Raw genomic sequence first — 54704 nt, 5'->3', positions numbered from 1 at the left:
GAGCGGGCGGACAGCCGGGGGGTCTGTCCTGCCCGCTCTCGCCGTTTCGCCGTCCCGCGGGGTCCGCTCCGGCCCGCGCAGGAGGGCCGCTCAGGCGGGTCCGTTCAAGTGCAGGGCCGTTCAAGTGCGGGCCGTTCAGGCCGGAGGCCGCGCAGACCGAGGTCCGCTGTAGCAGGCCGCTCAGGCCACCCGTACCGGGTCCGGGTCGGGTGCGCACGTCTCCCGCCGCCCGGCGGCCGCGGCGGCTATCCGGCCCATGGCCGCGTCCTTGTCGCAGGCGTGCGCGCCGAGCGCCGTCTGCCGGGCCACGATGCCGCGCTCGGCGCGCATCAGCCGCAAGCCGCGGCGCAGCAGGTACGGGATGGGCTTACGGGCCTCCCGCAGATCGCGCACCAGTCGGCGGCGGAAGGTCGTCGAGGGGCGGCCCCGCAGACACAGCGCGTCGGCGAGGACGCCCAGTTCCCGGCAGCGCTCGATGATGTCCGCGGCGAAGACGCCCTCGGCGATGAACAGCGAGGTGCGCCCGATGTCCAGCGTGCTCTGCCCGGTCCGCGAGCTGGTGGCGATGTCGTACAGCGGCACCGGCGTACGGGCGGTGCGGCACAGGGCGTCGATCGCGGCGACGGCCGCGTCCGCGTTCCACGACAGGGGTGAGTCCCAGTCGGCGCCGGACCCGTCGCCGAGCAGCGGCAGGGTCGGGTCGTCGCCTTCCTTGTAGAAGTCGTCGAGGTTGAGCACGGGCAGCCCGGTGCGGGCGGCGAGGGACGACTTTCCGGAGCCGGAGGGTCCGGTCAGCAGGATGACGCGCGCGGGAGTCAGGTGGGGAGTCACGGGACACCAGTGTGAGGCATTGGGCCGCATGGGGGATCCCCCCGGGTCGAAACGTGCGCGAAACGTCACTGTTCCACTACGTTGCGTTGTCGTTCTCCGGCATCCCACGACCCGGCAGGTGGCCATGGCCTCGCACGCACGACACGCACGCTCCACGTCTCCCCGTCCGGGGCTCCCGCGCGCGCTCGTGCGCGTAGGGGTGTCCGTATCGGCCGGAGCTGCGATCGTCGTGGGCGGTGCGGCGAGCGCGAACGCCGCGCCCCCCACGGGCGGTACCCAGCCGGTCGGCGTCTCGTTCGGCGAGCTGTCCGTGGAGGCGGCCGGGAAGGCGGCCGGCCAGTCGCTGCACCACTCCTCCGCGGCCCTGTTCGGCCCGGCGAAGGTGCTGCGGCTCAACCCGATGGCCGGCACGGGCGTCGACCCGACGGACAACGCGGTCGGCACCCAGGTCGCCGACTTCCAGCCCGTGAGCACCGCGATGGTCACCGCGCCGCTCTCCCAGGGCGGCGCCCTGGGGCAGCTGCCGCTGCTGAGCTACGGGGCGGGGCTGCTGCCCGGCTGACGGCCGCGCATGCGCGACGGCGGCGGCTCCCGGTCCGGGGAGCCGCCGCCGTCGTATGCCCTGGTGCCGTCGGCTAGTAGGCCGAGCCGCCCGCGCCGAGCGAACCGGTCGGGTGCCAGACCGTCTTGGTCTCCAGGAACGCCGTCATCCGGTCCGTGCCGGGGTCGGCGGACCAGTCCACAGCCTGTGGACGGAGGACGCGCTTGAGGTTGTCGGCCGCGGCGATCTGGAGCGCCTTCGACAGCTCCGCGTCGGCACCGGCCAGGTCGATCGCGTTGACGTCCTGGTGCGCGGCGAGGGACGGAGAGATCTCCGCGGCCTTGCCGGACAGGATGTTGACCACACCGCCGGGCACGTCGGAGGTGGCGAGCACCTCACCCAGCGACAGCGCCGGGAGCGGGGCCTTCTCGGAGGCGATGACCACGACCGTGTTGCCGACCGCGATCACCGGGGCGATCACGGACACCAGGCCGAGGAAGGAGGACTCCTGCGGGGCCACGACGGCCACCACACCGGTCGGCTCCGGCGTCGAGAGGTTGAAGAACGGCCCCGCGACCGGGTTCGCGCCGCCGACGACCTGCGCGATCTTGTCGGTCCAGCCCGCGTACCAGACCCAGCGGTCGATCGCCGCGTCGACCTGGGCCGCCGCCTTGGACTTCGAGAGCCCCTCGGCGTCGGCGACCTCCGCGACGAACTGGTCGCGGCGGCCCTCCAGCATCTCGGCGACGCGGTAGAGGATCTGGCCGCGGTTGTACGCGGTCGCGCCGGCCCAGCCGCCCGTCGCCTTGCGTGCCGCGACGACCGCGTCACGCGCGTCCTTGCGGGACGACAGCGGGGCGTTGGCGAGCCACTTGCCCTTGGAGTCGGTCACCTCGTACACCCGCCCGCTCTCGGACCGGGGGAACTTGCCCCCGACGAACAGCTTGTAGGTCTTGAAGACACTGAGTCGCTCAGACATCGAGGTAGGCCTCCAGACCGTGACGGCCACCCTCGCGGCCGAAGCCCGACTCCTTGTAGCCGCCGAAGGGCGAGGTCGGGTCGAACTTGTTGAACGTATTGGCCCAGACGACGCCCGCGCGCAGGCTGTTCGCCACCGACAGGATCCGCGAACCCTTCTCGGTCCAGATGCCCGCCGACAGCCCGTACTGCGAGTTGTTGGCCTTCGCGACGGCCTCGGCCGGGGTGCGGAAGGTCAGCACCGACAGCACCGGGCCGAAGATCTCCTCGCGGGCGATGCGGTGCGCCTGCGTGACGTTCGTGAAGAGCGTCGGGGCGAACCAGTAACCCGCGGAGGGCAGCTCGCAGGCCGGGGCCCAGCGCTCGGCACCCTCGGCCTCGCCGCTGTCGGCGAGGGCCTTGATCCGGGCCAGCTGCTCGGCGGAGTTGATCGCGCCGATGTCGGTGTTCTTGTCCAGCGGGTCGCCGAGGCGCAGCGTGGACAGCCGGCGCTTGAGCGCGTCCAGCAGCTCGTCCTGGATCGACTCCTGGACCAGCAGCCGGGAGCCCGCGCAGCAGACCTGGCCCTGGTTGAAGAAGATGCCGTTGACGATGCCCTCGACGGCCTGGTCGATGGGCGCGTCGTCGAAGACGATGTTCGCGCCCTTGCCGCCCAGCTCCAGGGTCAGCTTCTTGTCCGTACCGGCGACGCTGCGCGCGATGGCCTTGCCGACGGCGGTGGAGCCGGTGAAGGCGACCTTGTCGACGCCCGGGTGCTCGACCAGTGCGGCGCCCGTGGTGCCGTCACCGGTGACGATGTTGACGACGCCCTTGGGGAGACCGGCCTGGCGGCAGATGTCCGCGAAGAACAGCGCCGACAGCGGGGTGGTCTCGGCCGGCTTGAGGACGACCGTGTTGCCCGTGGCGAGCGCCGGGGCGATCTTCCACGCCAGCATCAGCAGCGGGAAGTTCCACGGGATGACCTGGCCCGCGACGCCCAGCGCCTTCGGGTTCGGGCCGTAGCCGGCGTGGTCGAGCTTGTCGGCCCAACCGGCGTAGTAGAAGAAGTGGGCGGCGACCAGCGGCAGGTCGGCGTCGCGCGTCTCGCGGATCGGCTTGCCGTTGTCCAGGGTCTCCAGGACGGCCAGCTCGCGCGAGCGCTCCTGGATGATCCGGGCGATCCGGAACAGGTACTTGGCGCGCTCGGCGCCCGGCAGCGCCGACCACTTCTCGAACGCCTTGCGGGCGGCCTTGACCGCCGCGTCCACGTCCTCGGCCGAGCCCTGCGCGACCTCGGAGAGGACCTCCTCGGAGGAGGGGGAGAGGGTCTTGAAGACCTTGCCGTCCGAGGCGTCGCGGAACTCGCCGTCGATGAACAGCCCGTAGGACGGGGCGATGTCGACGACCGCGCGCGACTCCGGCGCGGGTGCGTATTCAAAGGCCATGATCAGTCCACCGTCACGTAGTCGGGACCGGAGTAGCGCCCGGTGCTCAGCTTCTGGCGCTGCATCAGCAGGTCGTTGAGGAGGCTGGAGGCGCCGAAGCGGAACCAGGTGTTGGTCAGCCACTCCTCACCGACGGTCTCGTTGACGAGGACCAGGAACTTCAGCGCGTCCTTCGTGGTGCGGATGCCGCCGGCCGGCTTCACGCCCACCTGGACGCCCGTGGTGGCGCGGAAGTCGCGGACCGCCTCCAGCATCAGCAGGGTGTTCGCCGGGGTGGCGTTCACCGCGACCTTGCCGGTCGAGGTCTTGATGAAGTCGGCGCCGGCCAGCATGCCGAGCCAGGAGGCGCGGCGGATGTTGTCGTACGTCGACAGCTCGCCGGTCTCGAAGATGACCTTGAGCCGGGCGGCGCTGCCGTCTTCCCGGCGGCAGGCTTCCTTGACGGCCTTGATCTCCTCGAACACCGAGAGGTAGTGCCCCGAGAGGAACGCGCCCCGGTCGATCACCATGTCGATCTCGTCCGCGCCCGCGGCGACGGCGTCCCGGGTGTCGGCCAGCTTGACCGGCAGCGCGGCGCGGCCGGCCGGGAAGGCGGTGGCGACGGAGGCGACGTTGACGCCGGAGCCCTTGAGGGCCTCGGCGGCGGTGGCCGCCATGTCGGGATAGACACAGATCGCCGCGACCTTGGGCGTGGTGCGGTCGGTCGGATCGGGGTTGACGCCCTTGGCGCACAGCGCCCGGACCTTGCCCGGGGTGTCCGCGCCCTCGAGCGTCGTCAGGTCGATCATGGAGATCGCCAGGTCGATGGCGTACGCCTTCGCCGTCGTCTTGATCGAGCGGGTGCCGAGCATGGCGGCGCGGGCCTCGAGCCCGACCGTGTCGACACCCGGCAGGCCGTGCAGGAAGCGGCGCAGCGCACCGTCGGAGGCGGTCACGTCCGCCATCGACGCCAGTCGCTCGGCGGCTTCGTTGCCGTTTGAGGGAACAGTGGGCATGGTCACCGGATGAGCATATCTACGCGCGTAGCGCGTGTCACCCCCCAGGGTCGGGTCCCCTGCACCACACTGCCTTCTGCGGGCGTGGTGCACAATCGGCGGCATGACGAGCCCGGACGACTCATCCGCACCACGGCCCCCTGAGAACACACCGGAAACGGGGTACGCCGAGCGGTGCTACCGCTCCGCCGCAGGCATCGGCGGCGGCGTGCTGCTGCTCGTGATCGGCGCCTGGCTGGGCGGCGACGCGATCGTACGCGGCGAGGGCCGCACCCCCTGGCTCACCCTGGCCGCGCTGCTGTGCGGGGTGCCCCTGGTGATCGCCTTCACGCTGCGCCCCGCGGTATGGGCGGGCGAGAACGCCCTCCGGGTGCGCAACCCCTTCCGCACGATCACGCTGCCCTGGGCCAGCGTGGCCGGCGTCCGCGCCGGCTACTCCAGCGAGGTCCTGGCGGGCGGCGCCAGGTACCAGCTGTGGGCGATCCCCGTCTCCCTCCGCCAGCGCAAGTCCGCTGCGCGGCGGCAGGCGCGGGCGGCTTCGGAGGACGTCACGGGCACGCTGTCGGTCTCGGTCTCCGGATTCACCCGGGCCCCCGCGGACCAGGCGATCGACGACCTGCGCGAACTCGCCGAGCGGAACGCTTCGCGTCCGGGGGCGCAGGGGGAGCCGGAGGTGCGGTGGGCCTTCGAGCTGATCGTGCCGGCCGTGGTGGGGCTGGTGCTGCTCGTGGTGCTGTTCGCTGTGGCGTAGTGAGGTTCGGGCCGTAGGCCCTTGTGCGGGCCCGGCCGGAGGCCGGGCCCGCACCTCTGTGGGTCAGATACCCGCGGCCTTGGACAGGTCGGCCTTGATCGAGGCGAGGACCGTTTCGGCCTGGGCGCGGGCGCCGGTGAGGGCGCTCGCGTCGGTCACCGGGACGACGACCTCCAGGTAGCACTTGATCTTGGGCTCGGTGCCGCTCGGGCGGACGATGACGCGCGCCGCCGAGACGGTGCCTGTGGCGTCACCCGCCAGGTGGTACCGCAGACCGTCGGTCGGCGGCAGCGACTCCGTGCCCTCGGACAGGTCCTCCGCGGAGGAGACCCGGAGCCCGGCGAGGGTCGTCGGGGGCTGCTCACGCAGCCTGCGCATGGCGTTCGCGATCAGGGACAGGTCCTCGACGCGCACCGACAGCTGGTCCGTGGCGTGCAGACCGTGCTCGACGGCGAGGTCGTCCAGCAGGTCGGTGAGCGTGCGCCCGGAGGCCTTGAGCTCGGCGGCCAGCTCGGCGATCAGCAGGGCGGCGGTGATGCCGTCCTTGTCGCGGACGCCCTCGGGGTCGACGCAGTAGCCCAGCGCCTCCTCGTAGGCGTAACGCAGGCCGTCCACGCGGGCCAGCCACTTGAAGCCGGTGAGCGTCTCCTCGTAGGCGGCACCGGGCGCGGCGGCGGCGATCCGGGAGAGCAGCGAGGACGAGACGATCGTCGTGGTGAACGTGCCGGTCGCCTTCTTGTGCACCAGGTGCGTGGCCAGCAGCGCGCCCACCTCGTCGCCGCGCAGCATGCGCCAGCCGACGACGCTGTCCTGGTCGGGCACGGCGACGGCGCAGCGGTCCGCGTCGGGGTCGTTGGCGATGACGATGTCCGGCGCCGCCTCGCGGGCGGTGGCGAACGCCAGGTCCATCGCGCCCGGCTCCTCCGGGTTGGGGAAGGCGACGGTGGGGAAGTCGGGGTCCGGCTCGGCCTGCTCGGCGACCACGGTCGGCGCGGGGAACCCGGCGCGCGCGAAGGCGGCGGTCAGGGTGTCGTGGCCGACGCCGTGCATGGGCGTGTAGACCACGCGGATGTCGCGCGGGGAGCCGGCGGTCAGGACGGCGTCGGTGCGCTCCAGGTAGGCCTCCACCACGGAGTCGCGGAGGGTCTCCCAGCCGGCGCTCGGGCGGGGCACGTCGTCGAGGTTCACGATCGCGGCGATCTCGGCGGCGATCTCCCCGTCGGCGGGCGGCACGATCTGGGAGCCGTCGCCGAGGTAGACCTTGTAGCCGTTGTCGCGCGGCGGGTTGTGGCTGGCGGTCACCTCGACGCCCGCGACCGCGCCGAGGTGGCGGATGGCGAAGGCGAGCACGGGGGTGGGCAGCGGGCGCGGCAGCAGCGCGGCGCGCAGGCCCGCGCCGACCATGACGGCGGCGGTGTCGCGGGCGAAGTCGGCGCTCTTGTGCCGGGCGTCGTAGCCGATGACGACCACGCCGTTGGCGTGACCCTGCTTCTTGAGGTACGCGGCGAGACCGGCGGCCGCGCGGATGACGACGGCGCGGTTCATGCGCATGGGTCCCGCGCCGAGCTCACCGCGGAGACCGGCGGTGCCGAACTGCAGCGTGCCGCCGAAACGGGCGGTCAGCTCGGTCAGGTCCTCGGTGTCGATGAGCTTGGACAGCTCGTCGCGGGTGTCGGGGTCGGGGTCCTCGGCCAGCCACGACTTGGCCTGCGCGATGAGGTCTCGCTCCACGGGTTCTCCTCCGGAGGGATTCGGGGGGTGGGTGGGTGTGGGGGCGGGGGCGGTGCGGTTCGGGGGCCGGGCGGTGTGATCCCTGCGGGGGCCGTGCTCGGTGTTGCTACTGCGTGCCCCGTACGTGGGCCCGTAAATCACGCTGTACGCCCCTTGCCGGGCCCGCGCCGACCGCCTCTCCCCCTGCCGGTGGGGCAGGTGCCGGCCTTGCTCCCCGAGGGGATGCCCGGTGACGAATCGTGCAACCTCGGGCCTTCGCCTGCGGGAGCGATTCCGGGCAAGGATGTGGCCCGGTGCCGGCCCTTCGACCGGTCGGCACCGGGCCACATCCTTCGGTACGGGGAATTACAGGCGCGGGAGGACCCGGGCCAGGAGGTCGCCCATCTGGGCGGCGGAGTCGCGGCCCGCCTGGAGCACCTCTTCGTGGTTGAGCGGCTCGCCCGTCATGCCCGCGGCGAGGTTCGTCACCAGGGAGATGCCCAGCACCTCGGCGCCCGCCTCACGCGCGGCGATCGCCTCGAGCGTGGTGGACATGCCGACCAGGTCGCCGCCGAGCGTGCGGACCATCTTGATCTCCGCCGGCGTCTCGTAGTGCGGGCCGGGGAGCTGGACGTAGACGCCCTCCTCCAGGGTGGGGTCCACCTCCTGGCACAGGGTGCGCAGACGCTGCGAGTACAGGTCGGTGAGGTCGACGAAGTTCGCGCCGACGATCGGCGACGTGGCCGTGAGGTTGATGTGGTCGCTGATCAGCACCGGCTGACCGGGGCGCATGCCCTCGCGGAGGCCGCCGCAGCCGTTGGTCAGGACGACGGTCTTGCAGCCGGCGGCGACGGACGTGCGGACGCCGTGGACGACGGCGGCGACGCCGCGGCCCTCGTAGTAGTGCGTGCGGCCCAGGAAGACGAGCGCGCGCTTGTCGTTGACCTTGTAGGAGCGAACCGTGCCCGCGTGGCCCGCGACGGCGGCGGCGGTGAAGCCGGGGAGCTCGGTGACCGGGAATTCGGCCTCGGGGGTGCCGAGCGCCTCGGTCGCCGGGAGCCAGCCGCTGCCCATGACCAGGGCGACGTCGTGGGTCTCGGCGCCCGTGAGCTCGCGAAGACGGGCGGCGGCGGCGTCGGCCGCCGCGTACGGGTCGGCCTGGATGTCGGGAGTAACTGATGCGTTCACGCGGACGAGGGTAGCCGCTATTCGCCTACGCGCGTAGATGTCGCTGGTCACGGTGTTCCGATTGTTGCTTTGTGCGTTGTGACGAGACGAAGTCGTCACCGCTCAGCAGGGCCGCTTGCGCAGCTCCATGACGTAGTCGTGGGGTGCGCCCGCCGACTCCGCGGCGTCCGCGATCTCGCCGAGGTAGCGCGCGGAGGGCAGCCCGCCCTCATAACCGTTCAGGACGTAGATCCACGCGGGTTCCTCGCCGTCCAGGGTGTGGACCCGGACTCGCATCCGCCGGTAGATGTCGAGGCCGACACCCTCCCAACGGTCCATCGAGTCCTCGTCCATCGGGGCGATGTCGTAGAGGGCGACGAAGACCTGGGAGCGCGGTGCCTCGACGACCGTCGCGAGCGCCCCCTCCCAGCCCATCTGCTCCCCACCGAAGGTCAGCCGCCAGTCGGCGAGCCAGCCCGTGCCGCGCAGCGGCGAGTGCGGTGCGCGGCGGGACATCAGCCGCGCGTCGAGGTTGCCGGCGTACGCGGCGTAGAGCGACATGGTTCTGAGGGTACGGGAGTGAGGCGGGACGGCATTTGGGGTGGCAGTCTCGAAGGAGGGTTCGCGCGGAACCTGCTGCCGAACCTCGTACGGATCCTCGGATGCCGCCCCGGACGGGATCGCCTGGATCACGGTGTATTACGTGCGAAATCGCGTATACGGGCCCCGGAAGGATTCGCTTTGATGGGTGCGGGACAATGGAATACGTGACTCGGATCGTGATCATCGGTGGCGGACCCGGCGGCTATGAGGCGGCGCTCGTCGCCGCGCAGCTCGGCGCGGAGGTGACCGTCGTCGACTGCGACGGTCTGGGCGGGGCGTCGGTGCTCACCGACTGCGTGCCCTCGAAGACTCTTATCGCGACGGCTGAGGTGATGACGACCTTCGACTCCTCCTACGAGGAGCTGGGGATCATCGTCGCCGACGACACGCCGCATCTGGAGCAGGCGGCGCGCGTCGTGGGCGTGGACCTGGGCAAGGTGAACCGGCGTGTGAAGCGCCTGGCGCTGGCCCAGTCGCACGACATCACCGCCTCGGTGACGCGTGCGGGCGGCCGGGTCATGCGCGGCCGCGGCCGCCTGGAGCCGAACCAGGCCCCGGACGGCTCGCGCAAGGTCGTCGTACGGGCCGCGGACGGCTCGGAGGAGACCCTCGTCGCGGACGCGGTGCTGATCGCCACGGGCGCGCACCCGCGGGAGATCCCGGACGCGCTGCCGGACGGCGAGCGGATCCTGAACTGGACCCAGGTCTACGACCTGGAGGAGCTGCCCGAAGAGCTGATCGTGGTGGGCTCGGGCGTCACCGGCGCCGAGTTCGCCGGCGCGTACCAGGCGCTCGGCTCGAAGGTCACCCTGGTGTCCTCGCGCGACCGGGTGCTGCCGGGTGAGGACCCGGACGCGGCCGCCGTGCTGGAGGACGTCTTCCGGCGCCGCGGCATGAACGTGATGTCGCGCTCCCGGGCCCAGTCCGCCAAACGGGTGGGCGACCGGGTCGAGGTGACGCTGGCGGACGGCCGGGTCATCACCGGTACGCACTGTCTGATGGCGGTCGGCTCGATTCCCAATACGGCGGGGATCGGTCTGGAGGAGTCCGGGGTCCGGCTCAAGGACTCGGGGCACGTCTGGACCGACAAGGTCTCGCGTACGAGCGCGCCCGGCGTCTACGCGGCCGGCGACTGCACGGGGGTCTTCGCACTGGCGTCGGTCGCCGCCATGCAGGGCCGGATCGCCATGTACCACTTCCTGGGCGACGCGGTCGCGCCGCTGAATCTCAAGGCTGTATCCGCGAACGTATTTACGGATCCGGAGATTGCCACGGTCGGCTATACGCAGGCCGATGTCGACGCCGGCCGCATTGACGCCCGGGTGGTGAAGCTGCCGCTGCTGCGCAATCCGCGGGCGAAGATGCAGGGCATCCGGGACGGTTTCGTCAAGATGTTCTGCCGCCCCGGCACGGGCATCGTGGTCGGCGGCGTCGTGGTCTCGCCCCGGGCCAGCGAGCTGATTCACCCCATCTCGATCGCGGTCGACAACAATCTGACCGTGGAGCAGATCGCGAACGCCTTCACGGTGTACCCGTCGCTGTCCGGTTCGATCGCCGAGGTGGCCCGTCAGCTGCACACCCGCAAGGCGCAGCGGGAGGGCTAGCGCGAGGCCGGCGGGAGAGGCCCCACGGGAGGTCCCACGGGAGTCCCGGCCCCCGGCGCAAGGGGAGCCGGGGCCTCTTCTTCCGGTTCCCCCTATATCACTTCGCGGGTTGCGTAGCGGACAACTTCCGTTAATTGCTGCAACCTGCTGAAAACGGATGCGCGTTGGCGTTACTGTCGGTTTCGTGTTCGCTGCAGAACGTCGTCAATTGATCCTCGAAATGGTGCGCGCCAACGGAGCGGTTTCGCTCCGGGAGCTCGCCCGCGTCGTCCAGACCTCCGAAGTGACCGTACGGCGGGACGTGCGGGCATTGGAGGCAGAAGGACTGCTCGACCGCCGGCACGGCGGTGCGGTGCTGCCGGGCGGTTTCACCAGGGAGTCCGGCTTCCCGCAGAAATCCCATCTAGCGACCGCCGAGAAGACGGCCATCGCCGATCTCGCGGCGAGCTTCGTCGACGAGGGCGAGGCCGTCGTCGTCGGCGCCGGTACGACCACGCAGGAGCTGGCCCGCCGGCTCGCGCGGGTACCGGGTCTGACCGTGGTCACCAACTCCCTGCTCGTCGCGCAGGCGCTCGCGCACGCCAACCGGGTCGAGGTCGTCATGACCGGTGGCACCCTGCGCGGGTCCAACTACGCCTTGGTGGGCAGCGGGGCCGAGCAGTCCCTGCAGGGCCTGCGGGTGACCCGGGCGTTCCTGTCGGGGAGCGGACTGACCGCCGAGCGCGGGCTCTCCACGTCCAACATGCTCTCCGCGAGCGTGGACCGGGCGCTGGTGCAGGCCGCCGCGGAGGTCGTGGTGCTCGCGGACCACACGAAGCTGGGCACCGACACGATGTTCCAGACGGTGCCCACGGACGTCATCACGAGACTCGTGACCGACGAGCCGCCCGGGCACGACGACCGTGCCGCCACGGAACTCCAGGCGCTCGCCGACCAGGGCGTGCACATCTCGGTCGCCGGGCCCGGCGCGGGGTCGGGCTCGGGGCCGGGGGGTGCCTCCGGCGGTGAGGTCCCCTCCTCCCGCCGCCGCGAGGTGCGCGACGTGCCGCCCCTGCCGGGGCAGCGTCGCAGCATCCCGCTGGGGCCCGGTCAGAACCCCGGCCCGGGCCAGGGCGGCCAGCCGGGCGCGCCTCAGCTCCGCAGCGCCTCCGGCATGGGCGACCAGCCCACGGCCCGGGTGGCGGACCTGGCGCCGCGGCGGCGCTGACCTCAGCCCCGCCCGGGGTCCGAGGGCGCCTTGAGACCGGTGAGCGTCAACATCAGCAGGCGGTCGGCCAACTCCGGATCGTCCGGAGACTGTTCGACCGCCAGGGAAATCGCATTCGTCAGCTGCATCAGATCGACGATGTCCACATCCGACCGGACCGCCCCGGCCCGCTGAGCGCGGGCGAGCAGCGTGCTGCCCGCCTCCCGCATCGGCAGGCTGCACCGCGACAGGGCGGACGCCTCGTCGCTCTGCGCGGCCATCAGGGCCCGTGACAGCCCCCGGTAGGTGCTGGCGTGGGCCACGATGGCCCGCAGCCAGTCCACGAGCGCCCGGCACGGCTCGGGTGCCGCCAGCAGCTCCCGCGAGCGGGTGAGGAGGGCGTCGACCTCGCCCTGGAAGACCGCGCTCATCAAGGCCGTGCGGTTGGGGAAGTGCCGGTAGAGCGTCCCGATGCCGACGCCGGCCCGCCGGGCGATGTCCTCGAGGGAGGCGTCCGTGCCGTGCTGCGTGAAGGCGGTGCGGGCTTCCACGAGCAGCCGCTCGTAGTTGCGCCGCGCGTCCGCGCGCATGGGTCGTGGTGACGTCTGCGCCGTATCGGTCGCCATTTACGTCGTCCTCCCGCTCGGTGCGCTCACATGGCCGCGTACGGCCTTCGGTCCCCGCGGGTCCAAGGATGCCATTTGCCTCCCGGCGGGTGGGTGGACAACTGCCGGGGTGGCCGGCGGCCGGCGTGAGTGTGCGGCTGGCGTGGCCCGGCGGGCTCGGTGGGGCGGGGTCCGCGGTGTGAGCCTGCGGCTCGGTGGTGTCCTCAATCGCCGGACGGGCTTGAAGGTGCGACCGGGCGGGCTTGAAGGTGCGGCTGGTGTGCTTGAGCGCCGGGCGGACTGGAAGGTGCGGGCGGGCTGAAGGTGCGGGCGGGCTTGGTGGGGGCTTGGCCCGGCCAAAAGCCGCGGGCCCCGGCCGGAGTGATCCGGTCGGGGCCCGCGGCCACAGCGCTGAGCCGGTGGTCAGTCCTTGATCTCGCAGATGACGGCACCGGAGGAGACCGAGGCGCCGACCTCGGCGGTGATGCCCTTGACCGTGCCCGCGCGGTGCGCGTTCAGCGGCTGCTCCATCTTCATGGCCTCCAGGACCACGATCAGGTCGCCCGCGGCCACTTCCTGGCCCTCTTCGACCGCGACCTTCACGATGGTGCCCTGCATCGGGGACGCGAGCGCGTCACCGGAGGCCGCCGAGCCGGCCTTCTTGGCCGCGCGGCGCTTCGGCTTCGCGCCGCCCGCGGCGGCGGTGCGGGCGATGGTCATGCCGAGCGAGGAGGGCAGGGAGACCTCCAGGCGCTTGCCGCCGACCTCGACGACCACGGTCTCGCGGCCCGGCGCCTCCTCGTCCTCGTCCGCCACCGCGCCGGCGAAGGCGGGGATGGTGTTCTCGAACTCGGTCTCGATCCAGCGGGTGTGGACCTTGAACGGGTCCGCCGTGAACGCCGGGTCGGTGACGACCGCCTGGTGGAAGGGGATCGCCGTGGCCATGCCCTCGACGGTGAACTCGCCCAGGGCCCGTGCGGCGCGCTGGAGCGCCTGCTCACGCGTGGCGCCCGTGATGATGAGCTTGGCGAGCAGGGAGTCCCACGCCGGGCCGATGACCGAGCCGCTCTCGACGCCGGCGTCCAGGCGCACGCCCGGACCCGACGGCGGGTCGAAGCGGGTCACCGTGCCGGGGGCGGGGAGGAAGTTCCGACCCGGGTCCTCGCCGTTGATGCGGAACTCGAACGAGTGACCGCGCAGCGGCGGGTCGTCGTAACCGAGCTCCTCGCCGTCGGCGATCCGGAACATCTCGCGGACCAGGTCGATGCCGGTGACCTCTTCGGTGACCGGGTGCTCGACCTGGAGACGGGTGTTGACCTCCAGGAAGGAGATCGTGCCGTCCTGGCCCACGAGGAACTCGCACGTGCCCGCGCCCTCGTAGTGGGCCTCGCGCAGGATGGCCTTGGAGGCGCGGTAGAGCTCCGCGTTCTGCTCCGGGGTGAGGAAGGGGGCCGGGGCCTCTTCCACGAGCTTCTGGTGGCGGCGCTGGAGCGAGCAGTCGCGGGTGGAGACCACCACGACGTTGCCGTGCTTGTCGGCCAGGCACTGCGTCTCGACGTGACGCGGCCGGTCCAGGTAGCGCTCCACGAAGCACTCGCCGCGACCGAAGGCGGCGACGGCCTCGCGGACGGCGGAGTCGTACAACTCCGGTACCTCTTCGAGGGTACGGGCGACCTTCAGACCGCGACCGCCGCCGCCGAAGGCGGCCTTGATGGCGATCGGCAGGCCGTGTTCCTCGGCGAAGGCGACGACCTCGTCCGCCCCGGAGACCGGGTCGGAGGTGCCGGCGACGAGCGGGGCACCCGCCCGCTGCGCGATATGACGGGCCGCCACCTTGTCACCGAGGTCGCGGATGGCCTGCGGGGGCGGGCCGATCCAGGTCAGACCGGCGTCGAGGACGGCCTGCGCGAATTCGGCGTTCTCGGACAGAAATCCGTACCCGGGGTGGATGGCGTCCGCACCCGATTCGGCTGCCGCGGCAAGCACCTTGGCCACGTCGAGGTAGCTCGTCGCCGGGGTGTCACCGCCCAGCGCGTAGGCCTCGTCGGCCGCGCGGACATGCAACGCGTCACGGTCCGGGTCGGCATAGACCGCCACACTCGCGATCCCGGCATCCCGGCACGCACGAGCAACGCGGACAGCGATTTCGCCACGGTTGGCGATGAGCACCTTGCGCACGATGGCTCCCTCCTTGAAACAAGGTGAGTTTAGGTACTGGCAACACTCTGTGCCGACCCGACTTCCAGGGTGACCTTGCCCACACGGAGCGTTAAACGGAAGCGCCCTATGGGCTGAAGTTCCCAGATCCCCCACGGTACGCCGCGTTTCCTGGAGTGCTGCGCCGGTGACGATGTGGTCAAGGTCTCGATGAGTGCCCGGGAGTGGCGGTGCCGATTCTTTGTGGAGTCCCTACGAACGGGTGACACAAAGTTTGCGCTCTCGCCCGGGGCGTTGGGGTGGGCGTCAGGGGGTGCCGGGCCTCTCGACGGTTGGCTTACCCACCAGTAGCGTCCCCGAGTCGGCCAACTTTCCGGCCTCTGCGGCGACATGGCGCATCACCTCGGTCACCTGGTGCCTGCGCCGATGGAAATCGGCCAGTGGCAGCGCCGCCGATACGGCCTGCGCCGGGGCCCCGCCGACACCCGGTACGGGCACCGCGATGCAGGCCACGCCCGGTGCGCACTCCTCCACCTCCACCGCGACGCCGCTGCGGCGTACCTGTCGGAGCTCCAGATCCAGCCGTTCCGGCGAGGTGATCGTGCGGGGGGTGATGGCCCGCATCCCGGAGTCCGAGAGATAGCGCAGCCGGGCCGCCCGGGGGAGGGCGGCGAGCAGGACCTTGCCGTGGGCGGTGGCGTGTCCGTCGGTGTCGCGGCCGACGGAGAAGCCCCCGGTGGCCGGGTAGGAGGCCGCCGTTCCGGCGAGGACGGCGATGTCCCCGTCCCGGTAGGTGCTGAAGTACGTGTCCGCCCCGGCCGCCCGCCGTACCCGGGCGAGCAGCTCGTGCACCCGCTCGTCCATCCGCATCTGCCGCTGGAAGGCGCTGTGCAGGGAGGGGACGCGGTAGCCGAGGGTGTAGCCGCCGGAGCCGCGGACCAGATGGCCGCGCGCGGTGAGGGTACCGAGCAGGTCGTAGACCGTCGACAGGCCGCAGCCCAGCTGCCGGGCGAGCGCCTTGGCGGGCACCGGCCCGTCGGACGCGGCGACGGCGTCCAGCACGTCCAGGGCGCGGTCGACGGACTGCGGCATGACGGAACGGCTCCTCGGAAGTCAGATCTTCGGTGGATACGAGTCTTCGGCGGCCACGGGTGTGCAGCGGATACGGGTCCTCGGCGGCCCCGGACGGGCCTACCAGCTTGGCACGGCCGTCCCCGAAACCGCCCGGGCCCGCATCCCTAGCAGCTCCGCCGAGCGCCATGGGGGTTTCCGGGAAGGAGCCCCCGAGTGGCCGAAGCGTCGGTGACCGGGATGACACGACATCGTTGGTGAAGTCATGATCAAGCGCATTGCAGCCGCCGCCGCTCTGGCCGGCGCCGCTCTCACGATGACCGCCGCCTCCGCGTCCGCCGCGCCCACGCCCGTACCCCCGCCGAACGCGAGGGCGGGCAACGTCGTCACCCCGCCGCCGGGGATGACGAAGGAAGGCAACCCGCAGACCAGCATCTACCCGGGTGCCACCGACGAGCTCGGCAGGCTGCAGCAGCTCGAGAAGCTGAACGAGCTGGGTCAGCTCGGCCAGGTCACCGAGGTCCTCTCCCCGGTGCTCGGCGCCCTGCCGCTCTAGGGCCGGCCCGAAGGGCGCCCTGCCGTGGAGCGGGTCGTCACACCCACAGGTCGGTGATCACGACGCCCAGCTCGGCGAGCTGCTTGCGGAGCAGGGGGAGCGAGAGGCCGACGACATTGCCGTGGTCGCCGTCGATGCCCTCGACGAAGGGCGCGGAGCGGCCGTCGAGGGTGAACGCGCCCGCCACGTGCAGGGGCTCGCCCGAGGCCACGTACGCGGCGATCTCGGCGTCGCTCGGCTCGCCGAAGCGGACCGTCGTCGAGGCGGTCGCGGAGACCTGGCGGCCGGCGGCCGTGTCGATGACGCAGTGGCCGGTCCGGAGCACTCCGGACCGGCCGCGCATCGACTTCCAGCGGGCGGTGGCGTCCTCGGCGTCCCGGGGCTTGCCGAGGGCCTCGCCGTCCAGCTCCAGCACCGAGTCGCAGCCGATGACGAGCGCCCCGGCCGCCTCTGCCCGCCCGGCCACGGCCGCGGCCTTCGCCTCGGCGAGCACCCGCGCCAGCTCGGCGGGGGTCGGCGCGGTGATCGCGTCCTCGTCCACACCGCTGACGATCACCTCGGGCGCGAGCCCGGCCTGGCGCAGCAGGCCGAGTCGGGCGGGGGACTGGGAGGCGAGGACGAGGCGGCGGCGCCCGTGGCTGTCGTTCATACGGGCCAGCCTATGAGGTCCGCCGCCCGAGGGTGGCTCAGCCGACGGCCGCGGCCACCTTCCCGCTCATCCGGACCGGTTCCGTGCCCTCCTCGTTGTGCCGGTCCGCCCAGTTCGTGAGGGCGGTCAGGCACGCGTGGTCGAGGTGCCGGAGCCCGGACAGGTCGAGTTCGATCGGCCGGTCCTTCGGCAGCGCTTCGAGGGTGTCGAGCATGTGCGGCAGCCGCAGGAACGTGGCGTTGCCGGTGAGCCGGACGTGGATGGAGCCGGTGTCGCCGTCCTTGACGTTCATCTGGACGTGGGAGATCTCCCAGGCGGTCTTGGCGACCGCGAGGGCCAGACCGATCAGGACGCCCTCGAACATGTTCGTCGTGACGATGGCGACGGCGGTGACCGTCAGCACCACGGCCTCGCCGCGGTGCGCGCGCCACAGCGGAACCAGCTCACGGACCGGGACGAGCTTGCAGCCCGCGTGCACCAGCACACCCGCGAGGGCGGCGATCGGGATCACGCCGAGCGCCGCCGGGAGCAGTGCCGCGAACAGCAGCAGCCACAGGCCGTGCAGGACGCGCGAGGCCTTGGTGCGGGCGCCCGCCTGGACGTTGGCCGCGCTGCGCACGATGACCGCGGTCATCGGCAGCGCGCCGAGCAGCCCGCAGACGGCGTTGCCCGCGCCCTGGGCCATCAGCTCCTTGTCGTACTGGGTGCGCGGTCCGTCGTGCATCCGGTCCACCGCCGCGGCGCTGAACAGGCTTTCGGCGGAGGCGATGAGGGTGAACGCCAGGATCGTGCCGAGCAGGGCCACGTCGCCCAGGTCGGAGAAGGCGTCGACGCCGGGCGGCTGGATGGCCTCCAGCAGTCCCTTCACCTCGACCTTGGCGACGGGCAGGGAGAAGAGTGCCGTGGTGGCCGTGGCGAGCGCCACGGCCACCAGCGCCGCCGGCACGATGCCGGAGATCCGCGCGGGCAGCTTCTTCCAGAGCACCAGGACGGCGATGGTCCCGGCGCCCAGGGCGAACGCGGACAGGGCCGTCCGTTCGGCGGCGATGTCGCCGACGAGGCCGGGGAGCCCGGCCATCTTGTCCAGCCCGGTGCTGGGGGCCTTGAGGTCGGCCATCGCGTAGGACTGGCCGAGGATGAGGACGAGCCCGATGCCGGCCAGCATCCCCTGGACGACGGCGACGGAGATGGCGCGGAACCAGCGCCCGAACCCCAGGAAACCAAGGGCGAGTTGGATGGCGCCGGCCGCCAGGACGATCACCCCGAGGGTGCCGAGCCCATGGGTCTGGACGGCCTCGTAGACGAGCACGGTCAGCCCGGCGGCCGGGCCGCTGACCTGGAGGGAGCTGCCGGGCAGCAGGCCGACGACGAGGCCGCCGACGATGCCGGTGACCAGGCCGAGCTCGGCGGGGACCCCGGAGGCGACGGCGACGCCGACGCACAGGGGGAGGGCTACGAGGAAAACGACGAGCGAAGCGGTGAAGTCGCGTCGCAGGTCGGCGGAACGGAATCTGGAAAGCATGAATTCCTCACGTAGGTGGGGAAGGCGAGCAGTGGTGACCCGATGCCGCGGATCACCACCGGCGGTTCACAGGGGCAGGAACTCGGCTTCGTCGCCAGTGGTCTGGTGGGCGAGGACGGCCCCGGTGTGGACCTCGTAGTACCAGGCGTGCAGAGCGAGTTCGCCGTCGGCGAGCCGCTCGGCGACGCAGGGGTAGGCGCGCAGCCGGTCGAGCTGGGCGAGGGCGTGCCGCTGCACGGGCTCGGCGACGTCGAGGCCGTCGGTGCCGGCGCCCGGCACCTTCAGCTCGGCCGACGCCCCGCGCTCCAGCCACCCCCGGACGGCGGGCACCTGGGTCAGGTCCTCGTCGCGCACCAAAGCACCCACGGCGCCGCAGTGGGAGTGCCCGCAGACGATGATGTCGCGGACGCCGAGCACCGAGACCGCGTACTCGATGGTGGCCATTTCGCCGGAGGGGTGTTCGGTGCTGTATTCGGGAACGATGTTGCCCGCTGTGCGAAGTTCGAACAGATCGCCGGGACGGGTCCCGGTGATGAGTGTCGGCACGACGCGGGAGTCGGAACAGGTGATGAACAGTGCTTCGGGGGACTGGCCCAGCTCAAGGCCGCTGAGTTCCCCGGTGGATTGAGGCGCGCGGGTGGGAAAGGCGCGGGCGTGGTCGATGAGGGACTGCATGAACGGCTGACCTCCTGGAGGTCGTCGTTGTCGGTCGGACATCGAAGACGTTGCGTCGTCGGTACGTCTCGTATGGACTTATGTGGGTATGGGTGTGAAGCACCGAAGAGAGCGGTGCGGCCGAGAAATCGGCGAAGCCGCCGTGCTCAGTGTCTGAGGACCTGTCAGTGCCTGAAGACCTGGAAGACGGCGGAGAGTTGATGGCTGGATCCGCGAGCTGACGCGGGCATCCGCCAGTCGGGCTGCCCCGCACCCGTTCCAACGCGCGCGGCGTCCGGCGAGTTCCCGGTGGGCGCGGTGGGGGTGGGTCGCTGCCGGAGCTGCGACGTGGTGCCGGTGCCGATGGAGGACCGGCCGCGACGGATCTGTTCGTCGTCGCCGCGGTCGTCGGAGTGGAGGCGGTCGGACTCGGCGGCCTGGGCCGTGTACGAGGCCGACGACGGCGACATCGCGGGTTCCGCGGATGCCGCCGTCTGGGCGAGCAGTAACAGCGACAGGACGAGGGCGAGGAGCGTGCCGACGAAGCCGGCGGACCGGAGGCGCATCACATCCCGCTCCCTCGTTCGAGTGACTGTGGTGATCGATTCTAGTCACAGGACATGACGAGGCAGGGGCGGAGCGATTACCTCTCAGTTAAGTCCGAAGATCGTACGATTTTCCGTCGGTGGGTGTTTGATGGGTAGTTGAACGGCCGTGACAGCAGCGGCTGTTACTTCTTGAGGACCGACTCCATGACCTTCTTCGCGATGGGCCCCGCGAGCCCGCCGCCGGAGATCTCCTCGCGGTCGATGCCCGAGCCTTCGGGGTCGATGAACACGGCGACGGCGACCGGCGAACCGTCGCCCTGCTTGGCGTAGGAGACGAACCAGGCGTACGGCAGCTTCTCGTTGTTCACACCGTGCTGCGCGGTGCCGGTCTTCGCGCCGACCGTGACGCCGTCGATGAGCGCCTTCTTGCCGGTGCCGTTCTCGGCGGTGTTCTCCATCATCGCCTGGACCTTCTTGGCGGTCTCGGCGGAGACGGCCTGGTTCATGACCTCGGGCTGGTGCTTCTCCAGGACGGACAGATCGGGACCGCGCAGCTCCTCGACCATGTAGGGCTTCATCACCTTGCCGTCGTTGGCGAGGCCGGCGGTCATCATCGCGATCTGGAGCGGCGTGCTGTCCAGGCTTCCCTGGCCCATGCCGGTCAGTGCGGTCTGCGGACGGTCGAGCTTCTTGGGGTAGAGGCTCTCGCTGGCCCGCACCGGGGTGAACACCTCGGAGTTGAAGCCGAACTTCTCCGCCGTCTCCCGCATCTTGTCCTTGCCCAGCTTGGCCGCGAGGTCCAGGAAGACGTTGTTGCACGACCACTGGAGGCCGGTCTTGAGGGAGGCCTTGTCGCAGGGCGCGGACGCGATGTCGTTGCCGATCTTCGTGGTGCTGTCGGGCAGCTGGTAGGGGGCCGGCGCGTCGCCCTTGGCGTCGATGTCCGAGACCAGCCCGTGCTCCAGCGCCGCGGCCGCGGTGAGGATCTTGAACGTCGAGCCCGGGGGGAACCGCTCGCGCAGCGCCCGGTTGTTCATCGGCTTGTCCTTGTCGTCCTGGAGCTTCTTCCACTCCGCCTTGTCCTTGGCGGACTGCCCGGCGATGAGCGACGGGTCGTAGGACGGGGTGGAGGCCAGCGCGAGGATCTTGCCGGTGCGCGGGTCGAGCGCGACGACCGCGCCCTTGTACTTGCCGAGGCCCTCGTAGGCGGCCTTCTGCGCCTTGGGGTCGATGGTCGTCACCACATCGCCGCCACCGGACTTCTTGCCCGTGAGCATGTCACTGGTGTGCTGGAAGAAGAGCCGGTCGTCCTTGCCGCTGAGCAGCTTGTCGTTGACGCCCTCCAGGAAGGTGTTGCCGTAGCCCTGCGAGGAGAAGCCGGTGACGGGCGCGTACATCGCGCCGTCCTTGAAGGTGCGCTTGTACTTCAGGTCGCCGTCGGTCGCCACGGAACCGGTGACGGGCTGGCCGCCGACGATGATGCTGCCGCGCGGCTGGGCGAACCGGGCGATCGTCACCCGGTGGTTCTTCTCGTGGTTCGAGAGCTCGCCGTTGCGTGCGAACTGCACCCAGGTGGCCTGGGCGAGCAGGGCGAATACCAGCACCCCGACGAATATCGCTATGTGGCGTACGGGCCTGTTCATGGTTCGACGCACTCCCCGGTTCGCGGCATATCACTGGTAGTGATGCGAATGGGGATGGTTTTGGTTGCAGATGAAATGCACCTGTGTGTCCGCTGTGACCCCTGTTACGGGCCCGGTGCGGTTCAGGCCACGCCGAGTATGAAGAAGAGGATCACCATGCCGACCGCGAGCACGACGCCCGCTCTCCGGAGCATCGCCTGCGCCTCGCGCAGCTCCTCGGGCGGTTCGTCGGGCGGGTCGGACCAGAGCATGGTGCCAATGGTCCGCCCGGAATGCCCGGCGCGCCTGAGTACGCGTACTCAGGCGCGGGGGGCCCGGGGCCCAGGCCTGTCCGGTGGACCTTCGTATGCTCCCGGTGCCTGGCACCGGGGCACCTCCCAGCGGTGGCCGGGCGGCCCTCCGCCGTGCGAGCGCACCCACCGGATGCCGCTCGCCGAGGCGAAGATCCGCCGGACAGGCCTAGGCGGGCCAGTACGTCGTCCGCCAGGCGCGGGGGCTCGGGCGGGGGACGCGCCGGGCCGCGACCAGGCGGGCCGGGTCGGCCCACTCCGGCCGGGCCTCGCCCTCCGGCGCGGCGGCGGCGCGGGCCGCCGCGCGGGCTTGGACCACCGCCAGTGCGGCGGCCAGCTCCTCCGGGGTGGGGTTGCCCCGTACGACCTTGATCACGAGTGGATCCCTTCCTCGAAAGGACGGCGAGGACTCAAGCGGTGGCTACAGCGGGATGTTGCCGTGCTTCTTCGGCGGCAGCGACTCGCGCTTGTCGCGCAGCGTCCGCAGCCCGCGCACGATGTGGCGGCGCGTCTCGGACGGCATGATCACCGCGTCGACGTAACCGCGCTCGGCGGCCGCGTACGGGTTGAGCAGCGCGTCCTCGTAGTCCGCGATCAGCTTGGCGCGCAGCGCCTCCCGCTCCACCTCCGGCGCCGCGGCGATCGTGCGGCGGTGCAGGATGTTCACCGCGCCCTGGGCGCCCATCACGGCGATCTGCGCGGTGGGCCAGGCGAGGTTGAGGTCCGCGCCCAGGTGCTTGGAGCCCATGACGTCGTACGCGCCGCCGAACGCCTTGCGGGTGATCACGGTGATCAGCGGGACGGTGGCCTCGGCGTAGGCGTAGATCAGCTTGGCGCCGCGCCGGATGATGCCGTTGTACTCCTGGTCGGTGCCCGGCAGGAAGCCGGGGACGTCCACGAAGGTCAGCACCGGGACGTTGAAGGCGTCGCAGGTGCGCACGAAGCGCGCGGCCTTCTCGCTCGCGTTGATGTCGAGGCAGCCGGCGAACTGCATCGGCTGGTTGGCGACGATGCCGACGGGGTGGCCCTCGACCCGGCCGAAGCCGGTGATGATGTTCGGCGCGAAGAGCGCCTGCGTCTCCAGGAACTCGCCGTCGTCCAGCACGTGCTCGATCGCGGTGTGCATGTCGTACGGCTGGTTCGCCGAGTCCGGGATGAGCGCGTCCAGCTCGCGGTCGGTCTCCGAGGTCTCCAGGTCCGCCTCCTCGGGGTAGGCCGGGGGCTCGGAGAGGTTGTTGGACGGCAGGTAGGACAGCAGCGCCTTGACGTAGTCGATGGCGTCCTTCTCGTCACCCGCCATGTGGTGCGCCACGCCCGAGGTGGTGTTGTGCGTACGGGCGCCGCCCAGCTCCTCGAAGCCGACGTCCTCGCCGGTGACCGTCTTGATGACGTCGGGACCGGTGATGAACATGTGCGAGGTCTGGTCGACCATCACGGTGAAGTCGGTGATCGCGGGGGAGTACACCGCGCCGCCCGCGCAGGGGCCGACGATCAGGGAAATCTGCGGGATGACACCCGAGCCGTGGACGTTTCGACGGAAGATCTCGGCAAACAGTCCGAGGGCCACGACGCCCTCCTGGATCCGGGCGCCGCCACCGTCGTTGATGCCGACGATCGGACAGCCGGTCTTCAGGGCGAAGTCCATCACCTTGACGATCTTCTCGCCGTAGACCTCGCCGAGCGAACCGCCGAAAATGGTGAAGTCCTGCGAGTACACGCAGACCGTACGGCCGTCGACCGTGCCGTAACCGGTGACGACGCCGTCGCCGTACGGGCGGTTGTTCTCGATGCCGAAGTTGGTCGAGCGGTGCCGGGCGAACTCGTCCAGCTCGACGAACGAGCCCTCGTCCAGCAGCAGCTCGATGCGCTCGCGTGCCGTCAACTTGCCCTTGGCGTGCTGCTTTTCCACCGCCCGCGCGGAGCCGGCGTGAGTCGCCTCATCGATCCGGCGCTGAAGATCCGCGAGCTTCCCGGCGGTGGTGTGGATGTCGATACCGTCGATTCCACTGGTGTCTGGCTCGGACATCGGGATGCGGCTCCTGCTCGTCCTGAGGGGGCGGGGGTCACTGGCTACCGACTGGCTACCGGTTCGTAGCGTATCGGCGCGGGTGCGCTCCGGAAGTGCGTCGTTGGCCACACCGGTTCGCTGTGGTTTCCCTCCTATGGTGGCTGTTATGACGCCCTCCGACGCTTCCGGCAACCCCTGGTCCGACCTCGACCGGCCCCCGCTCAACACCACCTCCCTGCGGCGCGGCCTGCTCCGCCCCGACGGGCTGTGGACCTCCGTCGACGTGGTCGCGAGCACCGGGTCCACCAACTCGGACCTCGTCGCCTCCGGCGGGGCCGAGGGCGCGGTGCTCGTCGCCGAGGAGCAGACCGCCGGGCGCGGCCGGCTCGACCGCACGTGGTCGGCGCCGCCGCGCTCCGGGCTGTTCTTCTCCTTCCTGCTCACCCCCGGCCCGGACGTACCGGCCGAGCGGTGGGGCTGGTTGCCGCTGCTCGCCGGCGTCGCCACGGCGACGGCCCTGGCCCGCGCGGCGGGCGTCGACATGGCCCTGAAGTGGCCCAACGACCTACTGATCGAGGTCGAGGGTGCCGAGCGCAAGGCGGGCGGGATCCTCGCCGAGCGGACCGGCGACAGCGTCGTCGTCGGCATCGGCCTCAACGTCTCGCTGCGCGCCGACGAACTGCCGGTGCCCACGGCGGGTTCGCTGGCGCTCGCCGGGGCGAAGGTGCTGGACCGCGATCCGCTGCTGCGGGCCGTGCTGCGGTCGGTCGAGGAGTGGTACGGCGAGTGGCGGCGCGCCGGGGGCGACCCGGGGGCGTGCCGGCTGCAGCAGGCGTACGCGGCCGGCTGCGCGACGCTCGGCCGGACCGTACGGGCCGAACTGCCCGGCGGGCGCGAGCTGGTCGGGGAGGCGGTGGCCGTGGACGGCGACGGCCGGCTGGTGCTCGCGACCGAGGACGGCGTGCAGGAGCCGGTCGGCGCGGGCGACATCGTCCATCTGCGCCCGGCGCGGCCGGAGGAGTGAACCGGGCGCCGCGAATGGGCCCGAGTGCTTCACCGGGGTGAGGCGAAGAGAGGCCGGAAGAGTGGGCGGGAAGAGTGAGCCGATACCGTCAAGAGAGTGAGCTACGGCACACCTGCCGTATCGTTGTGCCCAGAACCTAGGCGAGCAGCGATCGGCAGGGCAGTGCGCACGGATCGGACAGGGGGCGGGCGGTGACCGCCGACGATGGGGGCACCTCCCGTGCCGTGAGGGCTACGGGAGAGGACAGTGGTGCGCGCGAGGCTGCCGGTAGGACCGCTGGCGAGTCGGCCGGGAAGCGGGCCGAAGGGTCCGGCCCGTCGGCCGGACGGCCGGACCGGGACGCCGCGCACCGGGACGCCTCGGGCAGGGACGTAGAGGACTCCGGTGACGAGGGCGGGGACCCGCTCGCGCTCCGGCTGGAGGCGCTGATCCTCGGTGCCGAGCGTCGCTACACCCCCTTCCAGGCCGCGCGCGCGGCCGGTGTGTCCATGGATCTGGCCTCCCGTTTCTGGCGCGCCATGGGCTTCGCCGACATCGGCCAGGCCAAGGCCCTGACCGAGGCGGACGTCCTCGCGCTGCGCCGACTGGCGGGTCTGGTCGAGGCGGGCCTGCTGAGCGAGCCCATGGCCGTCCAGGTCGCCCGGTCCACCGGGCAGACCACGGCACGGCTCGCCGACTGGCAGATCGACTCCTTCCTGGAGGGTCTGACGGAGCCGCAGGAACCGGGCATGACCCGCACGGAGATCACCTATCCGCTGGTCGAGCTGTTGCTGCCGGAGCTGGAGGAGTTCCTCGTCTACGTCTGGCGGCGCCAGCTGGCCGCCGCCACCGGCCGCGTCGTCCAGGCCCAGGACGACGCGGAGATGGTCGACCGGCGGCTCGCGGTCGGCTTCGCGGACCTGGTGGGCTTCACCCGTCTGACGCGCCGTCTGGAGGAGGAGGAGCTGGGCGAGCTGGTCGAGGCCTTCGAGACGACCGCCGCCGACCTGGTCGCGGCGCACGGCGGCCGGCTCATCAAGACCCTCGGCGACGAGGTGCTCTACGCGGCGGACGACGCCGGCACCGCTGCCGAGATCGGGCTGCGGCTGATCGAGACCCTGACCCACGACGAGACGATGCCCGAGCTGCGGGTCGGCATCGCCTTCGGGACGGTCACGACCCGGATGGGCGACGTCTTCGGCACGACGGTGAACCTGGCGTCCCGGCTGACGTCGATAGCTCCGAAGGACGCGGTGCTGGTGGACGGCGCCTTCGCGGAGGAGCTCGCGCGCAGCGGCGACGCCCCGAAGTCGGAGGCGGAGGCCGCGGCGTCGGCGTCCCCCGAGGAGGTGGAGAAGTACCGCTTCGCCCTCCAGCCGATGTGGCAGCGCCCGGTACGAGGCCTGGGCGTGGTCGAACCCTGGCTCCTGACCCGCCGCAACTGAGCCCGTCCGGCGTTCGAGGACGTCTGTGACCGGTGCGATGACCATGGAGCGCCGCACAATCAAGCCCGTCCGGCGCTTGAAGACGTCTTCGACCGTCCGATGGCCACGGAGTGGCGAAAACCAAGCCCGTCCGGCGCTTGAGGACATCCTTGACCGCCGTATGACCGGGCAGCGCCGCAAAATCAAGCCCGTCCGGCGATTGAGGACGCCTTCGGCCGGTGCGATGATCCAACGCGACAGGTTTACGGTCGTTAACGCACCGCGGAGGTCGTCGCATGAGTGAGCAGCGCTTCGGTGAATGGGTCGCGGTCATCAAACACGGCCACGTCGCCGAGCTGGCCCTGGACCGGCCCAAGGCCATGAACGCCGTCTCGACGGAGATGGGCCGCCGGATCGCGGAGGCCACCGCCGCCCTCGCCGCCGACCCCGGCGTCCGGGTCGTCGTCCTCACCTCCACCCACGAGCGGGCCTTCTGCGTCGGCGCGGACCTCAAGGAGCGCAATTCCTTCACCGACGCCGACCTGGGGCGCCAGCGCCCGCACGCCCGTGCCGCCTACACCGGCGTCCTGGAGCTGCCCGTACCGGCCATCGCGGCCGTGCACGGCTTCGCCCTCGGCGGCGGCTTCGAACTGGCGCTGTCCTGCGATGTGATCGTCGCGGACCGGACGGCCGTGGTGGGCCTGCCCGAGGTGTCCGTGGGGGTGATCCCCGGCGGTGGCGGGACGCAGCTGCTGCCGCGCCGGGTGGGCGCCGCCCGCGCCGCCGAGCTGATCTTCTCCGCGCGGCGCGTGCCGGCCGAGGAGGCGCGGGACTTGGGCCTGGTGGACCAGCTCGTCCCCGAGGGCCAGGACCGCACCGAGGCGCTGGCGCTCGCGCACCGGATGGCCGCCAACTCGCCCGTGGGGCTGCGGGCCGCGAAGCGGGCGCTGCGGCTGGGGCACGGGCTGGACCTGCGGGCGGGGCTGGAGGTCGAGGACGCGGCGTGGCGGTCCGTGGCCTTCTCCGCTGACCGCGCGGAGGGCGTGGCCGCGTTCAACGAGAAGCGGACGCCGAACTGGCCAGCCGAGTAATAAGCCGATAGCCACGCTCATCAGCGTCGATGTCGGCAGAAACTGACTGCTGCGTGGCGAAGCGGAATGGGCGGAACGGGTCCACAATTCTTACGCTGGAGTGCGAAGGCTGCACGCGGCGACGGAATGTGAGGCTCGGGGTGGCAGGTGACGGGGAGTGCGACGGCCGACTGCGCGCCGTGGTGGAACTGGCGCAGGCGATGGCGGCGGCGCGCACCCCGCTGGAAACCGTCGACGCCGCGGCGGAGGGCGCGCGGCGTGCCCTGGAGGGCACGTTCGCGGCCGTCTCGGCGTGGGAGCGGGCCCGCGGGCGGCTGCGGGTCCTGGTGAACGCCGGTGAGCGGGCCGAGGGCGAGGAGCGGTTCCCGGTCGACGAGTCCTACCCCGTGCACGACTTCCCCGAGATCGCGGAGTTCCTGCACGACGAGTGGGTGGGCGGCGGCGAGCCGCACGCCTGGGTGGAGACCGCCGCGGCCCCGGAAGAGGCGGCCGGCGGCTCGGGTGCGTACGGCGGTACGTACGGACCGGGACGGGCGCACGGCCTGCGCCGACGGGGGCGCGGCAGCTGTGTCGTCGCCCCGATCGTGCTGCACGGGCGGGCATGGGGCGAGCTGTATGTGGCGCGCCCGCCGGGCGCGCCCGCGTTCGACCGCGCGGACGCCGACTTCGCCACCGTCCTGGCCGCCGTGGCGGCGGCGGGCATCGCGCAGACCGAACGGCTGGAGGAGGTCCGCAAGCTCGCCTTCACCGATCCCCTGACCGGTCTCGCCAACCGCCGCGCGGTCGACGCGCGGCTCGACGAGGCCGTGGAGCGGCACCTGGCGGACGGTGTGGTCGTCAGCCTGGTGGTGTGCGATCTGAACGGGCTGAAACGGGTCAACGACACGCTGGGCCACGCGGTGGGCGACCGGCTGCTGGAACGGTTCGGCTCGGTGCTGTCGCTGTGCGGGGCGAAGCTGCCGGGGGCGCTGGCGGCGCGGCTCGGCGGAGACGAGTTCTGCCTTCTGACGGTGGGCCACCCGGCGGACGACGTGGTGCGGGTGGCGGAGGAACTGTGCCGCCGGGCGGCGGAGTTGGAGTTCGGCGAGGGGGTGGCCTGCGGGATCGCCTCGACGGGCGACCCGATCGGGGACGTGCGCTCCGCCCGCCGTCTGTTCCGCCTCGCGGACGCGGCCCAGTACCGCGCGAAGGCGGCACGCGAGCCGAAACCGGTCGTCGCGGGCCGCGAGGGCGGCCCCGAGGACCCGGTCGTCCGCCTCGCCGACCGCCCGCCCACGCCCCCGCAGGCCGAACGCCGCCGCTTCCGCGGCCGCAGACCGTGACGGGACTGCGGGCGTCGGGCATGCCGGGGCCGCCACCTGGCGTTGTTACGGAGTGGAGGCGTCAAGGCACGCAAAGGCCCTCGTCGGGGCCCGTCCGAGGCCAATGGCCGAGACCTAGTGACAGTAAGCGATTCAGTCTCTAGGGTGCCTGAATATGGATATGCACACTGTGGTGGTGGGGACGACCGGGACGACCGCGGAGGACGTGATCGCCGTGGCGCGTGACGGCGCCCGGGTCGTCGTGTCGGACGAGGCGCTCGCGGCCGTCGCCGCGGCGCGGCAGATCATCGACGATCTGGCCGCCAAGCCCGACCCCGTCTACGGCGTCTCCACCGGCTTCGGTGCCCTCGCCGTCCGTCACATCAGCCCCGACCTGCGCGCCCAGCTCCAGCGCAACATCGTGCGCTCGCACGCCGCCGGCATGGGCCCGCGCGTGGAGCGCGAGGTCGTCCGGGCGCTGATGTTCCTGCGGCTGAAGACCGTGGCCTCCGGTCATACGGGCGTCCGCCCCCTCGTCGTCGAGACCATGGCCGCGATCCTCAACGCCGGCATCACCCCCGTCGTCCACGAATACGGCTCCCTCGGCTGCTCCGGCGACCTCGCGCCGCTCTCCCACTGCGCGCTCACCCTCATGGGTGAGGGTGACGCCGAGGGCCCCGACGGGGTGCTGCGCCCGGCCGCCGAGCTGCTCGCCGCACACGGCATCGAGCCGGTCGAGCTGCGGGAGAAGGAGGGCCTCGCGCTCCTCAACGGCACCGACGGCATGCTCGGCATGCTGGTCATGGCCTGCGCGGACCTCGCCCGCCTGGTCACCTCCGCCGACATCACCGCCGCGCTCTCGCTGGAGGCCCTGCTCGGTTCCGAGAAGGTCCTCGCGCCCGAGCTGCACGCCATCCGCCCGCACCCCGGCCAGGGCTCCAGCGCGGACAACATGCTCCGCGTGCTGACCGGTTCGGGGCTGACCGGGCACCACCAGGACGACGCGCCGCGCGTCCAGGACGCGTACTCGATCCGCTGCGCCCCGCAGGTCGCGGGCGCGGGCCGCGACACCCTCGCGCACGCCCGGCTGGTCGCCGACCGCGAGCTGGCCGCCGCCGTCGACAACCCCGTCGTGCTGCCCGACGGCCGCGTGGAGTCCAACGGCAACTTCCACGGCGCCCCCGTCGCGTACGTCCTGGACTTCCTCGCCATCGCCGCCGCCGACCTCGGCTCCATCGCCGAGCGCCGCACGGACCGGCTGCTGGACAAGAACCGCTCGCACGGCCTGCCGCCGTTCCTGGCGGGTGACCCGGGCGTGGACTCCGGTCTGATGATCGCCCAGTACACGCAGGCCGCCCTGGTCAGCGAGATGAAGCGGCTGGCCGTCCCCGCCTCCGTGGACTCGATCCCCTCCTCCGCGATGCAGGAGGACCACGTCTCCATGGGCTGGTCGGCGGCGCGCAAACTGCGTACCGCCGTTGACGCCCTGTCCAAGATCGTCGCCGTCGAGCTGGTCGCCGCGACCCGCGCGATCGAGCTGCGCGAGGGCCTGGAGCCCGCGCCCGCCACGCGGGCCGTGCTGCGCGCCGTACGCGCGGCGGGGGTCGAGGGCCCGGGCGAGGACCGTTTCCTCGCCCCCGACCTGGCGGCGGCCGACGCGTTCGTCCGCGCCGGGAAGCTCGTCGAGGCGGCCGAGACGGTGACGGGTCCGCTGGCCTAGCAAGCCCGTCCGACCTGCGGCTTTACTTTTGCTTGACCAGGCCCTGTCGGGGTGGTGGGCCCGCGGCCCCCGCCCGGCAGGGCCTTTCGGCCCTTCCGCTCCGGAGGTGTTCCGCGGTCGAATGGAGGTGTCGAACGAAGCTACCGAACCGCCTGGCGCGACCTGCGCACGGCGACGGTGACCAGGGCGCCACCCGCACCGACGAAGGCGATACCGCCGATGACGTACGGGGTGGTGTCGAAGCCGCCCGTATTCGCGAGGGCGAGCTGCCCGCTACCGGCGACGGCGCCGGAGGCGGGTGATCCGGCGGACTGCCGGGGCGCCGACGCGGCGCGGTCCTGTGCGGCCGCGGAAGCGTGGGTGGAACGTTCTGCCGTCGCATTGGCGGTCGGTACGAACCACACCGCACACAGCAGCGAACCGGCGGCGACGGCGGTCAGCAGCGGTCGGCGTGCGGTCACGGGATGATCCCCCTTGAAGTGACGAAGAGTTGGGGGTCGTGGATCTTGTGTGAATCCCGACTGACCCGATGTTAGTGATACAGATGGATCCGGGGGAAGTCGTGGCCCCCACCGACCTGTCCGCGTGGTCACTGTCCGGATCGGCCTCACCGGTTTCCTCGTTGGAGTCCGGAGGGTCTTTACTGGCGTGGTTCCGCGTGGTCTTGCCCACACTTTCCCGAGGTGTGGAACGGACGAAACGGTGCAGGCGTTCCTTAAGCAGTAGCCGGGATACGTGTTGCCCCACGATTCGGCTCGGGATTTCGGGGTCCAGGAGCAATGGAGAAGCGTGTGATGACGTACGGCAAGCGCCGCAAGAGCCTGGTGGCCGCGGCCGCCGTGCTCGGCGGTGTACTGACTCTCGCCGCGTGCGGCGGAGGCGACGACGAGGCCAAGAGCGGCGGCTCCGGCAAGTCGCAGAACCAGGTCGACGCCGCTGCCGCCAAGGACGCGTCCAAGGCGCAGATCAAGATCACGCCGAAGGGCGGGACCACCAACGCCGGCATCGCCAGCGATGCGACCCAGGTCACCGTCAGTGACGGCGAGCTCACGAGCGTCAAGATGACGACCGAAAAGGGCACCCCGGTCGAGGGTTCAATATCGCCGGACAAGAAGTCGTGGAAGCCGGCGAAGCAGCTCGAGCGTTCGACCAAGTACAAGGTCGTCGCCGAGGCCAAGGACTCCGAGGGCCGCAAGGCGACGGAGCACTCCTCCTTCTCCACCGTCTCGCCGACCAACAGCTTCATCGGCTCCTTCACGCCGGAGGACGGCTCGACCGTCGGCGCCGGCATGCCCGTGTCGATCAACTTCGACAAGCCGATCAAGGACCGCAAGGCCGTCCAGTCCGCCATCACGGTCAACTCCAGCAGCGGCCAGAAGGTCGTCGGTCACTGGTTCGGTGACCAGCGGATCGACTTCCGCCCGCAGGAGTACTGGAAGGCCAACTCCGACGTCACCCTGAAGCTGGACCTCGACGGGGTGGAGGGCGCGCCGGGCATCAAGGGCGTCCAGAAGAAGACGGTCAATTTCAAGATCGGTCACGCCCAGGTCGCCACGGTCGACGTCAAGTCCCACCAGATGACGGTGGTCCGCGACGGCAAGACCATCAAGACCATCCCGATCTCCGCGGGCAGCCCCGACAACCCGACGTACAACGGCAAGATGGTGATCTCCGAGAAGTTCAAGGAGACCCGGATGGACGGCTCGACCGTCGGCTTCACCAAGGGCGACGGCAAGGGCGAGTACGACATCAAGGACGTGCCGCACGCGATGCGCCTGTCCACGTCGGGCACGTTCATCCACGGCAACTACTGGGGCAGCGGCATCTTCGGCTCGGTGAACACCAGCCACGGCTGCATCGGTCTCGCGGACAAGCAGGGCGCCGACGACCCGTCGACGTCGGGTGCCTGGTTCTTCGAGAACTCGCAGATCGGTGACGTCGTCGAGGTCAAGGGCTCGAACGACAAGACGATCTCTCCGGACAACGGCCTCAACGGTTGGAACATGGACTGGAACGCGTGGGTCGCGGGCAGCGCGACGGGCGCGTGAGCCCGAGCCTGTAGCACAGAAGGGGCCCTCCCGGCGGAACACCGCCGGGAGGGCCTTTTCGTGCGCTACGGTGCGGGGTGATCGGGCGGCTTCGTACGGTAACGAAGCGGCCCCCGACGCTGGGTGCAACCGGCGAGGGGGGCCTACACCCGCAAGGAAAGATGGTCCTTGAGAATGTTCCGGCATGTTATCGCCCCTGCGCGATTCTTCTCCCAGGTACCGAACGAAATCATTCGCCATCCACGGCTGTCGTCGGACGCCGTACGGCTGTTGACGTGGCAGTTGTCGCTGCCGGACGGTGTGGACCAGTCGCTGTCGGAGACGGCGAAACGGGCGGGCATCGGGAAGACGTCCTTCATTCGGGCGAAGCGTCAACTGGCCGCCGAGGGCTACATGTTCGAGTGGCGACGGCAGGGTGAGGGCGGGCGCTGGTCGACGATGCAGATGGTGTCGAACGTATGCCTGACGGCTGAGGAGGCGGCGGCCGCCCGGGACGGCCTCTCCATCGCTCCACCGACGGACGGCGTCCCGGCCGCCGGTGAGCCGAAGGGCCGGGCCGTCGGTCGTTCCCAAGACAACACGAGGGCGAAGACCGACCACCCTCCCACCCGGGCCGCTGCGGAAGTTCCTTCTGCGCCAGCGGAAGTGATGCCGGGCCAGGTCCCGGACCCGCTGGTGGAGCGCGGCGCCCAGGCCCTCGCGGCCGTCTCCCGCACGGAGCGCCGCCTACGGCTGACGGCCCAGGACGTCCGGGCGCTGGCCCCGCTGGCGGGGGAGTGGCTCTTACGCGGCGCGACGCTGCGGGACCTCCGCGACGACCTGACGGCGGGCCTGCCGGAGCGGGTGCACTCGGCGGCGGGGCTGGTGCGTGACCGGTTGCTGCGCAAGATGCCGGAGGTGCCGTCGTTCGCGGAGCAGGAGCCTTTGGCTCGCGCGGCACCCAGGGCGGCGGGCATGCGGGAGTGCCGGGGCGAGCACACGCAGCCGCGCCTGTTCACCCCGGTGGCGGGGGAGGTCCTGTGCCCGCACTGCCGCCAGGACCGCGCGGAGGCCGCGCAGGACGTCTCGGGGGCGATCCAGGCCACGCTGCGGGGCGCGGCGACGGTCCGGGCGGTTCTGCGGGGCGGGGTGGCGGGGTGAGGGCTTGCCGGGTCGGGTGACGGGGCCGTGGACCCGGGAGGCCGTTCTGGCCCTGCCCGAGGAGCCGCGCCACCGCATTGAGCTGATCGAAGGCGCGCTGGTGACGAGCCCCAGCCCCGGCGTACCGCACCAGCGGGCGAGCCGCCGCCTGGCTGCTCTCCTGGACGTGGCCGTGGAAGCCGCTGCCGCCCCGGTGGAGGTCCTGGAAGCCGTCAACGTCGTCGTGCCCGACGGGCTGCTGATCCCCGATATCGTCGTGGTGGATGCCGACGCCGCGGCGGAGGCGGGTCTGACCGTGGATGCCCATGACGTCCTCGTGGTCGTCGAAATCGCCTCCCCGTCGACCCGGGTCACCGACCGCAAGATGAAGCCCGCTCTGTACGCCGCTGCGGGCATCCCCCATTACTGGCGCCTCGAACTCGAACCCGCGCCCCGCCTCTACCTCGGCCACCTGGAGCGCGGCACCTACACCGACCGCCTCGTCCAGGCGGGCGAGACCACCCGCCTCGATCAACCCTTCCCCGTGGACTTCGACCCGGCCCGGCTCGTTCGGCGCTGACCGCGCCTTCGTCACGCCTCGCGGGACGAAGACCGGGGGGAGGCCGCTATGGCCCTGGCCCGGTCGTACACCTCCTTGGCGTGGGCGTTCCTCACGTAGGGGCGGAGGGCGGCGGCCATCGCGCGGAACCGGTCGTCACACCGTCCGGACTGCACGTGGGGGAAGTCGTCGAGTAGCCGGTGCCAGTCGGCGCATGCCTCGTCCAGGCGGCCGATCTCCAGTTTCCTCTCGGCCAACAGGCCGAGGTGTCGTACGCGCCCGCGCCGGTAGATCGAGTAGCGGGTGCGGTCGGACTCCTCCAGCGCTTCGATGGCGGCCTCCTTGTCGCCGAGCGCGTAGCGCACTTGGGCCACGTGGTAGGCCAGCGACGACGGGTCGTACGAGCCGAACGCCTTCGCCTTGGATTCGGCTTTCTCCATCGCGATCTCGGCTTCCCGGATCTTCGCCAGCGCGGTGGCGCGGTGACCGGTCTGGGCGGCCGCGTGCGCCTGCTGTCCGGACAGGAAGGCCGTCATGCGGGGGCCCGCCTCGGGGGATGCGGCGGACGCGGAGTCGGCGAGGCGGAGCGAGAGAGGGCCGTGGCCGAGGTCGACGGCCTGGACGCTCATCCCGCGCAGGGTCGTGCAGTAGGTGAGGTGGTCCTGCGCGGCACCGGCCAACTCCAGTGCTTTGACGTAATACCGCTGCGCAAGGCCGTCGGCACGCTCGTCCATCGCCATGTAGCCGGTGAGGTAGAGATGGTCGGCCGCTGCCGAGAGCATGGCCTTGCGCACGTCTTCCGATGCCTCGGCCTGGAGATAGGGCGCGATCGTGTTGACCAGGAACGCGGCAGCCATGGGGCGGGCGTGGCGGCCACCGAACATGTCGTCGATCTCGCTGATCCGTTCCGTCATCGCCGCCACGGCTTCCACTTCGCCGTATCCGATTCGGGTTCGAGGGTTCCGCCTCATCGTCTTGAAACGACCGACGACATCCTGATACTGCGGGATGGTCAGAGCGACCGAGAACAGCCCGGCGGCACCGAGCACGGCTCGCCGTGAGGGGTCCATGTCGGCGCCCCCCAGCTCGATGAGACCGGTCATGCCGGGCAGCTCGCCAGCCACGTGCGCGCACGTTCATCGAGTTCCCGGGCGGCTCGCGCGTCCCGTCCCCGGAACCGGTTGAGGTCCGTACGGATGGCGGTGACGGCCTGGCGGGTGCGGCTGGAACGGACGCCGGTCATGGTGTCGAGGGCCCGTGACCAGGTGGCGCACGCCTGCTCGACATGGCCCTGCGCGCACTGGGCGTGGCCTTCTGCCGCTGCACTCAGGGCCGTGATGCGCTGATGCTCTGTCCCGGCATATCGGCGGGCCGCACTGGCGTGGTAGCGCTCGGCTTCGTGGTGGTCGCCGAGACGGGTGAGGATTCGGGCGGTGTGGCTGTCGACCGTTGCCGCGGCGGAGCCCCACATGGCGGCCCAGCCCGTCAGGCCGTCGGTGCACCGGTCTGCCAGGGTGCGCGCCCGCACCGCCTCGGTGACGGCCTGCCGGGGCCGTCCGGCGTTCGCCAGAGCGCGGGCGTGACAGACGACGAACAGGGACTCGGTTCCGGGGTCGACGCGGCCCGCGGCAAGGGCGAGCGCGGCCTCGGCCAGGTCCGTGGAGTGCTCCTGTCGGCCGATGTCCATGGCGTGATGGGCGAGGATCCGCAGCGCGAACGCGGAGTGCGGCTCGTCATCGGCCTCGCGGGTCAGGGCGTATGCCTGGAGGTAGTACCGCTGGGCCAGCCCCTGTTCTCCCGCGTCGTACGCCTTCCAACCGGCGAGGTACGCGAGGGAGCCGGCAGCGATGAGCATCTCCGCGTGCTGCCGACCGGTGCGGAACGTCGCCCGGCACAAGTCGGCGACGTCGGTCGTCAAGTATTGCAGGACCGCACCCCGCCCGTGCTGTCCGCCGTACCGCTCGTCGATCTGCGTGAAGGCGGCGGTCATGTCGCGTACCGCGTCGATCTCCGCCTGCCCGGCCACACCGCCGGCCCGCACGGTCTCGGCACGCGCCTGGTGCTCCGCGCCGAGGCCGAGGGGCAGCGCCGCTGCGGCGGCCGAGTACACGGCGCGGGTCAGGAACGTACGGCGTTCTATGTCTGCTCGGCCCATGAGAGTGATCGTCTCCACTGGATCGGGCCCGATGCTCAGACCGAGGTCTTCGGGCACGTGATCGCCCGAGCGCAGCCCGAGGTCCGCAGGGGTGAGCGGACGTCCGAGCCGCCGGGCGAGAGCCTCGACGAGGTACGGAACCGTCGCCGGATCGGGCGCTGTCCCGGCCACCCAGTGGGCGATACCGGAGGCATTCGTCCGCAGGGTGGCGTCTCCGGCCTCGATGGCGATGCCGCGCACCGCCCGGGCGAGGGCCGCGTACGTCACTCCCGCCTCGTCGATCGCTTCGAGGAGCCGGGTGTTGGGCGTCCTGGCCATGAGTCTCCCCTGAATCCGACACTCCCACGCTATTCCCAACGGGCGGCGCGCGGCGGGGAGACGGGGGAAGGGTGTAAACCCGTTAAACGGCAGGACCGCCAACGGAGAGGGGTGGTGTGGCGGTTCGCGCCGTTGACTGGGTGGAACGCGTCCCTGAGAGGAGCCCCGCCATGAACCCCCCGACTTCACAGCCGGAACCCCCACTCACCACCATGATGACCGGCGACCACACCCCCCTCGACCTCGTCACCATCCGCGCCACCGTCCGCCGCGCCCTCCAGGAACGGACGGCACTTCCCCGTGCCGAGGAAGTGCACGAGATCACCCGGGCCCTGCGCACCCACCTCTGGCTCATGCTCCCGGCCGCACAAGCCATCGCGGATGGCCTCGACCGTGGCACGGGGCCGTGGCATCGATGGCGGGCGCTGATCGACCGGGTGCGGGTGGATCTCGACCACGACGGGGGACCGGGGCTGTGCTCGGCGGTCGTACACATGAAGGACCTCGGGCGTACGTGCCGGTTCCTGGCCGACTGCCTGGACGAGTAGGGCCTCGGCTCAGGCCGACGTGTCGGTCGGCGAGAGCATGCCGGGCCGCCCGCTGGGCGCTGGAAGAGGCAGGGACGGCCCCCCCGGGCGCGTTCGCCAGACGAGCCGGCACTCCTCGTGCGGGATCGCGCATGGACAACCTGCCCAGCCAGGACCGCTGCCCGAGTTGCACGATTACCCGACGAATAATCAGTAGGGGTTAAATCTCCGCATGACCCCTATATGACTTTGACATGATGCGCTGTCATATCCGTGCCAGATCGCCCCACTCGTCTCGTCGCACCCACCATGGGAAGGCAGGAACATGGGCAGATTCAGGTACGGAACCTCGGCGTCGGCCATCGTGCTGGCCGCCTCGGGGTTGCTCGCGGCCGCGGGAGGAACGGCTCACGCGGAAGCGGGTCAGGACACCATCAACATGCTGAAGCAGGAGAAGTCCCAGTGGTGCTGGGTCGCCTCCGGGCTGACCATCGCCAAGTTCCAGGGCTACGGATCCACGCAGACGGACTTCTGCAACCGGGCCCAGCCCTACTACGGCTGCAACAACCAGCCCGCCACGCTCGACGACATGGCCAGGGGCTGGGGCAGCCTCGGGTTGGCCCACACCGGCTCGGGACTGAACAGCGCGGCCACGTTCAATCAGGTGTACACCGACGTCAAGGCGGCCCGGCCGATCGGGGCCCGCATCGGGTGGACGTCCGGCGGGGGCCACATGAACGTGGTCTACGGCTTCGACACGTCGAACAACACGATCGCCGTGGCCGACCCGTGGCCGGACACCGCCACGTACACATGGTGGAACTACAACGACTACGTGAGCAACAGCTCGTCCAAGTGGACACACTCCCGCATCGGCATCTCCCGCTAAGGCAGGCGACATGCGCGACACCAGCGGCACCAGAACGTCCAGCAAGCGGGCGGACTCTCGCTCCTCCCGCCTGTCCATCGTCCTCGCACTGAGCGCATCCGCACTGCTGTCCGTCGTCGGCCCGGCCCACGCGGCCCCGGCCAAGGACCCGCTCCCGGCGGACATCCCGGACTACCAGGCCGCCCTCGACGCGGTGAAGTCCCCGGCCGTCCGCAACGCCGTCTGCCGCTTCCTGCGCACTCCGGTGCCCACCGGCGTCGGCGGGCCGGTGCAGACGATCCCCGAGACGGCCGAGCCGTGCCAGGGCCTCCCGGCCTTCACGATCAAGGACCCGTTGGCACTGAACGAGATCACCCCCGGGTTCGTCGCGGGCACCTCCCAGCCACTGCCCACCGAAGCGATCAAGCTGACGCAGCTGGTCTCCTCGCTGAGCGCCACCGTCAACGGCCGCAACGCCACCGTCGTGCTCGCCCCCACCCAGGGCGGCGGCTGGCACCTGGCGGCCGTGCGCGACGGTGACAGCGACGCCTCGTACGCCGCCAAGGCCACCGTGGGCACGCTCGTCTTCACCGAGCCGCAGATCCGCGGCTGGTACCAGCTCAAGCTCACCACCGTCGAGCCGCTCAACGACCAGGCCCGGCAGGGACTGGGCGGCCAGGCGTCGGTGTCGCTCAGCGACTACCAGAAGCTGGTCAAGGCCCGCTACGCCGACAAGTTGCCCGGCTCGGAGTACGACACCAAGGGGTACTCCAGCGGCTACAGCCCCCAGCACAAGGCGGAAGACGCCTCCTTCTCCGCCCCGCTCCTTGCTGGCGGTTCCGGCGCGGCTCTCGCCCTCGTGGGCGGGGCGGTCGTGCTCCGCCGACGCCGAAGCCGGCGCCCAAGCACCGGCTGAACCCGACCCCGTACGGCCCCCCGCTCCGCCCCGGCAGCCGGCCGGGGCGGAGCGAACCCCTCGCCCCCAGGCCGGATCACCCACGGAGCGGCGAGGCGGCGCAAGCCAGAATGGCAGCCAGTACGCCGGGGAAACGCGTCTCCAGATCGTCGCGGCGCAGGGTCATGTAGCGCGCCTTGCCCTCTGAGCGAGTCCACGTCAGGCCCGCCTCCCGCAGGATGCGCCAGTGGTTGGACAGCGTGGAACGTGGGATGTCGAGGTGCTCCGGACTGCACGACACCTCGCCGTCGGAGGCCATCAGGCGCACCAGTTCCAGGCGGACCGGATCACTGAGGGCGTGCAGCACGGCGACCAGATCCAGGTCTGCCCTCTCCGGTTGGGTCAGTGATCGCATCCCGCACTCTCCGTGGGCCACCAGGCTTGGCATCGTCGCCGACCAAGCCTACGATCATTTCCATATTTCGGGATTATCGAAATGATCAAGGGGTGCCCTGATGGCAGTGCTCACTACCTACGCCCGCGTGTACGTCGACGACCTGGACGTCGCTCTTCCGACCTTCGAGGCCCTGACCGGCGCCGAGCCGGGGCTCCGCTTCGCGTACGAGGGCGTCGAGCTGGCGTCCATAGGTGCTTACCTGCTGGTCGCGGGAACGCCGGAGGCGCTGGCTCCGTTCCGCGACGTGCAGGCCACCGTCATCGTCGACGACCTCGAGGAAGTCTTCGCTGTCGTCGCGCGCGAGGGTGGCCGGACGCTCGACGGCCCCAACGATGTGCCCACCGGACGGAACGTGACGGTCCTTCACCCTGGTGGAGCGGTCATCGAGTACGTCCAATTCGACGCGGCGAAGGTCGAAGCGCAATCGGTGCGGTAAGCGGCCGCCCACGAGCCGCTGCCTAGGCCGGAGGCCGATGGGTGCGCAGGCGCTGGCGGGTGATCAGGCACGGGGAGGAAAGCGGACTCACGCGCTCTCGGCCCCCGGGCCTGTCGCATAGGCCAAGGGCGGCGCGATCGCCCGCGCGTCCGCCTGCTCCTCCACCCACAGTCCGATGAACAGCGCCGCGGTCGCCTCCAGCAGCCCGGCGCGTTCCAACCCGCCCCCGGCCACCGGCGCACAGCCCACGTCCCGCACCAGTTCGTACACCGACGCGACTGCCGCCTCGTCGTCCCCGCAGACCGGGACCATGAGGGGCTGACCGTCGAAGACCGGTGGGGTCATTCGCCACACGTCCTCGTGGCAGAGGTTGAACGCCTTGATGACCCGTGCGCCCGGTGCCGCCACGGCAAGGCGGGCCGCCGCCGAGGGGCCGCCTTCCGTCAGCAGCCGGAATCCGGGGCCGACCGGATTGGCACAGTCGAGCAGGACCTTCCCGCTCAGCGTCGCCTGGATCTCCCTGACGACGTCCGCCCCCGCGCCATAAGGCAGCGCGACCAGCACCACCTCGCCGAAGTCCGCCGCCGCGTGCAGACTCCCGTGCCCCGCGCCGCCCCCGATGCGCGTCGCGAGCCGTTGGGCCTTCCGCTCGTCCCGGCCTCCGACGAACACCTCATGCCCGGCCCGCACCCAGTGCGTGGCCAGTGCGTCCGCCATGTTCCCCGTGCCCAGCACGCCGATCTTCATCGATCCCGCCCCTCTCCTCGCTTGTTGCCACCGCTTCCCGGGCGACATGGCGACACTAGGAAAACCGTCAGGCACCATTCGGTACGTGACGACCGACGCCTACCTCGCCGACTGCCGCGCCCGCCTCGCCTTCGACCTGCTCTCCAACACCTGGAACCCCGTGCTGATCTGGGTCCTGCGGGACGGTCCCAGGCGCCCCGGCGAACTTCGCGAGCGCATCGGCGGCATCAGCCCCAAGGTCCTGACCGAGACGCTGCGGCGACTGGAGTTCAACGGTCTGGTGGAACGGCACGCCCATGCCGAAGCGCCGCCCCGCGTCGAGTACGAACTCACCGCATTGGGACGCACGTTGCTCGGGCCGATCGACGCGTTCGGAGCCTGGGCCTTCGAGTACGGCGATGAGGTCATGGCCGCCCAGGACCGGAACGGCGGGTGACATCGCCGGGCGCCGGGAGGGGGCGTGGCCGCGCGGGAGGGTCGACGCAAGGCCGGGGCCGACCAGGCGAATTGACCCGTTCGATCAGAGACGCCCGGAACCTCCCGTTGATCGGAAAACCCGACGACAGCACAGACCGCAGCCCGTACCGTGCGGAGGATGACTGACCTGCTGCGGCTGACCGCGAGCCCGACCGAGGCCGAGATCGACGCGTGGCACGCCGTCGTCACCGACGCGCACGCGCGCGACCTGCCCGCCGCCGTGCCCGCGCCCGACCGGGGCGAGACGGCGGGCGCACTGCGCGTCCCGGCCGCGCGCAGCCGGTACGTGCGGCTGGCCGTGCCCATGCCGGACGGCGACGGATACGCCGGGGTCGCCTCGCTGCGGCTGTTCGACGACGAGGAGAACCGGGCGACGGCCTGGATCGACCACCTCGTCGTACGGCCGGACCAGCGGCGGCGCGGGATCGGCGCGAGATTGTGGCGCGAGTTGCGGGAGGTGCTCGCCGAGGAGAAGCGCACCTCCGTGAGCCTGGAGATCGAACTCGGCGGGGAAGGCGAACAGTTCGCGGTCGCGCACGGCTCCACCTGCGCGCTGCCGCTCGTGATGTACGTGCAGCGCGTCGACGACGAGACCGTCGAGCCGCCACGACTCCCCGACGGCTATCGGTTCGTGCACTGGAACGGTGTCGTGCCCGACGAGCACGCCGAGCCGTTCGCGGTCGCACACGGGGCCATGGCCGACAGTCCCATGGGTGACGTGGACGAGAAGCCGTTCCAGTGGGACGCCGACCGGATCCGTGCCGCGCAGAGCGCCGTCGTCGAGCGCGGCGGGGTGATGCTCACGGTCGTCGCCGTCGCCCCCGACGGTACGCACGCGGGCTATTCCGAGCTGGTGCAGCGCGCCCCCGGCGACGTACGGGCCCTCCAGTACGACACCGCCGTGACCCCCGCCCACCGGGGGCTCGGGCTCGGGCGGGCGGTCAAGCTGCGGATGCTGGAGCTGCTGGCCGAGGAAGGTCTGCCGGTGCGCGAGATCGCCACCACCGTCGCCGACGACAACGGCCCGATGCGGGCCGTGAACAAGCTGCTCGGCTACCGCCCCGAGCGGTCGATCGGGATCTACCAGGTGCGCCTGCCGTCCTCGTAGGCGGTACGGGAAAATGGGGTGTACAGCCCGTACGCCCTGAGACCCGTACACCCCGAGAGAAGAGAGCCCCGTGGCCAAGCGCGACAAGCGGCAGCGCGAGCTGCCGGAGGAGGCCCGGCTGCGGGAGGCCGTGGAGGAGGCCCTGCGCGGCCTGCGCGCCCAGGCACCGGACGACCTCGACGACGCGCTGTACGCCGCCGCCTCCGCGCTGAGCGCCGCCCCCGCCGGCTGGGAGGCCGTGAGCCGGTCCGTGTTGCGGGTCGCCGGGACGACCGTACGACGCGCCTGGGAGTACGGCTGGCAGCCCGCCGACGTCCTGCGGCTCGTGCGGCGGGAGCTGACCCCCGCCGAGGTGCGGTTCGCCGTGGATGCCATCGCGGCCGAGGCGCGGCGGTACGCGCCGGACACGCTCGGCGCGCGCTGGGCCGCGCAGCTGGCGGACGCGGACGCCCGCGTGTGGTGGGAGGCCGACGACACCTTCCTGGAGGGCTTCGCGGGGCGCGAGCGGCTGAGCCGCTTCGAGACGACGGCGTGCGCGCTCGGGACACTGCGGCTGATCGGCACCCTGCCGAGGATCGGGGCGGCCGGTCCCCTGCCGGGCGCCGCGCACGCGAGGTCCGTGGGGCGCGCGGAAGCCCGTACCGGCGCCATCGCGCCCCGGATGCTCGCCCGGATCCGGGCCCTGCTGGCCAAGGCGGAGTCGACGGAGTTCGCCGAGGAGGCCGAGGCGCTGTCGGCGAAGGCCCAGGAGCTCATGGCGCGGCACTCCATCGATGAGGCGCTGGTCGCCGCCCACTCCACGGAGCCGGTGGACGGGCCGACGGCCTGCCGGATCGGCGTCGAGGGGCCGTACGAGTCCGCGAAGGCGCTGCTCCTGGACGCGGTCGCCGTCGCCAACCACTGCCGGGCGGTGTGGTCGAGCGAATACGACTTCTCCACGGTCGTCGGCTTCGAGGCCGACCTGGAGCTGGTGGAGCTGATGTACACGTCGCTGCTGGTGCAGGCCACCGCCGCCATGCGCCGGGCCGGCGACGCCCACCACGCCCGCTCCCGCCGCACCCGCGACTTCCGTCAGTCCTTCCTCATCGCCTATGCGGCCCGCATCCGCGACCGGCTGTCGGACGCGGCGCGCGACGTCGCGGCGGAGGCCGAGCAGGAGGACCGGGAGGTGCTGCCCGTGCTGGCGGCGCGCGACGTGGCGGTCGGGGAGACCGCCGAACGGCTCTTCCCGACGACGACGGCACACCGCCTCAAGGGACGTGACGCGGAGGGGTGGGCGCGGGGCGAGGAGGCGGCGGACGCGGCGGTGCTGAGGGGCAGGAAGTAGCGCGCGGGCGGCGTCAGGCCGCCAGTCGGGGTTCGCCCCGGAAGACCTGGCGAGTGTGCCAGGCTATGTGTTCCGGGTGCACCGGATCGCTGCCCGGCTGGGGCCCCATGAGCGGTTGGCCGGACAGGTCGTGGACCTGTCCGCGCGCCGCGCGACCGTCGCCGATGAACTCCCGGGAGACCATGATCCGGCGCTGTTCGCTCAGGCCCAGCACACCTTGGTCGAACAGCTTGTGGTGGAGCGAGCAGAGGCACAGGCCGTTGGCCAGGTGATCCGGTCCGTCGAACGCCCACCACCGCACGTGCGCGGCCTCCAGCCCGACCGGAGTGTGCCCGATCGACCCGCTGAAGCCACAGAAGGCGCAACGGTATTCGTAGGCCACGAGCACCTTCGCGCGCAGTTCGGCGTTACGGCGCCGGGTCTCCTTGGCGACCTCGCCGAGGAGTACGGCCGTTCCGTCGCCCGCCTCGAGGTCGAGCCCGACGGCGGCGGTGATGTCCGGGTGCAGGGACGGCGGGAAGTGGCTGTCCAGGAGTAGGTGCGCGAGGCGTCCGAGCAGGGCGGGTTCCGACGACAGAGCCGCTCGCAAACCGGGCGCAAGCCGCCCCGCCGCACCGCTCGACCGGAGCTCGCCCACGGCGGATCCGGGGCTTCCGGAGCCCGTGTCGGTACGGACTTCCCAGACGCCGTCACTCGTCAGGTGGTGGAACGGATACGCCGCGCTCGTCTTCCGGTTGGGCCCGAAGTCCTCCAGCAGCCGAGCCAGATCACCCTCTACGGACGTGAAACGGAGAGCTGCGTCGGCGTCCTGCTGAAACCGTCCCAGCGCGTACAGCATCAACAACGGCTTGTGCGGAGCACGCGCCCCGTTCTGCGACCACTGCCGCAGATTCCTCACCCGCTCCATCCAGTCCATCCCGTGGACTGTAGTCATGGCGGACGACGCCCGCCCCGCTAGGGTCTGCGCATGAGCGCCGTCATCGCCGCCATGCTCACCGCCGTCGTGGGTGTGCTGGGCACCCTGTTCGCACCGCTGGTCACCCATCGGGTGACCGCGCGCCAGCGTGCCGAGGACGGGCGTGCGGCGGAGGCGCGGCGGCGCTTCGAGGAGCGGCGGGCCGCGTACACGGCGATGAACCGGGCGTCCGGGCAGTTCCACACACTCCTCAAGGACGCCCTGCACCGCATCCGGGACGGCGTCTACACCGACCAGGAACGCGCGCAGCTCGAAGAGGCCCGGCTCGACCACCGCGACCGCTACGCCGAGGCGCAAATGATCGTTCCGGAAGCGGTGCTGGACGCCTCCCGTCACCTGAACAAGGTGCTCTCCGCGAGCGACGCCGCCGTGAAGCGTATCGACCGGGGGCGCGCCCACGACGGTGAAGGCACCCGGCAGGCCCTGCTCGACCTCAAGGAGGCGGAGCCCCGGCTGTCCGCCATGCGCCGCCTCATGCGCGAGGACCTGGGCGTCACGGACTGACGGTGTTCCGGGCTGCCGTTCGGCCTGCCTCACGGGTAAGTTGGGCTTTCTGGGACTCCGCGTGGGCGGAGCGGGGGAGGTCGCGTCGTGGACGCTCTGCTGGTGGCCGGACAGATAGCGCCGTACGTCACTGCGGCGGTCGGTGCGTACGGGACGGCCGTGGTGACGCGCGTGAGTGACGCCGGGGCCGACGCGACCGTGTCGCTCGGGCAGCGGATCCTGCAGCGCGTGTGGCGGCGGGAGGAGAGCCGCGAGGACATCGAGGGCGCGGTCGACGCCCTTGCCGCCGCGCCCGAGGACGAGGACCTCCAGGCGCTGCTGCGGGCCCAGCTCAAGCGGGCCCTGCTGGCGGACCCCGAACTCACCGCCGAGCTGGCACGGTTGCTGCCGCCCGCCGGGTCGGCGTTCACCGCCTCCGGTGCCGGGTCCGTCGCCGTGCAGCACAACTCCGGCATCATCAGCACCGGAAGCGACACCACGATCCGGCGATGACGCACCAGCACCAGGTGCCGGGTGAGGCGTCCGGGCCCGGCGCGGTGGCCGTCGGCAGCAACCACGGCATCATCAGCACCGGTGACGCGGCCACGATCGACAACCGCACCCTGCACCTCCCGGCCGAAGCCGTCAGAGCACCCGCCGAGGTGCCCGCGCCGCCCGGCCTGAACAACCTGCCCGCACCGCGCAGCGCCGTCTTCGTCGGCCGCGACGAGGACCTGGCGCGGCTCGGCGCCGCGATGGACGGCGGGGGAGCCCCGACCGTCGTGCACGGCCTCGGCGGCATGGGCAAGAGCACCCTCGCCCTGCACTACGCCCACCGCCACCTCGGCCGCTGCAACCCCGTGTGGTGGGTGCCCGCCGAGACCCCCGACGGCATCACCCTCGCGCTCGCCGACCTCGCCGCGCACCTCGACCCGTACGCCAACCTCACCGCCACCACCAGTGCGGAGGCCGCCGCCTGGGCCACCGGGTGGCTCCAGTCGCACGAGGGCTGGCTGCTCGTCCTGGACAACGCCGAGGCCCCGGACGATGTGGCCCCGGTGATCGGCCCCCTCACGACGGGGCAGCATCTGATCACCAGTCGGCGCGCCACCGGCTGGCACCACCTCGCACAGCCCCTGGCGCTGCGAACCCTGGACCCCGACGCATCGGCGGACCTGCTCATGCGCATCATCGGCGAGCCGGGCGAGCCCGACGACGGCTCCGCCGACGGCTCCGACGACGGCTCCGACGACGCCCCCGCCCTGGCGGAGCTGGCGGCCGAACTCGGCCACCTCCCCCTGGCCTTGACCCAGGCCGCCGCGTACATCCAGCACACCGCCATCACCCCGGCCTCCTACCTGGCGCGGCTGCGCCGCTATCCGGCACGGATGTTCGCCGCGTCCGCCACCGACAACCACGAGCGCACCATCGCCCGCGTCTGGCAGCTGACCTTGCAGGCCATCGCCGCCCGGGACCCGCTCGCGGTCGACATCCTGCGGACGTTCGCCTGGCTCGGCCCCGACGACGTGCCGCGCGACCTGGCCGAGGCCCTCCACGACGATCCGATCGCGATCGACGAGGCCCTGGCGCTGCTGCACGCGTACAGCATGATCACGCTCACCCCGCGCACCTTCACCGTCCACCGCCTCGTCCAGGCCGTGGCCCGCACCCCCGACCCGGCGGACCCCCACCGCGCCGAGCAGACGATCGGGACGGCCCGCCGCCGTGCGGTCTCTCTGCTCGTCGCGGCGCTCCCGGGAGACCCGCTGTTCAACGTGGCCGGCTGGCCGCGCTGGCGGGAACTGCTCCCGCACATCGAGGCCCTCGCCACGCGGGTCGCCCCCGAGCAGGACGACGAGCACACCGACGCCATCTGGCGCCAGACCTCGGCCTTCCTGCAGAGCGAGGTACGGCTCGACCGTGCCGTCGCCCTCGCTGAGCGTTCCGTAGCGGCTTGCGAACGGCTGCGCGGGCCGGACGACCCGTTCACGCTCGCCTCCCGCAGCATCCTCGGCAGCGCCTACCGCTCGGCGGGCGACGTGGTGAAGGCCGTCCCGCTGCTCATCCGGAACCGCGACGACTGCGAGCGCGTCTTCGGCGCCGCCCACGAGGAAACGCTCGTCGCGCGCGGCAATCTCGCCTACCTCTACGGAGTGACCGGCAACCTGGACCTGGCCACCGAGCTGCACAGCCGCAATCTCGTCGACTGCGAACGGCTCCTGGGCCCGGACGACCCGCACACCCTCTCCTCGCGGAGCAACCTGGCGAGCGCGTACCGCGAGGCGGGCGACCTCGGCCGCGCCGTCCCGCTGCACGAGCAGAGCGCCGCCGGCTACGAACGCGTCTTCGGCCCCGACCACCCGGAAACCCTCACGGCCCGCAGCAACCTCGCCTTCGCCTACCAACTGGCAGGGGACCTCGGCCGGGCGATCCCCCTCCACGAACACGTCCTGACCACCCGAGAACGGGTCCTGGGCCCCGCCCACCCCCACACGGACCTCGCCCGCGAACTCCTGACCAACGCCCGCGCCGACACGCCGCGGTAGCGCTTCCGCGCCCAGGACGACGGTTTCGGCTTGCGCTTGCCGTTGCGTCAACTTCTACGGTCTTCGTGTGGGGCCGGAGAGACCGGCCCGGCGATGGGAGGCGGGGCCATGGCCTGGTCGATCGCGGATGTGGCCCGGATGTCCGGGGTGACGTCCCGGACGCTGCGGCACTACGACGAGATCGGCCTGCTGCCGCCGGCGTGGATCGGGAGCAACGGGCACCGCTACTACGAGGAGGCCGATCTGCTGCGGCTGCAGCAGATCCTGCTGATGCGGGAGCTGGACCTGGGACTGCGCGAGATCCGGGCGGTCCTGGAGAGCCAGGTCGATCAGGTGGCCGTGCTCCGCGAGCACCACCGACGGCTGCTGGCGGAGCGGAACCGGCTGGAGACGCTCGCCCGCACGGTCGGCCGCACCATCGCCGAACTGGAGGAAGGCAAGGACAACAACGACATGGCAAAGATCAACAGGCCGGAGAACCTGTTCGAGGGATTCGAGCCCTCCGCCGAGCGGGCCGAGGCCGAAGCGGAGGTGCGGGAGCGGTGGCCGGAGGCCTGGGAGCAGTCCCGGCAGGCCGTCGAGACGATGACCCCCGAGGACATGGAGCAGTGGCAGCGGGAGGTGACGGCGCAGATGATCCGCCTGGCGGAGTTCATGGTGGCCGGCACACCCGTCGACGATCCCGCGGTGCAGGCCGAAATGGACATCCACTACCAGGGCGTCTGCCGCTTCTGGACCCCGAACGCGGTCGCGTACAAGGGACTGGGCCAGACCTACGTCGACGACCCGCAGTTCCGTGCGAACTACGCCAAGATCGCCGACGGGCTGGCCGTCTACCTGCACGACGCGATGGTCGTCTACGCCGACGCCCGGCTGGACTGACCGACACCTCACAGCGCCGGGGGCTGCAGAGCGGGGGACCGCAGCCCCCGGCGCGAGCAACACCCGGGCGGGAGCCCGTCGGCCGTACGCGTCAGCCGTCGGCCTTCGCCACACCCACCGGGCAGCTCACGCCCGTGCCGCCGATGCCGCAGTAGCCCGCCGGGTTCTTGTCGAGGTACTGCTGGTGGTGCGGCTCCGCCGCGTAGAAGGGGCCCGCCGGGAGGATCTCGGTGGTGATGTCGCCGTAGCCGGAGGCGCGCAGGACCGACTGGTAGGCCGTGCGGGAGGCCTCGGCCTCGGCCTGCTGGGCGGGGGAGTGGGTGTAGACGGCCGAGCGGTACTGGGTGCCGGTGTCGTTGCCCTGGCGGAAGCCCTGGGTGGGGTCGTGGGACTCCCAGAAGAGCTTGAGGAGGGTCTCGTACGACACCGCCGACGGGTCGAAGACGACACGGACCGCCTCGGTGTGGCCGGTCAGACCGCTGCACACCTCCTCGTACGCCGGGTTCGGGGTGTGGCCGCCCTGGTAGCCGACCAGGGTCGTCCAGACGCCGGGGGTCTGCCAGAACTTGCGCTCGGCGCCCCAGAAGCAGCCCAGGCCGAAGTCCGCCACGGCCAGGCCCTCGGGGTACGGGCCCGCCAGGGGGTTGCCGAGGACGGTGTGGCGGTCGGGGAGGGCGAATTCCGGTTCCGGGCGGCCCTTGAGCGCTTCCTCGGGGGACGGCAGACGGGTTTCGCGGCGGTGGAACAGCATCTCGGCTCCAAGCGGTCGTGAGGGCGGCGTCCGTAGAACGTGCGGGGGCCGGAGAGCATTCCGGCCCCTGTGCTCCGGCCTCGTGCCTCAGCCCCGCGCTCCGCCCTGGGCCTCCCAGCCCGCCACGGCCAGCGCCCGGTACGTCGCGTACGCCCCGACCGGGTCCGACTCGTACGTCCACGGCACCGCCCCGATGTGGCCGTCGACCTTGCGCAGCTGGTCCATCGCCTCTTGGAAGCGCTCGGCGCGCACCAGGAACCACACCAGCAGGTGCCGTACGTGCGGCAGCACCGGGTGGTCGGCCGGCGCGTGCGCGACGGCGAACTGCGCGGCCTCGATCGCCTGCGTGACCACAGCGCTCTGGTAGAGGCCGCGCACCAGGTTCACGTCCGACAGGTGGTCGTACACGGCGAACAGCGGCAGCGCGGGCAGCAGGCTGCCCGCCGGTGCCGCGCCCGCCGCGCGCTGCGCGAAGGCGTCCGCCCGGTCCTGCGAGCCGTGCCACTTCGCGCTCCAGTAGCGCAGCGCCGCCAGATGCGCCCCCATGTGCCCCGGTGCGCGGGCCACGACGGTCTCCCACACCGACTGGAACTCCGCCTCGCTCGAACCGAAACCCCGCTCGATGCCCAGCTGGACGATGTACGGGACGGCGTCCCCGGGGGCCAGCAGGGCCGCCTCGCCACAGACCGAACGGGCCTCTTCCAGGATCATGCGGTAGTCCTGCGAGGACGGGTCGCGCAGCGCCTGCTGGACCAGGAACTCGGCCTGCACGGCCGCGCCGCCCGCGTCCTTCGGCGCCACGACCCGCCAGTGCCGCAGCCACATCCCGCCGGTGCCCGGGGCCTCCGCCAGCTCCTGGGCCGCCGCCCCGGCCAGGGTCTGCACGCGCTGCCAGCGCAGCTCGGCGGCGGTGGTGGCGTCGGTGCGGGCCAGCAGCTCGGAGGCGGGTTTCCAGTCCTGGGTGCGGCGCGCCTCCGCGACGGCCGCGAGCAGCTCCGGGTCCGGGCCGGGCAGCCGTACGTCGAGCTGGTCGACGGGGACGAAGCCGTACGCACCGGCCGGATCGACGGCGGCCTGGTGGCCCCGTACGGCGTCCTGCCCGGCGCGGCGGCGCCGCATCGCGGGCACCACCAGGACCCCGCAGATCAAGACGAGGGCGAGCAGGATGAACAGAAACTCCATGAGGCGTCCTGAGAGCAGAGAACGTGGACCGACGATGGGACAACGCGGGGAACCGGCGGATCGTTCATCCGCCGGTTACAAGTGAACAGGAGTGTTTCGGTGAACCTGGTACTACCCTCGGTGCAATGAGCGACCAGCATTCCTTCGAAACCCTCGCCATCCACGCCGGACAGGAGCCGGATCCCCTGACGGGAGCCGTCGTCCCGCCCATTTACCAAGTCTCCACCTACAAGCAGGACGGCGTCGGCGGCCTGCGCGGTGGGTATGAGTACAGCCGCAGCGGCAACCCCACGCGCACCGCGCTGGAGGAGAACCTGGCGGCGCTCGAGGGCGGCACCCGGGGCCTCGCCTTCGCGTCGGGCCTGGCGGCCGAGGACTGCCTGCTGCGCACGCTGCTCTCGCCCGGCGACCACGTCGTCATCCCGAACGACGCCTACGGCGGTACGTTCCGGCTCTTCGCGAAGGTCGTCAGCCGCTGGGGCGTCGAGTGGTCGGTCGCCGACACCTCCAGCCCGGAGGCCGTGCGCGCCGCCATCCGGCCGGAGACGAAGGCGGTGTGGGTCGAGACCCCCTCCAACCCGCTGCTCGGCATCACCGACATCGAGGCCGTCGCCACCGTCGCCCACGAGGCCGGCGCGAAGCTGGTCGTGGACAACACCTTCGCCAGCCCCTACCTCCAGCAGCCGCTGGCCCTGGGCGCGGACGTCGTCGTCCACTCCACCACCAAGTACATGGGCGGTCACTCCGACGTCGTCGGCGGCGCGCTGATCACCGCCGACGCCGGCCTCGGCGAGGAGCTGGCCTACCACCAGAACGCGATGGGTGCCGTCGCCGGCCCCTTCGACTCCTGGCTGACGATGCGCGGCATCAAGACCCTGGCCGTGCGCATGGACCGCCACACCGCCAACGCCGAGCGCGTGGTGGAGCTGCTGGTCGCGCACCCGAAGGTGACGCACGTCTACTACCCGGGTCTGCCCGAGCACCCGCTGCACGAGGTCGCGGCCAAGCAGATGCGCGCGTTCGGCGGCATGGTGTCCTTCCGCGTCGCGGGCGGCGAGGAGGCGGCGGTCGAGGTCTGCAACCGCACCAAGCTGTTCACCCTCGGCGAGTCCCTCGGCGGCGTCGAGTCGCTGATCGAGCACCCGGGCCGGATGACGCACGCCTCGGTGGCCGGTTCCGCGCTGGAGGTCCCGGCGGACCTGGTGCGGGCCTCGGTCGGCATCGAGTCGGCGGACGACCTGCTCGCCGACCTCACCCAGGCCCTGGGCTAACCGTTCCACGGCGTGCGCCGCGGGCCGTCACGGCTCCCGCGGCGGCGCCGACCAGGGCGCTTCGATCGCGGCCCAGACGCAGAAGGCCACGACCGCGATCAGCAGCAGCACCCACGCCACGGCCCGTACGGCCCGGCGGGCGCGCAGGATCCCGCGGCCCCGGGCGGCGGCCCGCGCGGCCAGCTCCGGCGGGACCCGAGGGTGCCCGAGGTCCAGCATCCGCCGGACCTCTTCCTCCTTGCGGTCGTGCGCGCTCACGGCGCCGCGCCGGGCGCCTGCCGCGCGGCGGCCACCGGGGGCGTTGCCGGGCGGCTGCGCAGGGTGTTGACCGCACGCGTGCAGATGATCCGCACGCGCTCCACGGACAGGCCCAGAGCGGCCGCGGTCTGTTCCTCGGCGACGCCTTCGTGGAGCCGTAGGACGAGCACCAGGCGCTCCCGCGGGGCGAGCCGGTCCAGAACGCCGCCTCGCGGGTGGCGATAGCGCCGGGCGGTCCGCGCGAAGCGGGCCGCCATCTCCTGGCGGGTGCGTGCGTACGGATCCTCGCCGCGCAGCCGGCCCCAGTCCGCGTACGTACGGGCCAGGGACGCCGTCAGCAGCCGCTCGGCGGCCTCGGTGCCACGGCTGCCGTCGTCGACGCCGGCACCGCTGCCGACGGCCCGGCCCGGCTCACCGGTCAGCAGGAGCGCGGCGTGCAGCAGCCGGCCGCCCGCGCCCGCGACGAACAACTCGAACTCCTGGGCGCGACGGCGCTCCCTGGCCGCACGCCGCTCGTTCACCGGGGCCTCCGTGGCACGTGCCGGTACGGGCACGTGCCCTCAAGGACACGGCAGGGACCCGCGCCGGGTCAAGAGGTCGGCGGCACCGGGGGCAGCGCGGTGTGCAGGTCGGACAGTGCCACGTTGAAGCGGGTGAGCAGGGTGCAGAAGGAGTCCCGCTCCGCTTCGGTCCAGCCCTCGGTCACCAGCGCCATCAGCTCGCGCCGGGAGGCGCGCACCTCCTCCAGGCGGCCCTTGCCGCGCGGGGAGAGCTGCAGGACGACGGCCCGGCCGTCCTCCGGGTGCGAGGTGCGCTTGACCAGGCCGGTGTCGACCAGCGGCGCCACCTGCCGGGTCACGGTCGAGGAGTCGATGCCCATGCCCGCGGCGAGCGCCTTGACGCCCATCGGGCCTTCCTGGTCGAGACGGTTGAGCAGGAGGTAGGCGGCGCGGTCCATCGAGTTGCGGACCTGGCCTACGCCACCGAGCCGGGTCTGTTCGGCGCGGCGGGCGAAGACGGCCACCTGGTGCTGGAGGGTGTCGAGGACACCGGGTGCGAGGTCGGTCGTCATGTCCGGAGGGGTGGGCATGGCCTGGGGCTCACTTCGTGCGGCGGGGACGGAAAAAGGGCGGGGAAAAGCTTGGGAAACGCTGCGGAATGGGGGACAGAGTACGCGGCCGGACGGGCGGCCGTACTGGTGCTGCGCAAACCGGTCGGTTTGTGCGGCTCTGCGGCGGCCGGGGCGGGGGCGAGCTGCGAGACTGGGCACCATGGCTGCACGAGTTGGTGACGAGGACGGCCTCGGGGCCTCGCCCCTGCCCGCCGTACCCCACGCTGTGCCCGGGATCCCGTCCGGGATCGCGCGTGAAGCCGTGCCTGAGATGTCCGCGAAGGTACCTCCACCGGCGCCCGAGCAGCGCCTTCCGATGTCCGCACCGCCCCTTCCGGCGGCAGCGGAGACCGCCCCGGCGGACGCCGGAGGGCACGCCGAACGGGGTGCCGAAGGGGATGCCGGAGGGGGTGTCGAAGGGGATGCCGGAGGGGGCGCCGACCTCGATCCGCCGGCAGGCGACTCCGTTGCGGCGACGGCACAGCCCGACAGGTCCCCGGAAGGCGCTTCCGCCTCGTCCGCGCTGTCCGCCCTGACGCTCGATGACGTGCGCCACGCGCAGAAGGCGCTGTCGGGGGTCTCCCGGATCACGGCGCTGGAAGGCAGCCGCTATCTGTCCGGGCTGGTCGGTGCCCCCGTCCACCTCAAGTGCGAGAACCTCCAGCGCACCGGCTCCTTCAAGGTGCGCGGCGCCTACGTACGGATCGCGGGCCTGACCGAGCGGGAGCGTGCGGCGGGCGTCGTCGCGGCCAGCGCCGGCAATCACGCGCAGGGCGTGGCGCTCGCGGCGTCGCTGCTGGGCGTGCGCTCCACGGTGTTCATGCCGGAGGGCGCGCCGCTGCCGAAGGTCGCCGCCACCCGCGAGTACGGCGCGGAAGTCCGCCTGCACGGACAGATCGTGGACGAAACGATGCGGGCCGCCCAGGCCTACGCGCGCGAGACCGGCGCGGTCTTCATCCACCCCTTCGACCACCCCGACGTCGTCGCGGGGCAGGGCACGGTGGGGCTGGAGATCCTGGAGCAGTGCCCCGAGGTGCGCACCGTCGTGGTGGGCATCGGTGGCGGCGGGCTGGCGGCCGGGATCGCGGTGGCGGTCAAGGCGCTGCGGCCCGATGTGCGGATCGTCGGCGTGCAGGCGGCGGGCGCCGCCGCGTACCCGCCCTCGCTGGCCGCCGGGCACCCCGTGTCGATACAGGCTCCGGTCACGATGGCGGACGGCATCAAGGTGGGGCGCCCGGGCGATGTGCCGTTCAAGATCATCAACGACCTCGTCGACGACGTCGTCACGGTCACGGAGGACGACCTCTCCAGCGCCCTATTGCTCTGCCTGGAACGGGCGAAGCTCGTGGTGGAGCCCGCCGGGGCGAGCCCGGTGGCGGCACTGCTGGCCGCCCCCGACTCGTTCGAGGGGCCGGTGGTCGCGGTGTTGTCGGGCGGCAACGTGGACCCGCTGCTCATGCAGCGCATCCTGCGGCACGGCATGGCCGCCGCGGGCCGGTACCTGTCCCTGCGGCTGCGGTTGACGGACCGTCCGGGGGCGCTGGCCGCGCTCCTGGAGGTGCTGTCGGAGCTGGACGCGAACGTCCTCGACGTGAGTCATGTGCGCACCGATCCGCGGCTCCGGCTCACGGAGGCGGAGGTGGAGCTGCATCTGGAGACGAAGGGGCCCGAGCACTGCGCGGAGGTGGGCGAAGCCCTGCGGAATGCGGGTTATCTCGTCATGTTGTGACAAGTGGGGTGGTTCATTCCCAGGGCGGTTCGGGCTCCGCGAACGTAAAATCCTGTAATACGTCACCCGAAACGGGGAGAACCTCCATGCCAGGCGCCATTTACGCCGAAGGCCTGGTCAAGACCTTCGGCGACGTCAGGGCTCTGGACGGCGTCGATCTCGACGTTCCGGAAGGAACCGTTCTAGGACTGCTGGGCCCCAACGGCGCCGGCAAGACCACCGCAGTGCGCGTACTCACCACCTTGATCAAACCCAACAGCGGCCGGGCCGTCGTCGCGGGCATCGACGTCCTGAAGAACCCCACCGAGGTCCGCCGCCACATCGGCCTGTCCGGCCAATTCGCCGCGGTCGACGAGTATTTGACGGGCCGCGAGAACCTCCGGATGGTCGGTCAGCTCTACCAGATGAGCGCCCGGGACGCGAAGGTGCGGGCAGGGCAGCT

At 71.6% G+C, this 54704-nt stretch carries 56 protein-coding genes (1 of these 56 cut by a window edge); 27 read left to right on the top strand and 29 right to left on the bottom strand.

What is annotated here, in order from left to right; all coding sequences use genetic code 11:
- Positions 1-180: 180 nt before the first annotated feature.
- Positions 181-861, bottom strand: a complete 681-nt coding sequence (locus FHS38_RS10905) for an ATP-binding protein (RefSeq protein WP_184733245.1) — start codon at positions 859-861, stop codon at positions 181-183.
- 199 nt (positions 862-1060) lie between these two features.
- Here FHS38_RS10905 and FHS38_RS10900 point away from each other — a divergent pair, with 199 nt between their 5' ends.
- On the top strand, positions 1061-1393 hold the full coding sequence (locus tag FHS38_RS10900) for a hypothetical protein (protein WP_229822256.1): 333 nt from the start codon (positions 1061-1063) through the stop codon (positions 1391-1393).
- A 73-nt stretch (positions 1394-1466) separates the two neighbouring features.
- Here FHS38_RS10900 and FHS38_RS10895 read toward each other — a convergent pair whose 3' ends face one another.
- The 3 genes from FHS38_RS10895 to deoC are packed head-to-tail and all read right to left on the bottom strand — an operon-like array spanning position 1467 to position 4769.
- Complete coding sequence (locus FHS38_RS10895; protein WP_184733241.1) at positions 1467-2351, bottom strand: aldehyde dehydrogenase family protein; 885 nt, start codon at positions 2349-2351, stop codon at positions 1467-1469.
- Complete coding sequence (locus FHS38_RS10890) at positions 2344-3780, bottom strand: aldehyde dehydrogenase family protein (protein WP_184733413.1); 1437 nt, start codon at positions 3778-3780, stop codon at positions 2344-2346. The genes FHS38_RS10895 and FHS38_RS10890 overlap by 8 nt, the downstream gene beginning before the upstream one ends.
- Positions 3777-4769, bottom strand: coding sequence for a deoxyribose-phosphate aldolase (deoC, locus tag FHS38_RS10885; protein ID WP_184733412.1), 993 nt, complete (start codon positions 4767-4769; stop codon positions 3777-3779). Before deoC ends, FHS38_RS10890 begins: the two co-directional genes overlap by 4 nt.
- A gap of 103 nt (positions 4770-4872) precedes the next feature.
- Here deoC and FHS38_RS10880 point away from each other — a divergent pair, with 103 nt between their 5' ends.
- Positions 4873-5520: a PH domain-containing protein gene (locus tag FHS38_RS10880; protein ID WP_184733239.1), complete on the top strand. Its 648-nt coding sequence runs from the start codon at positions 4873-4875 to the stop codon at positions 5518-5520.
- A 63-nt stretch (positions 5521-5583) separates the two neighbouring features.
- On the opposite strand, the gene FHS38_RS10875 is transcribed toward FHS38_RS10880, so the two are convergent.
- From FHS38_RS10875 to FHS38_RS10865, 3 genes are all read right to left on the bottom strand, one after another.
- Positions 5584-7251, bottom strand: coding sequence for a phospho-sugar mutase (locus FHS38_RS10875; protein WP_184733236.1), 1668 nt, complete (start codon positions 7249-7251; stop codon positions 5584-5586).
- 345 nt (positions 7252-7596) lie between these two features.
- Positions 7597-8418, bottom strand: coding sequence for a purine-nucleoside phosphorylase (locus FHS38_RS10870; protein ID WP_184733234.1), 822 nt, complete (start codon positions 8416-8418; stop codon positions 7597-7599).
- A gap of 102 nt (positions 8419-8520) precedes the next feature.
- Entirely contained in the window at positions 8521-8958 is a 438-nt protein-coding gene (locus FHS38_RS10865) for a gamma-glutamylcyclotransferase family protein (protein ID WP_130879574.1), read from the bottom strand.
- 197 nt (positions 8959-9155) lie between these two features.
- On the opposite strand from FHS38_RS10865, the gene FHS38_RS10860 reads away from it, so the two are divergent.
- Positions 9156-10604 carry an NAD(P)H-quinone dehydrogenase gene (locus tag FHS38_RS10860; protein WP_130879575.1) on the top strand — a complete coding sequence of 483 codons (1449 nt, stop codon included), beginning with the start codon at positions 9156-9158 and terminating at the stop codon, positions 10602-10604.
- 157 nt (positions 10605-10761) lie between these two features.
- A complete protein-coding gene (locus FHS38_RS10855) occupies positions 10762-11811 on the top strand; it encodes a DeoR/GlpR family DNA-binding transcription regulator (RefSeq protein WP_184733232.1) in 1050 nt (349 codons plus the stop codon).
- 2 nt (positions 11812-11813) lie between these two features.
- Here the strand turns inward: FHS38_RS10855 and FHS38_RS10850 are convergent, their stop codons facing one another.
- From FHS38_RS10850 to FHS38_RS10840, 3 genes are all read right to left on the bottom strand, one after another.
- Positions 11814-12416 (bottom strand): TetR/AcrR family transcriptional regulator, encoded by a 603-nt coding sequence (locus tag FHS38_RS10850; protein WP_229822259.1) that lies wholly within the window; start codon positions 12414-12416, stop codon positions 11814-11816.
- A 402-nt stretch (positions 12417-12818) separates the two neighbouring features.
- Complete coding sequence (locus FHS38_RS10845; protein ID WP_184733229.1) at positions 12819-14573, bottom strand: acetyl/propionyl/methylcrotonyl-CoA carboxylase subunit alpha; 1755 nt, start codon at positions 14571-14573, stop codon at positions 12819-12821.
- A gap of 285 nt (positions 14574-14858) precedes the next feature.
- Positions 14859-15644 (bottom strand): IclR family transcriptional regulator, encoded by a 786-nt coding sequence (locus FHS38_RS10840; RefSeq protein ID WP_184733228.1) that lies wholly within the window; start codon positions 15642-15644, stop codon positions 14859-14861.
- Between the two features lie 244 nt (positions 15645-15888).
- Between FHS38_RS10840 and FHS38_RS10835 the strand changes: the two genes are divergently transcribed.
- The gene (locus FHS38_RS10835) at positions 15889-16179 is read left to right on the top strand and encodes a hypothetical protein (protein ID WP_184733227.1); all 291 of its coding nucleotides are present in this window, start codon (positions 15889-15891) and stop codon (positions 16177-16179) included.
- A gap of 37 nt (positions 16180-16216) precedes the next feature.
- Here the strand turns inward: FHS38_RS10835 and FHS38_RS10830 are convergent, their stop codons facing one another.
- The 8 genes from FHS38_RS10830 to FHS38_RS10800 all read right to left on the bottom strand — a co-directional run bounded on the left by FHS38_RS10830 (position 16217) and on the right by FHS38_RS10800 (position 23511).
- Positions 16217-16828: a Maf family protein gene (locus FHS38_RS10830; protein WP_184733226.1), complete on the bottom strand. Its 612-nt coding sequence runs from the start codon at positions 16826-16828 to the stop codon at positions 16217-16219.
- 37 nt (positions 16829-16865) lie between these two features.
- Positions 16866-18350 (bottom strand): SulP family inorganic anion transporter, encoded by a 1485-nt coding sequence (locus FHS38_RS10825; RefSeq protein ID WP_184733225.1) that lies wholly within the window; start codon positions 18348-18350, stop codon positions 16866-16868.
- 66 nt (positions 18351-18416) lie between these two features.
- Positions 18417-19025: a carbonic anhydrase gene (locus FHS38_RS10820; RefSeq protein ID WP_184733224.1), complete on the bottom strand. Its 609-nt coding sequence runs from the start codon at positions 19023-19025 to the stop codon at positions 18417-18419.
- A 164-nt stretch (positions 19026-19189) separates the two neighbouring features.
- Positions 19190-19570 carry a hypothetical protein gene (locus FHS38_RS10815; protein ID WP_184733223.1) on the bottom strand — a complete coding sequence of 127 codons (381 nt, stop codon included), beginning with the start codon at positions 19568-19570 and terminating at the stop codon, positions 19190-19192.
- Between the two features lie 164 nt (positions 19571-19734).
- Positions 19735-21195, bottom strand: coding sequence for a peptidoglycan D,D-transpeptidase FtsI family protein (locus FHS38_RS10810; RefSeq protein ID WP_184733222.1), 1461 nt, complete (start codon positions 21193-21195; stop codon positions 19735-19737).
- A 122-nt stretch (positions 21196-21317) separates the two neighbouring features.
- Positions 21318-21446, bottom strand: a complete 129-nt coding sequence (gene mmpB / locus FHS38_RS35225) for a morphogenic membrane protein MmpB (RefSeq protein WP_260420664.1) — start codon at positions 21444-21446, stop codon at positions 21318-21320.
- 208 nt (positions 21447-21654) lie between these two features.
- Positions 21655-21861 (bottom strand): acyl-CoA carboxylase epsilon subunit, encoded by a 207-nt coding sequence (locus FHS38_RS10805; RefSeq protein WP_184733221.1) that lies wholly within the window; start codon positions 21859-21861, stop codon positions 21655-21657.
- 45 nt (positions 21862-21906) lie between these two features.
- Positions 21907-23511 carry an acyl-CoA carboxylase subunit beta gene (locus tag FHS38_RS10800; protein WP_184733220.1) on the bottom strand — a complete coding sequence of 535 codons (1605 nt, stop codon included), beginning with the start codon at positions 23509-23511 and terminating at the stop codon, positions 21907-21909.
- Positions 23512-23659: 148 nt separating this feature from the next.
- On the opposite strand from FHS38_RS10800, the gene FHS38_RS10795 reads away from it, so the two are divergent.
- The 5 genes from FHS38_RS10795 (at position 23660) to hutH (ending at position 30032) form a co-directional block, all read left to right on the top strand.
- On the top strand, positions 23660-24517 hold the full coding sequence (locus tag FHS38_RS10795; RefSeq protein ID WP_184733218.1) for a biotin--[acetyl-CoA-carboxylase] ligase: 858 nt from the start codon (positions 23660-23662) through the stop codon (positions 24515-24517).
- Between the two features lie 224 nt (positions 24518-24741).
- The gene (locus FHS38_RS10790) at positions 24742-25941 is read left to right on the top strand and encodes an adenylate/guanylate cyclase domain-containing protein (protein WP_184733410.1); all 1200 of its coding nucleotides are present in this window, start codon (positions 24742-24744) and stop codon (positions 25939-25941) included.
- A 275-nt stretch (positions 25942-26216) separates the two neighbouring features.
- On the top strand, positions 26217-27011 hold the full coding sequence (locus FHS38_RS10785) for an enoyl-CoA hydratase/isomerase family protein (protein ID WP_184733216.1): 795 nt from the start codon (positions 26217-26219) through the stop codon (positions 27009-27011).
- Between the two features lie 200 nt (positions 27012-27211).
- Entirely contained in the window at positions 27212-28333 is a 1122-nt protein-coding gene (locus FHS38_RS10780; RefSeq protein WP_184733409.1) for a GGDEF domain-containing protein, read from the top strand.
- Positions 28334-28493: 160 nt separating this feature from the next.
- Positions 28494-30032: a histidine ammonia-lyase gene (hutH, locus tag FHS38_RS10775; protein ID WP_184733408.1), complete on the top strand. Its 1539-nt coding sequence runs from the start codon at positions 28494-28496 to the stop codon at positions 30030-30032.
- Between the two features lie 140 nt (positions 30033-30172).
- Here the strand turns inward: hutH and FHS38_RS10770 are convergent, their stop codons facing one another.
- A complete protein-coding gene (locus FHS38_RS10770; RefSeq protein WP_184733214.1) occupies positions 30173-30493 on the bottom strand; it encodes an LPXTG cell wall anchor domain-containing protein in 321 nt (106 codons plus the stop codon).
- A gap of 318 nt (positions 30494-30811) precedes the next feature.
- Here FHS38_RS10770 and FHS38_RS10765 point away from each other — a divergent pair, with 318 nt between their 5' ends.
- The 3 genes from FHS38_RS10765 to FHS38_RS10755 all read left to right on the top strand — a co-directional run bounded on the left by FHS38_RS10765 (position 30812) and on the right by FHS38_RS10755 (position 33779).
- Positions 30812-32080 carry a L,D-transpeptidase gene (locus FHS38_RS10765; protein ID WP_184733212.1) on the top strand — a complete coding sequence of 423 codons (1269 nt, stop codon included), beginning with the start codon at positions 30812-30814 and terminating at the stop codon, positions 32078-32080.
- Between the two features lie 174 nt (positions 32081-32254).
- A complete protein-coding gene (locus FHS38_RS10760; protein WP_184733210.1) occupies positions 32255-33220 on the top strand; it encodes a hypothetical protein in 966 nt (321 codons plus the stop codon).
- 4 nt (positions 33221-33224) lie between these two features.
- A complete protein-coding gene (locus FHS38_RS10755) occupies positions 33225-33779 on the top strand; it encodes a Uma2 family endonuclease (RefSeq protein ID WP_184733208.1) in 555 nt (184 codons plus the stop codon).
- 11 nt (positions 33780-33790) lie between these two features.
- Here FHS38_RS10755 and FHS38_RS10750 read toward each other — a convergent pair whose 3' ends face one another.
- Positions 33791-34882: an NsdA family TPR-like regulatory protein gene (locus FHS38_RS10750; RefSeq protein WP_506417197.1), complete on the bottom strand. Its 1092-nt coding sequence runs from the start codon at positions 34880-34882 to the stop codon at positions 33791-33793.
- Positions 34858-36231: an NsdA family TPR-like regulatory protein gene (locus tag FHS38_RS10745; RefSeq protein WP_184733207.1), complete on the bottom strand. Its 1374-nt coding sequence runs from the start codon at positions 36229-36231 to the stop codon at positions 34858-34860. The genes FHS38_RS10750 and FHS38_RS10745 overlap by 25 nt, the downstream gene beginning before the upstream one ends.
- A gap of 170 nt (positions 36232-36401) precedes the next feature.
- Here FHS38_RS10745 and FHS38_RS10740 point away from each other — a divergent pair, with 170 nt between their 5' ends.
- From FHS38_RS10740 to FHS38_RS10730, 3 genes are all read left to right on the top strand, one after another.
- Positions 36402-36779, top strand: a complete 378-nt coding sequence (locus tag FHS38_RS10740; RefSeq protein ID WP_184733205.1) for a DUF6415 family natural product biosynthesis protein — start codon at positions 36402-36404, stop codon at positions 36777-36779.
- Positions 36780-37083: 304 nt separating this feature from the next.
- Entirely contained in the window at positions 37084-37647 is a 564-nt protein-coding gene (locus tag FHS38_RS10735; RefSeq protein WP_184733203.1) for a papain-like cysteine protease family protein, read from the top strand.
- A gap of 10 nt (positions 37648-37657) precedes the next feature.
- On the top strand, positions 37658-38542 hold the full coding sequence (locus FHS38_RS10730; protein ID WP_184733201.1) for a hypothetical protein: 885 nt from the start codon (positions 37658-37660) through the stop codon (positions 38540-38542).
- Between the two features lie 76 nt (positions 38543-38618).
- Here FHS38_RS10730 and FHS38_RS10725 read toward each other — a convergent pair whose 3' ends face one another.
- Positions 38619-38936, bottom strand: coding sequence for an ArsR/SmtB family transcription factor (locus tag FHS38_RS10725; protein WP_184733199.1), 318 nt, complete (start codon positions 38934-38936; stop codon positions 38619-38621).
- A gap of 100 nt (positions 38937-39036) precedes the next feature.
- On the opposite strand from FHS38_RS10725, the gene FHS38_RS10720 reads away from it, so the two are divergent.
- Positions 39037-39414, top strand: coding sequence for a VOC family protein (locus tag FHS38_RS10720; protein WP_184733196.1), 378 nt, complete (start codon positions 39037-39039; stop codon positions 39412-39414).
- An 87-nt stretch (positions 39415-39501) separates the two neighbouring features.
- Here the strand turns inward: FHS38_RS10720 and FHS38_RS10715 are convergent, their stop codons facing one another.
- A complete protein-coding gene (locus tag FHS38_RS10715) occupies positions 39502-40161 on the bottom strand; it encodes an NADPH-dependent F420 reductase (protein WP_229822275.1) in 660 nt (219 codons plus the stop codon).
- A gap of 85 nt (positions 40162-40246) precedes the next feature.
- Here FHS38_RS10715 and FHS38_RS10710 point away from each other — a divergent pair, with 85 nt between their 5' ends.
- The 3 genes from FHS38_RS10710 to FHS38_RS10700 all read left to right on the top strand — a co-directional run bounded on the left by FHS38_RS10710 (position 40247) and on the right by FHS38_RS10700 (position 43073).
- The gene (locus FHS38_RS10710) at positions 40247-40597 is read left to right on the top strand and encodes a winged helix-turn-helix transcriptional regulator (protein WP_184733192.1); all 351 of its coding nucleotides are present in this window, start codon (positions 40247-40249) and stop codon (positions 40595-40597) included.
- A 159-nt stretch (positions 40598-40756) separates the two neighbouring features.
- Positions 40757-41746 (top strand): GNAT family N-acetyltransferase, encoded by a 990-nt coding sequence (locus FHS38_RS10705; RefSeq protein ID WP_184733190.1) that lies wholly within the window; start codon positions 40757-40759, stop codon positions 41744-41746.
- A 70-nt stretch (positions 41747-41816) separates the two neighbouring features.
- Complete coding sequence (locus FHS38_RS10700; RefSeq protein ID WP_229822277.1) at positions 41817-43073, top strand: DUF2786 domain-containing protein; 1257 nt, start codon at positions 41817-41819, stop codon at positions 43071-43073.
- Between the two features lie 13 nt (positions 43074-43086).
- Here the strand turns inward: FHS38_RS10700 and FHS38_RS10695 are convergent, their stop codons facing one another.
- A complete protein-coding gene (locus FHS38_RS10695) occupies positions 43087-43989 on the bottom strand; it encodes a phosphorothioated DNA-binding restriction endonuclease (protein WP_184733188.1) in 903 nt (300 codons plus the stop codon).
- A gap of 51 nt (positions 43990-44040) precedes the next feature.
- On the opposite strand from FHS38_RS10695, the gene FHS38_RS10690 reads away from it, so the two are divergent.
- The 4 genes from FHS38_RS10690 to FHS38_RS10675 all read left to right on the top strand — a co-directional run bounded on the left by FHS38_RS10690 (position 44041) and on the right by FHS38_RS10675 (position 47960).
- Positions 44041-44553 carry a hypothetical protein gene (locus FHS38_RS10690; protein WP_184733186.1) on the top strand — a complete coding sequence of 171 codons (513 nt, stop codon included), beginning with the start codon at positions 44041-44043 and terminating at the stop codon, positions 44551-44553.
- An 87-nt stretch (positions 44554-44640) separates the two neighbouring features.
- On the top strand, positions 44641-45045 hold the full coding sequence (locus tag FHS38_RS10685; RefSeq protein WP_184733184.1) for a hypothetical protein: 405 nt from the start codon (positions 44641-44643) through the stop codon (positions 45043-45045).
- Complete coding sequence (locus FHS38_RS10680) at positions 45042-47078, top strand: tetratricopeptide repeat protein (RefSeq protein ID WP_184733182.1); 2037 nt, start codon at positions 45042-45044, stop codon at positions 47076-47078. Before FHS38_RS10685 ends, FHS38_RS10680 begins: the two co-directional genes overlap by 4 nt.
- A 108-nt stretch (positions 47079-47186) precedes the next feature.
- On the top strand, positions 47187-47960 hold the full coding sequence (locus FHS38_RS10675; RefSeq protein ID WP_184733181.1) for a MerR family transcriptional regulator: 774 nt from the start codon (positions 47187-47189) through the stop codon (positions 47958-47960).
- A 91-nt stretch (positions 47961-48051) separates the two neighbouring features.
- Here FHS38_RS10675 and msrA read toward each other — a convergent pair whose 3' ends face one another.
- Positions 48052-48711, bottom strand: a complete 660-nt coding sequence (gene msrA, locus FHS38_RS10670) for a peptide-methionine (S)-S-oxide reductase MsrA (protein ID WP_184733179.1) — start codon at positions 48709-48711, stop codon at positions 48052-48054.
- A gap of 87 nt (positions 48712-48798) precedes the next feature.
- Complete coding sequence (locus FHS38_RS10665; RefSeq protein WP_184733177.1) at positions 48799-49893, bottom strand: hypothetical protein; 1095 nt, start codon at positions 49891-49893, stop codon at positions 48799-48801.
- 125 nt (positions 49894-50018) lie between these two features.
- On the opposite strand from FHS38_RS10665, the gene FHS38_RS10660 reads away from it, so the two are divergent.
- Positions 50019-51164, top strand: coding sequence for a cystathionine gamma-synthase (locus FHS38_RS10660; RefSeq protein ID WP_184733175.1), 1146 nt, complete (start codon positions 50019-50021; stop codon positions 51162-51164).
- A gap of 27 nt (positions 51165-51191) precedes the next feature.
- Here FHS38_RS10660 and FHS38_RS10655 read toward each other — a convergent pair whose 3' ends face one another.
- From FHS38_RS10655 to FHS38_RS10645, 3 genes are all read right to left on the bottom strand, one after another.
- Positions 51192-51422: a hypothetical protein gene (locus tag FHS38_RS10655; protein ID WP_184733173.1), complete on the bottom strand. Its 231-nt coding sequence runs from the start codon at positions 51420-51422 to the stop codon at positions 51192-51194.
- On the bottom strand, positions 51419-51943 hold the full coding sequence (locus tag FHS38_RS10650; RefSeq protein WP_184733171.1) for a sigma factor-like helix-turn-helix DNA-binding protein: 525 nt from the start codon (positions 51941-51943) through the stop codon (positions 51419-51421). Before FHS38_RS10650 ends, FHS38_RS10655 begins: the two co-directional genes overlap by 4 nt.
- 68 nt (positions 51944-52011) lie before the next feature.
- On the bottom strand, positions 52012-52512 hold the full coding sequence (locus tag FHS38_RS10645) for a MarR family winged helix-turn-helix transcriptional regulator (protein WP_184733169.1): 501 nt from the start codon (positions 52510-52512) through the stop codon (positions 52012-52014).
- Positions 52513-53065: 553 nt separating this feature from the next.
- Here FHS38_RS10645 and ilvA point away from each other — a divergent pair.
- On the top strand, positions 53066-54262 hold the full coding sequence (ilvA, locus tag FHS38_RS10640; RefSeq protein ID WP_184733405.1) for a threonine ammonia-lyase: 1197 nt from the start codon (positions 53066-53068) through the stop codon (positions 54260-54262).
- A gap of 86 nt (positions 54263-54348) precedes the next feature.
- Positions 54349-54704 carry the beginning of an efflux ABC transporter ATPase subunit, DrrA-related gene (locus FHS38_RS10635; RefSeq protein ID WP_184733167.1) on the top strand. 751 nt of this gene lie beyond the right edge of the window, so only the first 356 of its 1107 coding nucleotides appear in the window; the start codon lies at positions 54349-54351; its stop codon lies beyond the right edge, outside the window.

It is taken from the genome of Streptomyces netropsis (assembly GCF_014203545.1).
Lineage (GTDB): Bacteria > Actinomycetota > Actinomycetes > Streptomycetales > Streptomycetaceae > Streptomyces > Streptomyces netropsis.
This window is presented reverse-complemented; position numbering and strand designations above follow the sequence as displayed.

Coding starts and splice junctions, on each gene's coding strand:
- FHS38_RS10835 (WP_184733227.1), top strand. CDS start 15,889: ATGATCAAGCGCATTGCAGCCGCCGCCGCTCTGGCCGGCGCCGCTCTC.
- mmpB (WP_260420664.1), bottom strand. CDS start 21,446: ATGCTCTGGTCCGACCCGCCCGACGAACCGCCCGAGGAGCTGCGCGAG.
- FHS38_RS10795 (WP_184733218.1), top strand. CDS start 23,660: ATGACGCCCTCCGACGCTTCCGGCAACCCCTGGTCCGACCTCGACCGG.
- FHS38_RS10675 (WP_184733181.1), top strand. CDS start 47,187: ATGGCCTGGTCGATCGCGGATGTGGCCCGGATGTCCGGGGTGACGTCC.
- deoC (WP_184733412.1), bottom strand. CDS start 4,769: ATGCCCACTGTTCCCTCAAACGGCAACGAAGCCGCCGAGCGACTGGCG.
- FHS38_RS10850 (WP_229822259.1), bottom strand. CDS start 12,416: ATGGCGACCGATACGGCGCAGACGTCACCACGACCCATGCGCGCGGAC.
- FHS38_RS10725 (WP_184733199.1), bottom strand. CDS start 38,936: ATGCGATCACTGACCCAACCGGAGAGGGCAGACCTGGATCTGGTCGCC.
- FHS38_RS10730 (WP_184733201.1), top strand. CDS start 37,658: ATGCGCGACACCAGCGGCACCAGAACGTCCAGCAAGCGGGCGGACTCT.
- FHS38_RS10760 (WP_184733210.1), top strand. CDS start 32,255: ATGTTCCGGCATGTTATCGCCCCTGCGCGATTCTTCTCCCAGGTACCG.
- FHS38_RS10665 (WP_184733177.1), bottom strand. CDS start 49,893: ATGGAGTTTCTGTTCATCCTGCTCGCCCTCGTCTTGATCTGCGGGGTC.
- FHS38_RS10715 (WP_229822275.1), bottom strand. CDS start 40,161: ATGAAGATCGGCGTGCTGGGCACGGGGAACATGGCGGACGCACTGGCC.
- FHS38_RS10680 (WP_184733182.1), top strand. CDS start 45,042: ATGACGCACCAGCACCAGGTGCCGGGTGAGGCGTCCGGGCCCGGCGCG.
- FHS38_RS10740 (WP_184733205.1), top strand. CDS start 36,402: ATGAACCCCCCGACTTCACAGCCGGAACCCCCACTCACCACCATGATG.
- FHS38_RS10810 (WP_184733222.1), bottom strand. CDS start 21,195: ATGAACAGGCCCGTACGCCACATAGCGATATTCGTCGGGGTGCTGGTA.
- FHS38_RS10745 (WP_184733207.1), bottom strand. CDS start 36,231: ATGGCCAGGACGCCCAACACCCGGCTCCTCGAAGCGATCGACGAGGCG.
- FHS38_RS10780 (WP_184733409.1), top strand. CDS start 27,212: ATGGCGGCGGCGCGCACCCCGCTGGAAACCGTCGACGCCGCGGCGGAG.
- FHS38_RS10690 (WP_184733186.1), top strand. CDS start 44,041: ATGAGCGCCGTCATCGCCGCCATGCTCACCGCCGTCGTGGGTGTGCTG.
- FHS38_RS10660 (WP_184733175.1), top strand. CDS start 50,019: ATGAGCGACCAGCATTCCTTCGAAACCCTCGCCATCCACGCCGGACAG.
- FHS38_RS10695 (WP_184733188.1), bottom strand. CDS start 43,989: ATGGACTGGATGGAGCGGGTGAGGAATCTGCGGCAGTGGTCGCAGAAC.
- FHS38_RS10905 (WP_184733245.1), bottom strand. CDS start 861: ATGCGGCCCAATGCCTCACACTGGTGTCCCGTGACTCCCCACCTGACT.
- FHS38_RS10705 (WP_184733190.1), top strand. CDS start 40,757: ATGACTGACCTGCTGCGGCTGACCGCGAGCCCGACCGAGGCCGAGATC.
- FHS38_RS10800 (WP_184733220.1), bottom strand. CDS start 23,511: ATGTCCGAGCCAGACACCAGTGGAATCGACGGTATCGACATCCACACC.
- FHS38_RS10765 (WP_184733212.1), top strand. CDS start 30,812: ATGGAGAAGCGTGTGATGACGTACGGCAAGCGCCGCAAGAGCCTGGTG.
- FHS38_RS10855 (WP_184733232.1), top strand. CDS start 10,762: ATGCGCGTTGGCGTTACTGTCGGTTTCGTGTTCGCTGCAGAACGTCGT.
- FHS38_RS10735 (WP_184733203.1), top strand. CDS start 37,084: ATGGGCAGATTCAGGTACGGAACCTCGGCGTCGGCCATCGTGCTGGCC.
- FHS38_RS10830 (WP_184733226.1), bottom strand. CDS start 16,828: ATGAACGACAGCCACGGGCGCCGCCGCCTCGTCCTCGCCTCCCAGTCC.
- FHS38_RS10785 (WP_184733216.1), top strand. CDS start 26,217: ATGAGTGAGCAGCGCTTCGGTGAATGGGTCGCGGTCATCAAACACGGC.
- FHS38_RS10720 (WP_184733196.1), top strand. CDS start 39,037: ATGGCAGTGCTCACTACCTACGCCCGCGTGTACGTCGACGACCTGGAC.
- FHS38_RS10860 (WP_130879575.1), top strand. CDS start 9,156: ATGGAATACGTGACTCGGATCGTGATCATCGGTGGCGGACCCGGCGGC.
- FHS38_RS10815 (WP_184733223.1), bottom strand. CDS start 19,570: ATGCGCCTCCGGTCCGCCGGCTTCGTCGGCACGCTCCTCGCCCTCGTC.
- FHS38_RS10825 (WP_184733225.1), bottom strand. CDS start 18,350: ATGCTTTCCAGATTCCGTTCCGCCGACCTGCGACGCGACTTCACCGCT.
- FHS38_RS10645 (WP_184733169.1), bottom strand. CDS start 52,512: ATGCCCACCCCTCCGGACATGACGACCGACCTCGCACCCGGTGTCCTC.
- FHS38_RS10865 (WP_130879574.1), bottom strand. CDS start 8,958: ATGTCGCTCTACGCCGCGTACGCCGGCAACCTCGACGCGCGGCTGATG.
- msrA (WP_184733179.1), bottom strand. CDS start 48,711: ATGCTGTTCCACCGCCGCGAAACCCGTCTGCCGTCCCCCGAGGAAGCG.
- FHS38_RS10895 (WP_184733241.1), bottom strand. CDS start 2,351: ATGTCTGAGCGACTCAGTGTCTTCAAGACCTACAAGCTGTTCGTCGGG.
- FHS38_RS10840 (WP_184733228.1), bottom strand. CDS start 15,644: ATGCCGCAGTCCGTCGACCGCGCCCTGGACGTGCTGGACGCCGTCGCC.
- hutH (WP_184733408.1), top strand. CDS start 28,494: ATGCACACTGTGGTGGTGGGGACGACCGGGACGACCGCGGAGGACGTG.
- FHS38_RS10820 (WP_184733224.1), bottom strand. CDS start 19,025: ATGCAGTCCCTCATCGACCACGCCCGCGCCTTTCCCACCCGCGCGCCT.
- FHS38_RS10880 (WP_184733239.1), top strand. CDS start 4,873: ATGACGAGCCCGGACGACTCATCCGCACCACGGCCCCCTGAGAACACA.